The organism is Candidatus Poriferisodalis sp. (assembly GCF_965219595.1).
GTDB lineage: Bacteria > Actinomycetota > Acidimicrobiia > Acidimicrobiales > Poriferisodalaceae > Poriferisodalis.
In genome coordinates, this window is the sequence record NZ_OZ244781.1 from 576,716 (window position 1) to 634,386 (window position 57,671).

The window sequence follows — 57,671 nt, forward strand, 5'->3', positions numbered from 1 at the left end:
GCCGTTGTGGCTTCGCGCCGCCGTGCCGGCAGCGGAGGTGGGCGATTGCTTGGTGCCGGCGAACACCTTGACGGCGTTCACATAGGGGACGATGCTCGGGTGTCCATTGGCTTCCACCTGGTCGCGGACGAAGGTGTCATAGCCGGCGATGTCAGACGGGATTGCGGGGTGCACGCCGGAGGTGACGAACAGCAGCCGGAAGCCGTCGCCGGCGTTGAGCCCCGAAGGCAGCAGCGGCCAGTCCGCGGGCACCACGAACGGGCCGCTGTCGTCGTCGATGATGGAGAACTCGATCTGAGTCTCGTGGTCGGGGACAGCGACGCCCCCGGGGATGTTCTCGGTGCTGGGCGCGAGGCTGCCGGCGCCGAAGTCGACGAAGACATTGGCTGCGTGGCGGCGCTCGTCGTCGACCGGCGTGAGGCGCAGTATTGCGCCCGAGCTGCCGGCGGTGAACTCCAGCGCCGGGTTCTGGGCGCTGTGCGGCGCGCCGGTGAGCAGCCTCACCCCCGCCTGGCGCAGCGGGCGCAGCGCCAGCGTGTAGTGGGTGCCGGCGGCGGCGCCGGAGAACGACAGCGGCACCGTGACCTTCTCGTTGCCGACGAGCGGCCGGCCGAGGCTCACGGCGATCGTCTTGAAGCCCGCCGCGCTGGGGTCGCCCTCGAGCACATTGCCGCTGCCGTCGTCGCCAAGCTGCGACAGGTTCACCCGCACCTGGGCGAGATGCGCGGGCTGCACGGCGACCGACGCGTCAGACGCGGCGGAGTCGATCAGGTAGGGGCCGTCGCCCACCGTCACGGTCACGCTGCCCGCGGGGTTCTCCGCTCCGTCGTCCTGAGTGGCGACCGAGAAGGCCGCGGCGGTGGCGCCGTCGGCGATCACTGCCGTCTTGGCGCCCACGTCTGATGCGGCCGCATAGCCGCCGGTCTGCGACACGGCCAGCGTCACCGGAAGGCCGACGCCCGCCGCCTTGTCCGCCGACACGTCGAAGCCGGCGGCGTCGCCTTCGGCCACCAGCGCGGCGGAAGAGGCCACCGACACCGTGGGGGTGTCCTCGCTGCTGATCACCGCAACGCTGACCGGCGCCGGCGACATGTTGCGAATGCCGCCCTCGTGCGACGCGGCCCCGGCGCCGACGCCGCCGGGGAAGTCCGCCGCGGGCGCGGCCCGGAACAGGCCGTCGGCGCCGAAGGCAACCGAGAACTGCTCGAGCGCCTCGTCGGCGCCGTCGTCGGCGGCGGTGATCAGCAGCGTCGCCGAGCCGGCGCCGGCGCCGCTGAAGCGCACCTTGGGGGTGAGCGTGCCGGCGTTCACCAGCGTGACGCCGGTGTTGAGGCCGTTGCCCGGCTTGAGCGACACCGCGATGTCGGCTGCGGTGAACTCGCCGGCGCTGCCGCCGTGCTGGGCGATCACGAGAGGCACGTCCACCCGCTGGCCGGCGGCCAGGGTGTGGCTCGAGTTCGCCTTGTCCAAGGTCACTGCCAGCTCCACGGCGCGCACTCCCGCAGAGGCGTGCTCGGCGATGACGCCGCCGCCGTAGCGGCCTTCGAGGTTGACGCGCAGGCCGGCATCGACGATCAGCAGGACGACGCCGGCCGACCCGAAGCCCGGCGAGCACGTCGCCTCGGGGCAGACCTCGATGGTGGCGACCTCATTGGCCTCGAAATCGCTGTCGGCCACCGTCGGTATCTCGACGGTCGCCTGCGTGTGCCCGTAAGGGATGAACACCGGCTCGGGCAGCGTGTAGTCGGTGCCTTGCGTAGCCGTGTTGGCGCCACCGCTGTTCACCGCGAAGGTGATGAGAGCCGGGCCGGTGGCACCGTCGGCCAGCACCACCCGCAGGGCGACCGGCATCCCCTCCGCCGCGCTGGCATGCGCGAGAGGGGTGTCGCTGTCGGGCTTGTAGATCAGCACGCCGACGTCGGCGGCGGCGGGCGCCTCGTCATCCACGATCAGCACCCGGGTGCGCACCGGGTCGACCGTCGCGGGGTCGCCGTCGCTGAACGGCGCCTGGTTCAGGCCCGCGGTGGTGGCCAGGCTCGTGTCGGCCAGGTCGCCCAAGGCCACCGTCACGGTCTCGTGGGCGGCGTCGCCGTCTCCCCCGCCGCTGCCGTCGACGGCCTGGGCGCCCGCGTCGCGCCCGGTGGAGCTGAACGCGAGCTGCGCGGTCTGCACCTGCGCGGTGGCGTGGCCGGCGAAACGCAGCACCGGTGACGCGGTGAACGCGCCGGCCAGGCTCACCCCCGTGCCCGACGCAGTGATGAAGAAATCGCGGTCGCTGCGGCCCGACAGGGCCGTGCCGGTGCCGGTGGCGAGCACCAACGGCACTTCGAGCACCTCGCCGGCGTCGAGGCGGCGGCTCAGCTCCACGCCCACTGAGACGCTGGCGTGGCTGCCGCTGGCGGCCGTGCCGTCGATGCTGCCGCCGCCGGTCACCTTCACCAACAGCTGCGACGGCTGGGTGATCGTGAACGTAGTGGTCGGCGCGGTGACGCCTGCGGAATATCCCTGCGGGCACGTCGCAGCAGAGCAGAGGGTGACCGAGACGGTCTCGTCGGGCTCGGTGGGATCGGCATCGGCGCGCGCCACGAACTCGAACCGGGCCTCAGACTCGCCGAAGGGAACCTCCACCGTGGCGGGAAGGCCGAAGTCGGCGGTCGCCGCGGTGCCGGGCACGACATCGAGCGGGATGCTCACCGGGCCGACATGGCCGCCGGCCAGCCGCACCACCACGCCGCGGCGCGTGCCCTCGGCCACCGCAGCCTGCGCAGGCAGCGGCACGATCCCGCCGGCATCGAACCACCGCACCGCTATCGGCGCCGCGCCGCCGTCGTCGTCTCCCAGCGTGAACTCGGCCGCCTCGCCTGCGGTGTCGGAGGAGTCGTCGCCGTCGGTATAGGCCGCCGCGCCGCCTTGAAGGTCGGTGCTGAAACCGCTGCCGGGATCGCTGAAGTCGCCGAAGGCCAGCTTGACCTGCTCGTCGGCTGTGTCGGCGTCGCCGGTGCCGGTGCGGGGGGCGAACCGCAGCCGGGCCGTGGCCGCGCTGGGGCCGCTGAAGGCGAGCAGCGGGGTGGCGGTGTCAGCGTTGGTCAGCGACGTGCCCCTGCCGGTGGCGGTGAGTTTCCACAGCCGGGCGCCGCCGCTGAGCGGGGCACCGGTCGAGGTGGTGATCACCAGCGGCACGGCGAGGCTCTCGCCGGAGGCGAGCGGGCGACCGAGCTCCACATCGACGATCACGCCGCCGCCCGCTGCCTGCTCGCGGAAGGCGCCCACCGGCGCAGCCAGGCGAACCACGGTGGTGTCGTCGTCGACCAGGGTGAAGGCAGCGGCGGGCTTGTCGCCGTCGACGTTGTAGCCGGGGCCGGGTTCCAGCGTGAGGCTGAGGCTGCCGTCGGCCTCGTCATCGGTGTCGCTCGCCAGGGCGATCTGCACCTGGTGGGTGGTGGCGCCGCCGGTGAAGGTGTGGGTGTGGGCGCCGAGGTCGGTGTCGGAGGGGTCGTGCAGGTCGCCGGCGGCGCTCACCGTGTAGTTCACGGTGACGTTGTCGGCGTTCTGGCTGGCGGTGATGGTGAACGTGGCGGTGGCGGCTGTGCCCTCGGTGAGCGTGCCGGGGCCGGCGGGGGTGCGCTCCACGCTCATCTTCACCGGGGAGGCCACCGTGTACACCGGCGACAGTCCGTAGATGGAGTACTCGGCCGTGCCGGGACCCCGCTTGCCGGTGAGCGGGCCGACGGTGCTGTCGCCCAGGGCGCCGTAGGCCACGTTGTCTTTGCCGGCCCCTCGCGCGCCGAGCCGATAGCCCGCGGAGGCGCCGCTGCCGAAGGGGATGCCAGTCCAGTGCGCTTTCTGCGACGCGGTGGAGAGCGTCTTGGCGGCGCCGCTCTCGTCGGTGGCCGCTTCGCTGTCCCAGGTACCGTCGTAGAAGTCGTCGGTGTCGTCGGCCACCTTGTGCGTGGCGCCCGAGCCGCCCAGCCAGTAGATCGGCACGCTCGGGTCGCTCTGTCGGGTGCGGGTGTTGGCCCGCACATTGCCGAAGCCGCTCTCGTTGACCGCGACGACGGCACGGAACTGGCCGGCATGGGCACGAATGTCGCTGTGGGCAGTCGGCCCTCTCAGAGCGTTGATCACATGGTTGTAGTAGTAGAACGCGCCGCCCGGTGTGGCGTCAGTGGTGGTGGAGGTGGACATCAGCAGACGGAACCGATCGCCCGGGTTCAGGCCCGCGGGCAGCAGTGCCCAGTCGGCGGGAACCTCGTGAATCGGCACCCCGCGGTCCACGATGTCGACAGTGAGCGTCTCCGGGAGATTGCCGGCGCCGCGCCGAACACCCCCCCGGCCGATCCCCTTGATGAAGGCGTCGCTTCCTTCGTGAGCCACGATCTCCAAGGCCACCGTCTCGAAAGCCTCGGCAACGCCGTCGGCCACGGCTGCGAACGTGAATTCGCTGCTGAGTTGCCCGGCGGGGATGGTGAAGCTGAACTCCTGGGTCTTCGAGAGTGCAGTGCCGTCGGAGGCGGTGAGCGTGTAGTCGCCGCCCGCGGCAGTCGTGGAGCCTGACTTCACCCGGACGGGGATGGTGACGTCTTCGGCAAGGGCATCGCTCAGGTTCATGGTGAGCGTGACCGACTCGCCCTCGGTCACTTCGATGCCGCTCCCGCTGAGAGACTGGGGTCCGGCGAGCCCGAATCCGGCAGAGGCCTCGACAGAGCCAATGAAGACGACGATTGCGGTACTCAGACTTGCGATAGCGGCGTTGTCCGGCTGCTCCAATTGGATCCTTGCACTCGTGCTGCCCGGCGTGGGGATGCCGTCCTTGATGCTCTGAATCCGGATCAATTGCCTGGTGACGCCCGGGGCGAAACGAAGCACGCCCTCAGCAGCGATGTAGTGCTCTCCCGCTTTGGCGTTGAGGTCCTCTGTGCGGTAGCCGACCGAGATCGGCAGCAGCGTCGAACCCGAATTCGGATACTCCGCCACGACAGCGACTTCGCCTGCGTCGCCTTCCTGAATCGAGGCTGAAACCTGCTCGAAACGGACGGTGGGCAGATCGTCGTCGTCGGTGATGGCGCCGACAGCCGACGACTTGTCGGGATTCAGCGACGGTGCGTCGGTGCCGGTCGGCGTGCCGAGCGTGACCGTGAAGTACTGCGTGCTCTCGTAGACGCTGTCCTGGGTGGTGGCCACAGTGATGGCGCCGGTGGTGTCGCCCTGGGCGATCTTGAGGCTGCCGGTGGCGTTGGCGTAGTCGGCGCCGGTGCCGTCGCTGCTGCCGGTGGCGATGGCGGGCGTGGGGTCGCCGACGACGCTGCGGCCGTTGCTGAACCAGTAGGGGACGGTGATGCCGCCCGAGGGCGCTGCGGTCGGCAGCGTGACTGTGAAGGTGAGCTTGCCACCCTCGGCCGCGGCGGCCGAGTCGACCGAGACGCCGTCTTCCACGGTGAACAGGCCCGAGAGCGCGTACAGCGGCAGCTTCTCGGTGGCGCGGGCGCCGACGCAGTGACCGGTCGGGTCGGCGTTGCCGTTCGCGTTGGGCGCGCCGTTGACCGTGTCGCGGGGCCCGAGCGGGTTGTAGTCGGCGCCTGCCTTGTCGAGATAACCCACCCGGGGCTGCGACTGGCCCATGAGGCCGCGTCCGTCGAGGCCGCCGCCGGGCAGCGGGGTCAGTGTGCCGTCGCCGGATTTGTGATTCCTGGGGACGAAGACTAGACACGCATGGGGCTTGCTCCAGCCGTTGCCTGTCGATGAACTGCCGGTCCAGTAGCCGTCGGCGTTGACGGTGGCGGCGGTGCCGTCGGCGTAGCGGGGCTTGTCCTCGTTGGCCCAGGCGCCCCTCAGGTTGGCGTTGCTGACGGAGATCCAGTCGCCGTCGACCCAGTAGATCTGGCCGTGGGTCCTGCCTTGAGAAATCTCACGAAGAGCACTATCCGCGGGATAGGCGAAGATGTCCGGGTTCTCTTGCTGGCGGAACAGGGCATGGTCGATCGCATGGCCGGGCTTGTGGTCGGTGATCTCGTCGGCCTCGGGCGCCAGCTTGATCCCTCTTTCTTCGAAGTCGCCGGTCACCTTGCCGTCGCTGTCGGTCTTGCCGGTGGAGACGATGGCCCGGAACATCGAGGCGAACGGCTTGAGGGCGTCCACCGCGCTGGTGAGGCTGGCGCCGTCGCTGGTGGCCCCGGCGATGATCTCGTTGCGGACGAAGCTGTCGTAGTAGCTCGCCTCGGTGCTGGTGCCGGCGGTGGCGCCCTTGGTCACGTAGATGAGCCGGAAGGTCTCGCCGGGCTTCACTCCAGCCGGCAGCAGCGGCCAGTCCAGCGGCACGATGCCGGCCGCCGCCGAAGTGATCCCGGCATCGTCGTCGTCGGTGATGCCGTACCAGTGCTCGGTTGCGGCAGCGTCGGCGCGGGCCTTGACGCCGCCGCCGAGGTTGCTGGCGGGCGGCGGAGTGGTCGGCACTCCGTCGATGACTGTCGGCGTCAGATTGTCGGCCAACTCCACCGAGAACGTCTCATCGGCCGCCTCGCCGTCGTCGAAGCCGGCCCGGGTGCGCAGCTCGACGGTGGCGGTGGCGTTGTCGGCGGTGGGGCCGCGCAGCTCCACGTAGCGGAAGCCCGTATGGGGAGGGGTGCGCCGGTCGACGTGGGTCACCGTGACGCCCGTCTCGGCAGCGGTCATCTCGAAGTCGTTGTACTGCGGCGGGAAGGCCACGTTGGCGCCGATGCGGGGGCCGCGCACCGTCTGCACCACCGCCCCGTTGGCCTCCGATTCGAGATACAGCGGCACCCGCACCCACTCGCCGTCGGCCAGCGGCCGCGACAGGCTCACCGTGAGCACGTCGGCGCGTGACGGGTCGCCCTCGGTCATCACCTGCGAGGGGCTGGTCTCGGCGCCGCCGCCGCCGGTGAGGGTGACGGTGGTGGACTCGTCGTCGACGGCGGTGACGGCGAGGCTGGGGCCGGAGAGCCTGAAATAGTGGCTGTGGTCGGAGTCGGCCCCGTGGGTGATGACCGCGGTGCGGTCGGCCTCGTCGACGCTGGTGTTCTGCGCGGTGACGGTGACGTCCTGGGCGGTCTGCCAGTTGCTGGGGGTGAAAGCGAGCGCCACGCCGTCGGTGACGGTGGTGGCTGTGGAGACGCTGGTGGTGACCCGGGCCGCGCTGGTGTCGCCGCTGGTGACGGTGACGGTCACGTCGAACAGCGGCTTGGTGTTGAGGCGCACGCCGTAGGTGACCGAGCCGCCGTTCTCGTCGAGGCGCACGGCGGCGGGCAGCGCGCCGCTGCGGCCCGCCAGGGTGATGCCGGGCGACGCTTCGAGCAGGTCGATGTTGTAGCTGCGCTGCTCCGTGGTGCCGACGGTGTGGCCGGGGCAGCCTGCGCCGGCGCACGCCCCGCCGCCGAGGGTGCCCCCGAAGCGGTCGCCGGGGGCCAGCCAGCCATCGGAGCGCTCCGGTATCGACACCTCCAGCCGGTTGGTGATCCGGTCGGCGTCGGCCAGCGCCGTCACGATGAGCGTGGCCTCGGCGGCCGACTTGTCGGTCTGGGTGCCGGTAAAGGTGAGCCGGCCCTCGGTGCCGTCGGCGGAGTCTCGGTAGGCGACACCCTGAGGGCTGCCGTCGAGGGCCAGGGTGAAGTTCTCGCCGAGCGCGAGGTGGTGCGTGACGGGGTTGCCGTTCGAGTCGGTCTGGGTCTCGGTGCCGCTGAAGCGCAGCGGCACGGTGAGCTGCTCGCCCGCGGTGAGCGGCCGGGCCAGGGTCACCGTGAACTTGGCGGTGTCGTTCGGGTCGGCCTCGGTGGCCTCGTGGTCGGCGGCGCCTGCGGGGCCCAGCGTCACCTCGGTGGGCTCGTCGTCGCCGAACACCTTGATCGGGATGGCCTGGCCCCCGCCAAGGCTGAGGCCGGTCGCAACGGTGGGATCCGTGTCGAGGCTCTTGTCCTTGTAGTTGCCGTTGAGCACGTAGGCGACGAGGTTGAACGAGCCGGTGAGCACGCCCTCGTTGTCGACGCCGTTGTCGAATGCGACCATCTGGAAGGTGACGCTGGCAGGGATGTCGCCGTAGACCGGCTCGTCGCCCGCGTCTGTGCGGCCGTTGCCGTTGGTGTCCTCGTAGCGCAGCAGCGGGCGGGTGATCCGGGCCACCTCTCGGTACTGCGCCGACGTCTCCGGATGGTGAATGACGGGATCGCTGCCGACGCCGTGAGCGATCGAGCGCCGGTTCGGGTCGATGAGCTGGCCGAACTGCCCAGGCGATTTCTTCTCGGTGGTTGGGCCGGGCTTGACCTTGACCAGCTCGTGCACCCGGGCCACGATCGCCACGCCCTCGGAGTCGTCGGCGTCGGCCAGCTTCGCGATCTCGTCTCGCGCGCTCTGGTCGAAGTTCAGCGTGACGGTGTCGCGGTGGTCGCGGGCATCGCCGTTCTGGGTCCGCTCCATGAGCCGCAGCGCATCGCTGTTGATGTTCGCCGTGACGCTCTGGCCCACGGAGGAGATGCGCCAGGTGGTGCCGGCGGGCTGCTCGTTGACGGTGACCGTCCAGTCGGCGACCGCCGCCGCGTCCGAGCAGGTGGTTCCGCCCACGCAGAGCTGCACGCCGAACGTCTCGCTGGTGGTGTCCGCGTCGCGGCTGACCACCTGTTCGGTGACCTGGCGGCCCCGCACCGTGGAGGTGGTGGTGGTGATCGTGCCGGCGGCCACCTCGAACTGGATGCGCCCGCTGCGGATGTTGGGGTACACCCGCATGCTGGCGCCGGGCGCCACGGTCTTCTCGCGCCCTCGCTGGTCGCGGGCGGTCACCTTCATGTCGCTCGTGGTGGCCGTGTAGGGGTCGGCCAGCGGCTTGACCCGCAGGTGGTACTCGTCGGCGTCGGGCAGGTTGGAGATCTCGAAGTAGCGCTCGGTGCCGTCGTCGATCACCGTGCGGTGCAGGTACGGCACCTTGGAGGTGTCGACGGCGGTCGGCGTCTGAGCCTCGGCCTCGTGCGTGCCGTAGGGCACCACCGCGAGCAGCGAGGCCAGCAGCAGCACCGCCAACGCACCCGCTGTATGCCGCCGTGCCGCGCGCCGCCACGGCCGTCTGCCTGGGTTGCGGGTCCGGTCGGGATCGAACAGCCAAGCAGCGCTGCCCGGCCGGCTGCGGTCGATCACAGCGGCCGAACCTCTCGCCGAACCCGTCGAGCCAAGCAGCGTTGCAAGCCTGACCGAAGCAGCCAGCACGAGGCGAGCGCCTAGCCGACGCGCGCGCCGCAAGGACCCCCCCCGCAAATGGGGCAGATCAGCGCCAAGCACCACCGTCACGACACCCGAACGCCGCTCGGCTGTCATATCGGAACGGTCATCCGCCGGCGGCACCGAAGACTGCAGCGCGGCACCGCGCAAAGCGAAGCGCTCCGAACTCGGGCTGACCGGTCGCAGGCGGGGTCACAAGCAGAGCAAGATACCAAGCCTCTTGCCCAGCGTGAGCCCTTTCGTTCGTGCCGCGCGCTCATGTTCGGAAGTCCTTCCGAATCTCAATGAAAATGCTTGGCATTGTGTGACGCGGTGCTCCTACGGTGCTGCGAGACCAACCGCAACCGGGCCAGCGGCAGCACCTTGGCCGACGACGGGCGGTGCCGCGTTCAGACCCCGGGAGACCAGATGAGTACCCTTCGCACCATGGAGGCCGACAGCAGCATTTCCGAGGCCGAAAACAGCCCTGACGCCACGCCGCAGCAACAGACCCCAACGCCGCAACACGCCGTGCAACCGCCGGGCGAGCAGGCTGCACAGACCCGCCGACGGCGTGTGCCGTCGTGGCTGGAACGCAACGGCATCGCAGCCGCCGTCATCACCAGCTTCGCCACCCTGCTCGTCTACGGTTTCATGTCGCTCAGCAACCAGATCGACACCCTCGGCGACAGAATCGACCGCGTCGAAGACAACCTCAACCAGCGCATCGACCGCGTCGAAGGCAACCTCAACGAGCGAATCGACCAGATCGACCAGCGGTTCATCCAAATCGAGCGGCGCTTCGCTCAGATCGACCAGCAGTTGACGGATATCAACACGATTCTGTTCGACCACACCGGCCGGCTGTCACGCATCGAGACCACTCTCGAACTGGGCTCCAACACCACCCCGTAGACGCAGATGGCGAATGCTCAACTGAGATCGGCGCTGCTCACACCTGAGGCCGCGGCGCTGCTGCCGGCCGACGATGCTGCGCCCCGATGCGCCGCCCATGCCGCTGCGATCGGCGCCGATCCCGGCGGCACTGCAATTGCAGCCAACGCCGTGGCGCTGGTGGAGGCACCGCTGCCGTGGCCGAAGCCGGTCTTCGCGAGCGGCCTGCTCGCAGGCCTCTCGTCGATGATGGATCTTCAGGTGGGTCCGACCCGGGTGCTGGCCGTGGCGCCGGCGGGCGGGCACGACCAGCGCAACGGCACCCCCAGCAGGGTTCCTGCGGTGCTGCACTGGCGCTCGGGCGCGGGCACGCAGTCGGCCCGCTTCGAAGCCGACGGCGCCGAGGGACTCCACGAGCTCTTTGCCCACCTTCGAGAGCAGTCTCCCGCTGAACCGGCGCCGCAGAGCACCCGGTTCGCCTCGCTCGGCTGCGCCGAGAACGAACAGGCCGTGCTGATCTGCACCCAAGGCAGCCATGACGTGTGCTGCGGCAGCGAGGGCACACGCCTCGCGGCCGACTTCGAAGCGGTGCTGCGCGCCTACCGGGATGCGGATGTCGACGAGCCCTACGTCGGTGCGCCGACCGCAGGCGGGCGGGTCGCCGTGTACCGCGTCAGCCACACCGGAGGCCACCGCTTCGCCCCGACGGCGATGACGCTGCCCGACGGCCGCATGTGGGCCGGCATCGAGGCAGGCGAGATCGCCGCGATTCTGGACCAGACCGCCGATGCATCCGCCATTGCAGCGCGCTGCCGGGGCTGGTGGGGCGCCGCGACCGGGCCGGCGCAGGTGGGCGAAAGGGCCGTGTTCGCCGAGGTGGGATGGCCGCTCGAAGCCATGAGTCGCGAGGTGCGCTTGCGGCGCAACGCCGACGCTTGGGAAGTCGACGTGGCGGCAGCCGAGGCAGGGCGAGCTTGGACCGTGACCGTGCGAGAGAAGCGGACCGTGCCGACCATTGCATGCCGTGCATCGGGGGGACTGCCCGCCAAGCCCGCGACAGAATTCACCGTCACCGATATCTGGGAGACATCGACATGACATCACCGCTGGAGGGCATCCGCGTCGTCGAGTTCGCCAATTTCGCTGCCGCGCCGTCGGCCGTGGCGATCATGGCCGACCTCGGGGCGGAGGTGATCAAGGTGGAAGCCATCGGCGGCGACCCGATTCGCGGGCTGATGAAGCAGGCCAAGATGCCCGAGGGTGCACACAACCCCGACGTGGCCTTCCAGTTCATCAACCGCGGCAAGCAATCGATCCAGCTCAATCTGGAAGACCCCGACGGCTCAGCGATTGCGCGACGCCTGGTGGCGGCCTCCGATGTCGTAGTCATGAACCTGCTGCCCGAGCGCCGTGATCGCTTCGGGTTGAGCACCGACGACCTGCTGGCGCTGAAGCCCGATTTGGTGATCGGCGTGCTGTCGGGCTACGGCGAAGTGGGAGACGAGATCGACCGGCCGGGCTACGACGTGACGGCCTTCTTCTCGCGATCAGGCTTGTACGGCGCCTCGACACCTCCGGGAGGCGCCCCGCCGCACGCCCGGCCAGGCCAAGGCGACCACACCACGAGCCTGGCCTTCTTCGGCGCGATCATGGCCGGGCTGCGGGCCCGGGATGTGACCGGCGAGGGACAGATCGTGGAGTCCTCGCTGCTGCGGACGGCGACATGGACCATCGCCATCGACATGGCCACTTCGCTGGTGGACGGTCGCCCCAACTCCGAGCGTCCTCGCGAGAGCGGCCTGTCGCCCATGCTCGAAGCCTTCGAGTGCGCGGACGGGCGCTGGCTGCACTTCACAATGCCCGACACCGGCGACGCGTGGGAGCGCTTCTGCAAGGCCATCGAGCGCGAGGACCTGCTGTCCAACCCCGACTACCAGACCGGACGGCAGCGCTTTCGGGCCATGCGCGCACTGCTTGCCGACATCGACGACACCCTCAAGTCGCAGCCGTCCGAATACTGGATGCCTCGGCTGGATGAGCACCGCTGCATCTGGGCGCCGATCAACGACACGGCGCAGGCAGCGCAGGATCCGCAGGTGCGCGCAACCGGCGCCTTCGAGACCATCCACCACCCCGAGGCCGGCGACTTCGAGACCATCGCCGCCCCGTTCCGCATGCACAACTCCCCCGACGTGGGCGTGCGCGGCCCCGCGCCACGAGCCGGTGAGCACACCGCCGCCCTGCTGGGCGACCTGCTCGGCCTCGACGAGAGCGAGATCGCCGACCTGGCCGAACGCGGCGTCATCGCGTCCGACTCGGCATCGCCGGGTCTTCACCGCACGCCGCTGCCGAGATGGGGCACCGCAGGCGATCAAGTGCTCGTCGACCCTGCCGACAAAGAGGCGCTCGGCGACGCTCTCGACGCCGACGGCCAGAAGTGATCTGCCCCGATGTGAACGGCCCTGTGACTCGCTCCGTCGATCCCAACGTGGTGCTGACGGGGTTCATGGGCTCGGGCAAGACCACCGTGGGCCGACTGATCGCGGACGATCTTGGCCGAACGTTCGTGGACACCGACGATGTCATCGAGCAGCGGCACGGCCCGATCGATGCCATCTTTGCCGAGCGCGGCGAAGACGCCTTCCGTTCCATCGAGCAAGCAGTAGCGGCACAGGTCGCCCGGGGGAGACGTCAGGTGATCGCTACCGGCGGCCGGATGCTGCTCGACGCGGCAAACGCCGATGCGCTGGCGGCGACGGGCCGGGTCTTCTGCCTCGCCGCCGATGCTGACGAGATCATCCGCCGCCTGAGGGCCGATGTCGACGGCCCGGTGCGGCCGCTGCTCGCGGGCGACGATCCGGCTGCCGCAGTTGATCGCCTCCTGAACGAACGGGCAGCCAGCTACGGGCAGTTCGAACAGGTCCACACGGCGGGCCGCTCGCCGCAGGACATCGCGGCAGACATCATCGAGCGACTCAGAGCTTGATCGGCGCGCATTGCCGAAGCCGACTCAGGCTTCCCAGAGCATCTTGACCGGCATCGCGTACAGGCCGGGTGCTGCTTGTTGGACGCGATCGCCGTTGTGCAGGAGGACCCCGCAGGCGAAGCTGTCGCCCGCAGCGTCCTTCAGGCGTCGCAGCCCGGTGAAATCTCGGGGGTGCGCCGTGGCCCGCGACTTGACTTCGATGCCGACGACGGCGCCCGGCGAGCGGTCGAGTACGAAGTCGACTTCTGCGCCGCTCTTGTCGCGGTAGTGGCTGACGGTGGTCAGGTCACTGCTGAGCGCAACGGCCTTGGCGAGTTCCCCGTAGACAAAGCTCTCCAGCAGAGGGCCGAGCCGTTGCCGGTCGCTGGCGATGCTCGCGGCATCTACGCCTTGCAGTGCTGCGAGCAGGCCGGAATCGAGAAACTGGAGCTTCGGTGCCTTCACCAGGCGCTTCAGGTCGCTGCGATGCCAAGCGCGCACCCTGCGAATCAGGAACATGTGCTCAAGCAGCACGAGCCAGCGGTCGACGGTCTTACCGTCTACGCCGAGACGCGTGCCGAGTGCGGACATGTTGAGCAGTCCGCCGGCTGCGACGGCTGCGTGGGCGATCAGGCGAGGCAGCTCGTCGCGTTTGGCGACTTGGGCGATGTCGCGGACATCGTGCTCGGCGACCACGCGCGCATAGTTGCGCAGCCATGACCGTCGCCTGGCAGGAGCGGCGCGCGTCAGCGCCTCGGGGAAGCCGCCGCGCTCCACTCGCTCTACGAGGTCGTCGGTGGGTCCGGCAGCAGGCAGGCCCGCGAAGTCACTCGCGAATGCACGATCGATGAACGAGGACGGCTGTGTGCCGGCGATCTCGGCTTGTGAGAAGGGCAACAGCTCGACCGTTTCGACGCGCCCGGCCAAGGAGTCTGGCGACATTGAACCTGCGAACAGGTCGACCGAACCGGTGATGAGGAGCTGCCCGGGGCGCGGGTTTTCGTCGACAATCCGCTTCAACTCCAAGATCAGACTCGGCGCTCGCTGAATTTCGTCGATTACTGCTCGCTGCAAACCGCTGGTGAATCCCCTCGGGTCCTCTTGGGCGAACTGTCTCGACTGCTCGTCATCGAGGGTGACGAACTGCCGGCCATCGCCGCCGGCGATACGGCGGGCGAGCGTCGTCTTGCCCGATTGGCGCGGCCCGACAATGGCGACAATGCGAGTGTCGGCCAAAGCCGCGCGCACCTGCGGCTCGGCGTGTCGAGCGATGAGCGCTCCGCTCTGCATGGTCTGATCCGGCATGAAGCTCTGTCTAATTCGGAATGCACGCCTGGCCAATTCGGAATGCGCACCGGGCTGATTCGGAATCTAGCGACCGCTCACAGCCGACACAAACCACCGACAGCCCGCCGTTCAGATTGCGCCAGGGCCGCGAGTCGCTGCGCCAAGAGGCGCAGGGCGCGGCGTTACGACGTAGCCGCCTCGATCGCGGGGCCTTGGGGCGGCAGGCCGATCGGGAAGGCGTCCCGGACAGCGGCGTCGACCGCAGGGCTGATATGCGACGGCCAGTGGCTCTCGAGCGTGGCCACCACATGGTCGTGGGCCACATCGTGCGCGGCCCGACTGCCCGCCTCGGTCCAGTCCTCGGGAGTGTCCCGGTTGGACACCAGCGGGTAGAGGTACTCGGTTTCCATGAGCTCGAGCGTCTGCGGCGAGCCCAGAAAGTGGCCCGGCCCGGCGATGACTTCGCCGATGAGCTCTGCCGACAACGTGTCGGCGTTCACCTCGATGCCGCGCACGGTGCGGTTGATGGCGCCGAGCATGTCGTTGTCGATTACCAGCGCCTCGTACGAGCACGCCAGCAGGCTCGCCAGCATCCCCGCCGACTCATAGACGATGTTCGCTCCCGCATGGCCGGCCAGCCCGACGTTCAGGCCCTTCTCATAGCCGGCTTGGGCGTCGTTCACCTTGGAATCCGTCATTCCGGCCGCCACGCCGGTGGGCAGCCCGAGCCAGTGGCCGACTTCGGCCGCTGCGGCGTTGAGAATTCCCTCCTCGCCCGATCCCCCGCTCATGGCACCCGTGCGCAGGTCCGACACGAACGGCCACAGGCCCAGCAGGCAGGGATGGCCCGGCGACAGCAGGTTCACGAAGGTCAACCCCCCGAGGCACTCGGCCACCGCCTGCGCCAGAGCGCCAGCGAGCGCCGCAGGCGCAGTGGCGCCGGCCTGCAGCGCCGACAGCAGGTTGATGGGCATGCCGGTGCGCACCTGCGCGACGAGGCACCGCGCCGAGTCGTAGGCAAAGCGCAGCGGTGGCACGACGAACGTGTTGTTGGCCGCGATGAAGGGGCGCTTCGCGAACTCGCCCTCGCCTCCCAGCACGAGGTCGAACATCTCGACCGACTCGTACACCCACTCCGGCTCGAACCACGACGATCCGCCCGGCTTGGTGGTGCTGCACATCACTGCGTATGCAGTGGTCATGTCGAGGTCACGGGTCTCGACCATGTCGCGTGCCACCACCGTGCGCACGTAGAAGTGCAGGTTGTCGAGCGTGTCGACCAAGCGGCCGCAGTCGTACACGTCCTGCGCGAGCGAATCGCGGAACGTGCCGGTCTCGTGGTCGTACATCATCACCGCGGCGCCTGACGTGCCGAAATAGACGTGCTCGCCACCCACGTGCACCGATTGGTCGTCGTCGAAGCCGTGCCAGATCCACTCCTTGGCCGCCGTCTCGATGGCGCGTTCCACGACACCGCGAGGCAGGTGAATGCGTCCGTTGTCGTCGACCCACCCGCCCACAGGCGTCGCCGCCTCGACGAACTCGTCGAGGGGATCGCCCATGCCGACGTCTTCGAGCAGCCCGAGTGCGGTGTCGTACACCTGCTGCATGTCGCTCTCGGTCAGCGGTTTGAATCGACCCGCGGGCAGGCCGGGGCGAACTGGCCTGCGATCGCGCTCAGGTGCTGCTTCGCGGACGGCGATGCGGCCAGCCCGGCCGCCGCCGCGGCGGCGCCGGGGCGCCTCAGCAGTCTCGGGTGGCGGTGCAGCCGTGTCAGACATCTCCTGCCGGCACCTCCTGGGGCAATCTGTGTTGTGAGTGGCGGTGTACGCCGGGTCCTTGTGGTTCAGGGGCAGAGATGCGACAGCGCAGCCATGTCGGGATCAGGCGCGCAGCGCCGCATTGCGTGGGTCGTAGGCGGCCTCGGCAAGCACGGTCGCGGTGCGCCGCTCGCCGAGCAGATCCAGCTCGAAGCTGCTGCCGGGGGCTTCGAAGCGGGGATCGACGTAGACGAACGCGAGGCTGCGGCCCACCGAGTGACCCCAGGCGCCGCTCGTGCCGATGCCCATGGGCTCGTCGCTGCCGGGCGCGAACGCCGGCTCGTTGCCGCGCACGTCGTTGTCGCTCGCATCCACCTCGCAGTAGACGAGCACCATCGACAGCGGCTCGCCGCGTTCCTCGGCTTGGTGGCGGGCCACGGCCGCGTCGCGGCCGATGAATGGGCGGCTGTAGTCCACAAACCGGCCGAGCCGGGCTTCGACCGGCGTGATCTCGGTAGTGAGCTCGCTGCCCCACGCCTTGTACGCCTTCTCGATGCGCATGACGTTCATGGCGTAGCTGCCGAAGTGCACCAGGCCGTGGGGCTCGCCGGCTTCGGCGACCGCGTCGTACAGCCGTCCGAGCTCGTCCATCGGGCAGTGCAGCTCCCAGCCCAGTTCGCCGACGTAGGACACCCGCAGCGCGATGACGGGCACGCCTGCCACCGAGATCTGCTGGGCAGTCAGCCAGCTGAATGCGTCGTTGCTGAGGTCGGCGTCGGTCACCGGTGACAGCACGTCACGTGCACGCGGGCCGGTCACCCCCAAGATGGCGGTGCTGTCGGTGGCGTCGCGCACACTCACCTGCTCGTCGGCCTCGACGTGATCGCGCAGCCAGTCCAAGTCGTGGCTCTGGCCCATGATCGCGGAGGCCAGCCAGAACCGGTCCGGCGCCAGCCGTGCAATGGTCATCTCGCACTCGATGCCGCCCAGTTCGGTGAGCATGTGCGTCAGGCGGATGCCGCCGTCGCGCCCGGGCAGGCGGTTGGCTGACAGCCGGTCCAGCAGCGCACCGGCGTCGGGCCCGGTCACCTCGAACTTGGCGAAGGCGCTGAGGTCGGCCACTCCGACGCGCTCGCGAACGCCGCGCACCTCGGCGCCGACGATGTCATGCGCGTTGGAGCGACGGAACGAGTGCGCTTCAGGCGTGCCGTCGGGCGAGAAGTACTGGGGGCGCTCCCACCCGTAGATCTCCTGCCACTGCGCTCCCAGCGCGTCAAAGCGGCCCCACAGCGGCGTGGTCTTGACCGGCCTGCCGGCGGCTCGTTGCTCGCCGGGCAGCCGCACTTGGTACATCTCGTGGTACTCGTCGAGCGCCTTCTCGAGGGCGAACTGCGACTTGGGGCCGGTGTGGTCGCCGAAACGGCGCGGATCCATGGCCCGCACGTTGATGTCGGTCTGCCCGTGAACCATCCACTGCGCCAGGAACTTCCCGGCACCTGGGCCTTGGGTGATGCCGATGGATGCCCCGTTGCAGTGCCAGTAGTTGCGCACCCCCGGTGCGGGCCCCATGAGATAGCCCGAGTCGGGGGTGTGGGTGATCGGCCCGGACACAACTTGCTTGATGCCCGCGTCGGACAGCACGCCGATGCGCTGCTGAGCGAAGTCGAGGCATTCTTCGAGTACGTCGAGGTTCTCGCCGGGCAGGTGGAAGTGCAGGTCCCAGTCGATGCCGTCGACGCCGTAGGACCGGGAGCCGGACATCTCGTACGGCCCAATGAGCAGGCCGTCGATCTCCTGGCGGTAGTAGCACGAGGCGCGGGGATCGCGCACCACTGGCAGTTCGAAATCGAGGGCTTCGACTTCGGGCACGGTCTCGGTCACCAAGTACTGGTGGATAACCGACACGATCGGAACGTCGAGCCCGATCATGGCGCCGAGCTGGGGTGCGTAGTGCCCGGCGGCGTTCACGACGTGCTCGCAGTGGATGGTGTCCTGCTCGTCGCGGCCGTTCGAACCGTTGCGACGGCGGGCCGGATCGGCACCGCCGCGCACGATCGTGACATCCCAGCTGCCGTCGGCGCGCTGGGACATGCCGGTCACGAGCGTGTGGCGCATGATCCGGCAGCCGAGGTCGCGGGCACCCTTGGCCATGGCGTTCGTGCAGCTAGACGGATCGGTCCAGCCGTCATGGGGTGTGTAGAAACCGAGTCGCACGTCGTCGAGATCGGTCAGCAGCGGGTGCCGTTCGGCAATCTCAGCAGGCCCGATCAGGTGCGACTCCACGCCGATCTGGGTGAGCATGGCGTGGACGTAGTGGTGCCAGTCGGCCTCGTCGGCCGTGCGCGCCAGCCGGATGGCGCCGCAGCCGTGCCAGCCCGCTGACAGTCCTGTCTCGGCTTCGAGGCGCGGGTAGAGCGCCACCGCCTCCTGGTGCACCTTGGCCATGTTGAGATCGCCGATGAAGTTCGGGATCAGGCCGGCCGCGTGCCAGGTGGACCCAGAGGTCAGCTCGCCTTTCTCGACCAGGATCGTGTCGGTCCAGCCTTCGTGCGCGAGGGCATACAGCAGGCCGGCCCCCATCGCGCCGCCGCCGATGATGACGCATTGCGCTTGTTCAGGCATGCTCAGCGATGCCGGGCCTGCTCAGACATACACAGGTCCCCATTTGTCCAGGCCAAAGGTGAGCCGAACCCCCCGGTTCGGGCCCCGTGGCATGCCGACGTGGTGCGCGCAAATTACCACCGCTCCGCGCACCACTGCGCGCATCTTGACGCTCTTGAATATGCAATCCGAAAGTTCGGGTTGCAGATCGCAGGACTACTGGCGGACGCGCTGGTTGGTGGGGTCGTAGAAGCTGCGGATCGAGGGCGTGGCGGCAATGCGGCGGCCGGCGATCTCGATGTCGAAGCTGCCGGCTTCGAGCCAAGACTTGGTGACGGCCTGCGGCTCAGGGTCGGCCGCGGTCGGATGCGTCACGTAGCCCATCGCCAGGCAGCGGTCTTCGGTGTAGCTCCACATGGCCGACGTGACCCGTCCGACGAGCTCGCCGTCGCGGCGGATCGGTTCGTCGTGGTAGGCGAGCAGGTCGGGGTCTTCGAGACGGAACTGGATGAGCCGCCGCGTGCGGGGCTCGTGGCGCTGTGCCTCCAGCGCGGCGCGGCCGATGAAATCCCGCTGCTTGTCCCACGCGATCGCGAAGCCCAGACCGGCCTCCAGTGGCGTGTCCTCGTCGCTGATGTCGTGGCCCCAGTGGCGGTAGCCGCATTCCAGGCGCAGCGTGTTCATGGCGTGATAGCCGGCGTGCGCCAGATCCAGACCGTCGGCGGCTGCGGCAGCGTCCCGCAGTGCCTCGTACACCGCGACTGCTCGCTGGTTGGGCACATAGAGCTCCCAGCCGAGCTCTCCCACATAGCTCATGCGAACGGCCAGCACCTCCATCGGGCCGTCTGCTGTCGCGACATCGATGTGCTGAGCACTGCCGAAGCCGAACGACTCGTTGTCGAGCGGGGCGTCGGTGACGCGGCTCAGCAGCTCGCGTGAGCACGGCCCCATTAGCCCCAGCACCGCCCAGTCGTCAGTGACATCGGCGATCTCGACATCTCTGCCGCGGCAGTGTCGCCGCAGCCATGCCCAGTCCCGGGTCTGGCAGGCAGCCGACGTGACCACCCAGAAGTCGTCATCGCCGAGCCGGGTGACGGTCAGGTCGGCTTCGATGCCGCCGCGCTCGTTGCACCACTGGGTGTAGACGGCACGCCCGGCAGGCACATCGATGTCGGCGACGCTGAGCGTGTCGAGCACATCCAGTGCGTCTGGGCCCCGCACCGTGAACTTGACGAACGACGACTGGTCGAACACCGCCACGCCGTTGCGGACGGCATCGCACTCGCGGCCTGCGTTGGCCCACCAGTTCTGCTTGCCGTAGCTGTAGCGGTACTCCCGCTCCTGGCCGGGCTCGGCGAACCAGTTGGCCCGCTCCCAGCCCGCCGTCTCGCCGAACACGGCGCCCGTCGCATCCATGGCGTCGTGCAGTGCCGAGCGGCGCTGGTCACGGGCGCTCGTGTACTGGAAGAACGGCCAGTGCATCGCGTACAGCAGTCCGAGGCTCTCGCTGATGCGCTCGCCCAGATACGTCTCGTCGGCCTGGAACGGCATGGCCCGGCGGATGTCCACTGCGCACAGGTCCATCGGCGGCTGCCGGTCTGCGATCCAGTCGGCGAGCACCCAACCCGCCCCGCCGGCGGACTGGATGCCCACGGAGTTGAAGCCCGCAGCCACGAAGCAGCCGTCGACCTCGGGTGCCTCGCCGAGGTAGTAGGTGCCATCAGGAGTGAACGATTCGGGGCCGTTGAAGAACAGCTGCACTCCGCAGTCGGCGAGCACCGGCACGCGGTGGCACGAACGCTCATAGACGGGGCCGACATGGTCCCAGTCCTCGTCCAGCGTGCCGAACTTGAAGTTGCGCGGGATGCCGCCGAGGCGCCACACCTTGGCTGCCGGTTCGAAGAAGCCGACCATCAGCTTGCCGGTCTCTTCCTTGAAATAGGTGTAGTTGGTGGGGTCGCGCACGATGGGCGTGGAGGTGTCGAGCCCTTCGAGCGGCTCGGTAACTACGTAGAAGTGCTCGCACGCCTGCAGCGGAACGTTCACGCCGATCTGTGCGGCCAGATGGCGAGTCCACATGCCCGTGGCCAGCACCACGGTCTCGGTCTCGATGAGGTGGTCGCCCCCGGCGGCGCCGCCTGCCGGCTCAGTCCGGACACCGCTGATGGCACCGTTGCGGGTCTCGAGCCCGGTAACGGCAACGCCCTCGATGACGCGGCACCCGCGAGCACGTGCGCCCTTGGCCAGCGCCATCGTGACGTCGACCGGTGACACCATCCCGTCGTCGGGCAGGTACAGCGCGCCGACGAGGTCGTCGGTTCGCATCAGCGGCCACATCTGCGACAGCTCGTCCATGTCGAGCTCGCGGGACTCGACACCGATGGACCTGCCCATGGATGCGCCGCGCAGGATCTCCTCCCAGCGCTCGCCGTCGGATGCCACCGAGATCGAGCCCGGCGCCCGGAATCCCGTGGCCTGACCCGTCTCGTCCTCGAGCGCTTCGAACAGGCGCACGGTGTAGGTCGCCAGCTTGGTCAGGCTGTAGGTGGACTTGAGCTGCGCGGCCAGACCCGCGGCATGCCAGGTGGTGCCCGAGGTGAGCTGGTTCTGTTCCAGCAGCAGCACGTCGGTGATGCCTCGCCGCACCAGGTGGTATGCGACGGCGCACCCCACCACGCCGCCACCCACGACGACGACTTCAGCACGATCTGGGAGAGAGCGATCGCCAAGGGCGCGCCCGGGTGATGTTTGTTCTGCCATCAGTGCCGCCTCAGACGCGTTCGAGCAGGTCGGGGGTCAGGTCCGCAGTGGAGCGAACGCCATTCAGACGCATCGTGCGGGTCATCCCCTCGACGAAGTAGTTGAGCACCCAGTCGACGCCGGTCTCGCCGGCCGCGCCGAGCGCATACAAGTACGCCCTGCCGATCATCGCCGAGTCGGCGCCCAGCGCCAGCGCCTTCACGATGTCGCTGCCGCGCCTGATGCCCCCGTCGCAGATCACCTCGCAGCGATCGCCGACCGCCTCGCGGATCGCCGGCACGCACTCCACCGGCGCGGGCGCCCCGTCGAGCTGGCGGCCGCCGTGATTCGACACGATCACTGCGTCGAGCTCCATGTCGGCGGCGATCTTGGCGTCGTCGGGCGACAGCACGCCCTTCAGCATCACCGGGCCGTCCCAGCGCTCGCGGAACCACTCGATGTCATCCCACGACAGCGATGGATCGAATTGGCTGTTGATGTAGTCGGCCAGCGCCACGGCATCGCCGCCGTCGCCGCCCGTTGCCCCTTCACAGTTGGACAACTTGATGGGCTCGTTGCTGAGGAAGTCCAGCAGCCAGCGCGGATGCATCAGCCCGTCGATGATCGTGTCGGGACCCAGCTTGGGCGGGAGGCTGAAGCCGTGGCGGACGTCGCGCTCGCGGCGGCCGAGCACCGCTGTGTCGACTGTGATCATGATCGCCTCGTAACCGGCCGCCGCTGAACGCTTGAGCAGGTCGGCCATCAACTCGCGGTCGCGCCAGACGTACACCTGGAAGAACTTCCTGCCGTCGCAGACGTCAGCGACCTCCTCGACCGAGCGCGTCCCCATCGTCGACAGCGAGTACGGGATGCCGGCACGTTCGGCAGCGCGGGCCACGGCCAGCTCGCCTTGAGAATGAGCGATGCGATCGAAGCCGGTCGGCGCAATCACGAGCGGGATCGGCACCTCTTGGCCGAGCACTTTGCCCGAGATGTCCACCTCAGTCACGTCTCGCAGCACACGGGGCCGGAACTGCCAACGGTGGTAAGCGGAGACGCTGCGCTCTGCGCTGATCTCGTCTTCAGCGGCGCCGTCGATGTAGTCGAAGCAGCCACCTGGCATCCGGCGCTTGGCCATGCGGCGCAAGTCGGATACGTCGGCGGCGCGGATCAAATGCCGCTTGTCCGCGTCGCGTTCGAACTCGCCGAACTGCATGACGCTGCGGGCCGATTCGTAGGCCTGCGACACCCATTTCGTCAACCCCGCCATAAACGCGAACTCTACGATGTCGCAATGGCCACAACCGCCGACCTCGCGGAGCGCTACCGGGCTGTCCTGCCCAGCTTCATCAGCCCCTTGTACGCCCAGCCGATCTCGATCGAACGCGGCGAGGGGAGCTACGTCTTCGACAACGAGGGCAGCCGCTACCTGGACTTCTTCGGCGGCGTGCTCACGACCATGATCGGGCACGCCAATCCCGCCGTCGTCGAGGCCGTGCAGTCCCAGGCAGCCAAGGTGATGCACACCTCGACGCTGTACCTGAACGAGGAGATGATCTCGTTCGCCGAGGAGGTCGCCGCCGTCTCGGGCATCGCGGATCCGCGGGTGCTGTTCACCACCTCGGGCAGCGAGGCGAACGACACCGCGATCCTGCTGGCGACCAACTACCGCAACAGCAACCAGGTGCTGGCGATGCGCAACAGCTACCACGGCCGCTCGCTCACCGCCCAGGCCATCACCAGCCACAGGGGGTGGTCCACCACCAGCCACAGCGGGCTCGACGTGCATTTCGTGCAAGGCGGCTACCGGCTGCGCAGCCCATTCCGCGACCTCGACGACGATGCCTTCACCAATGCTTGCGTGGAGGATCTCGTCCAGCTCATCGACATGACCGACTCTGGGGGGTTCTCAGCATTGATAGCCGAGCCCATCCAGGGGGTCGGGGGGTTCGCCGTGCCTCCGGACGGCTTCTTCGGGGCGCTGGGCAAGGTGCTGCACTCCGAGGGAATCCTGTTCATCTCCGACGAGGTGCAGACCGGCTGGGGCCGCACCGGGGAGAACTTCTGGGGCTACGAGGCCCACGGCATCACCCCCGACGCGATCACCTTCGCCAAGGGCGTCGGCAACGGCATCACGCTGGCCGGGATCGTGGCGCGTGCCGAACTCATGAACTGCCTGACCCGCACGTCGTTCACCACGTTCGGCGGCAACCCCCTCTCGACGGCAGCGGGCCGTGCCACGTTGCGGTACGTGCTCGAGAACGACCTGCAGGGCAATGCCGCTGCGCGGGGGGCGCAGATGGCTGAACGGCTGGCGCCGGTGTGCGATGCGTCGCCTCACGTCGCCGAGCTGCGCGGCAAGGGACTCATGCAGGGCATCGAGTTCTGCCACCCCGGCAGCATCGAACCAGACGCGGCAACGTCGACGGCCGTAGTGGACGCCGCCAAGGAACGCGGCCTGCTCGTGGGCAAGGGCGGCCTGTACGGCAACGTCATCCGCATCACCCCGATGCTGAACGTGACCGAAGCCGAGCTGGACGAGGGCTTCGACATCCTCGTGCAGGTGATCGAAGCGCTCGACTGAGCCGAACATCGTCCGCCGAGTCTCAGACCAAGCAGGCGGCGGCGACGAATCGCCCATGCCTCACGCCCACAGAGCGTCAAATCTGTTGGCCAAGGTTGATTTCGAGCCGTATCTGAAACGTTCGTATTGTATACGTCTACGGACGTGACGTCAACCGGCCTGCGGGCAGGCCTCACACGGCCTGCCGCGGCGGCGCACCGGTATCGCCGGGCAACCCGTGAGCCTTTCTGTGCGCCTCGGCGCGGGCGCAGGCCGCTGCGTCGTGCGCGACAGTGCGCAGCAGCGACTGCGCCGAAGAGCGTGTCCAGACGGTCTTGCCGGTAGGCGTCGGGATCCCGAGCGAAGTGAGCTCGGCGGCGATCTGGCCGTGGCTGGCGCCCTCAGCGCGGCGCCGCGCGGCGAGCTCTTTGGTGGCCTTGCCGTGGCGGCTGGGCCGGCCGAGGCGCACGCCGCGGCTGCGGACCACGGCGAGCGCGTCGGTGGTGCGGGCGCGTGCCATGGCGGCTTCGAACTCCGCGACGAGGCCGCGAAGCCCAATGAACAGACGGCCCTCCGGGCCTGCGATGCCGACTGGCAGGTCAAGAGCGACAAGAGTCCAGCCCTCGTCCTGGGCGCGCTCGTGCAGATGCAGCAGCTCGAGAAGCGAACGCGCGAGCCGGTCCGACCTGGCCACAACGAGCACGTCGAGCCGGCCGCGTGCCAGCCGGTCGAGCGCTGCGGCCAGCTTGGGCCGCCGCTGGGCAGGCACCGTGCCCGACACGGCGTCGTCGGTGATGCGCTCCGCGACCTGCCAGCCGCGCAGCCGGGCCTCGCGGCCGACCGCCTGGTGCTGGGCGTCGGTGCTGAACCCCGACTGGGCCTGCGCGCCGGTGGACACCCGCGCATAGGAGACGACCCTCAACATATCACGAACATACGTTTGGTTATTCATGGGCGCGGACCGTACCCGAAACCAACGATTCGCGGACGCGTCGCCCGCACGGGCGGCACAGATGCATGGGTCCCCCCGCAGCGGGCGACGCAACCGCGGATCACCACCGCAACCCGCTACCTGCCCAGAGGAACCGACATGCCAAGACGAACCCTCGCAGCGCTCGCCGCGCTGCTTGTCGCCGCGTCCACGCTCACCGTCATCGCGGCATCGCCCGCCGGCGCTCACACGCAGACCAAGCGCTACTGCGCGTTCGATCCGTTCTCCGGAAACCAGTGCTGGACCGAGAACGTCGCACACAAGCACGCCCCGCCGCCGACCTGCGGCGAGGGGATGCTCGGCACCTACCCGAACTGCTACCCGGCCCCGTCCACCAACGAGAACCACGACCCCAACGCCGACAAAGACGACGACAGCGACGGCGGCGATGACTCCGGCGACGGCGACGGCGACGGCGGAGGTGATGACTCGGGCGGCGGCGACAGCGGTGATGACGACACGGGCAGCGGCGACGGCGGAGGTGACGACTCGGGCGGCAGCGACGATGACAGCACCCACACCGACAGTGGCGATAGCGGCGACAGCGGTGATGACGACACGGGCAGCGGCGACAACAGCGGCGACGACTCCGGCGGCGACGGCGGCAACCAGAAGGGCACGCGTCAGAACCGCGGCACGACCACCCCAACCACCAGCACCGATCCCTGCAAGACATGGGTTAGCAACACACGCGACGCGCTCCACACTGCCAACCCTGACGGCACCTACAACGTCAGCCCTGCCCCGTCTGGATGCAGATCCTCGAACCAAGAAATCCTTGCCTACATCAAGGTCTTGGGCGACGCTGCAGCGAGTGAAATCCGCGACATTTTGGAGGATTGGAGAGAGTCCACCCAAGGGGTAGCGGAACTCAACGACGCAGACCGTGAGGCGGCCATCAACGAATACAAAAAGGCTTGGAACGAGCTGCCCACGCCGGTGAGGAAGGTGGGCGAGGTGACAGCCACGTACGCAGGCTGCTCGGTGCTGGCCGGCGCTGCGTACTCCGCAGTTTTTAGGGGCAAGCCAGCGGCTGGCGCGAAGATTGCGCAGCATGCCGCCGGCCTCGGGTGCAATATCGGTTTGGAGCTAATTCCTCCGATTGACGACAGCGGCCCCAATGATGACGGCTCGGGTGGTTCCGGGGGCGGCTCGGGTGGTTCCAGGGGCGGCTCGGGCGGCTCGGGCCAGCAGCCGACGCCTGATCCGAACGATCCCGACGGCGACTACGACGGCAACGGCGAGACCGAGCACCACGAACTGGAGCGGGCGGGTCAGAGGCTCGAGGATGGGGAGATCACCGGTGAGGACTTCATCCGGATTTGGCGCAAGTACGCCTGCGACAGCGGCGACACGTTCGAATGCAGGTGAGGCGGTAAACGACGATCAACACCCCGAACTACCCTGACACCATGACGACGAACACAGCCGCCCCGGCTGAGTCGAGATGGCAAAGGCTCGCTTTGCGAGCAGGTGTTCTCGTGGTCGTAGCCATCCTCGTCAGGACGACGGCAAGGCTCTACATCGACTCAATGCCGCTGCGCCTTGCGATTGCTGGCCTCGGGTGGTTCGTCGTGTCGGCCGGCATAGATGCTGCTGTCAAATCTGCTCGACGTAGGCGGCAACAAGAGACCGAGCGGGCTGCGGTTTGATCGGGCTGAGGCTCGGCGGCTGGCTGTCCTGACACCATGAGCACCGCCGACACGCTGGCATCCCGGCAAGAGACAGGCCGCTCTTGGTTTTGGCCGGTTTTCTTGGCTGTGCAAGCAATCCAATTTTTCGTGAGTCGCCTCACGGGTTTGCCTTGGTGGGTGCTCAGCGCTCCCGTGGTAGTCATCGCGGCCCTTGTCGCCGCCTACTACTGGGCGAAGAACCGCCGTCGTGAGGCTGAGGCGGCTGCTGGGGTTTCGTCGGGCTGACGTTCGGCGCTGCCCGGCGTTGCGCCGGGCCGGTGCCTAGCCTCGCCGGCGTGAGCCGGATCGAGGGGCTTTTGGGCGACCCGACTCCGAGGCCGCGCGCCTTCAATCGTGATTGTGTTCGGCGGCCTCGCATTGCTTTACGCCGACGTATCGCCGCTCATCGGTCTGACTGCCGCGCTGGCAGCCCTCGCCGCTGTGCTGTGCTTCGGGGGCACGTCGTATCGACGGTTCGTGAGGCAGTGCAGAGAGACTGAGGCAGCGGCGCAGGGGGCGGCCGGGTCGGAGGCCGGTTGACCACTCTCAGCAGGTGGCTACCGTGACAGAGTGATGCGCCTCGCTCGTACAGGTCTCGGGATTGTGCTCTTGGCGTTGGCGACTACGGCGCTGCCCGCCGCTGGCGGCGCACACCGCCTTCCAGACGTTGCGGGCCAGCACGGCGCACATGCGATCGGCGGCGCTGCGAAGGTGCACACGTCGAAGATGGCGTCGGGTTTGTCGTGGCGACGCGCTGCCGATTCCATCGCTGTCGGAGAAACGCACTCGTGCGGGCTACGCGCCGACGGCCAGATCGAATGCTGGGGTGCCCCCGCGATGATCAGAAAGCCGCCAAAAGCTACGTTTACGGCTGTCACCTCTGGATTTGCTCATGCGTGCGGGCTGCACTCCGGCGGACGGATCCGATGCTGGGGTATCGACGCAGTCCTTGAGACACCGTCCATAGGTACCTTCACCGCAGTCTCAGCCGGCTCCTGGCATGTGTGCGGGCTGCAGATCAACGGCGAGATCGCATGCTGGGGCGACAACAGATACGGACAGGCATCACCGCCGACAGGCACCTTCACGGCCGTCTCAGCCGGATGGGCCCACTCATGTGCGCTGCGCACCGACGGGCAGATCGAATGCTGGGGCTACGACCGATGGGAGGCAGGGCCGTTCCTCGACGATATTGAGCCGATGGCCGCCGAACCGGGCCAAGACCCATCACGCTCAACGACCGCACCGTGCGTCGCTCCGCTCTGCTTCTTGGGGCGAGCGTCGCCGCCCGCCGGCACCTTCACCGCTGTCTCGGCCGGGAGCCTTCACGGCTGCGGGCTGCGCACCGACGGGCAAGTCGAATGCTGGGGCTTCAACGAACAGGGGCAGGCATCGCCGCCACCGGGCGCGTTCACTGCTGTCTCCGCCGCGCTCTGGCATACGTGCGGGCTGCGCACGGGCGGCGAGATCGAGTGCTGGGGTGACGACCACTTCGGACAGGCATCACCGCCAGCAGGCACCTTCGCCACCGCATTCCACTTCATGTGCGTGCTGCAAGCAGATGAACGGGGCGCCTGCTGAGGCGATGGCGGCGACATGCCGGGCAGCCCTCGACGAATTGGGGCTCGGCATCCTCGTGCAGGTGATCGAAGCGCTCGACTGAGCCGACTGCGTTCAATCTGCCGCTGTCAGATGCAGAAGAGATGAGAAAAAGTAGCGCTGCTGAGAATTCGCAGCACTCGCAACGCCGGGGGAACCCCGGGGTTATGCAGAATTGGGATCAGCGACTATACAGAATGTCGGTTAGATCTCTGACTAAACTGTGATTTGAGCACTACTCTGGTTCGCATGGACCTGGTCGACAGGCACATGCGGCCTCGGCTGGCGGACGCGCTCGACAACGCGCGGGTCGTGATCCTGCACGGTGCCCGTCAATGCGGCAAGACCACGCTGGCCCGTGCCGTTGCGGCAGCGCGCGGCGGCACATACATCACGCTCGACGACCAACAGATGCTCGATGCTGCGCGCGCCGATCCGCGCACCTTCGTGCGCGCCTATGCGCCGCCGCTGGTAATCGACGAAGTGCAGCTCGGCGGAGACCGACTGGTGCGCGAAATCAAGATCGCCGTCGACGGGAACGACACCCGCGGCCGCTTCTTGCTCACTGGTTCAACGAACTTCCTGACCGTGCCCACCGTCAGCGAATCGCTGGCCGGGCGGGCCATCATCTTGCGACTGTGGCCGTTCTCTCAGCTGGAGCTGGCTACCGCGGCGCGAGATGCCGCGGACGGCCGACGGGGCGACTCGACACCGGCACTCACCGGTGACCATCCAGTAGCAGTCACCGATCAAAGCGACGGCGGTATGGCACCTGCCATCGAGCGCTGGTTCGAGGGGGGCGCTGCCGCGCCGGAATCGCTCGCCGCCGGGGGGGCCGACTGGCCCGACCGTGACGGCTACTTGGGGATGGTGTGTGCCGGCGGTTACCCCGAGGTGCAGCAACTCGCGCCAGCAGGACGCGCCGAGTGGTTCGGCAGCTACGTCGAGACGGTCATCAGCCGCGACATCGTGAGCCTCGGCGACATCCGGCGCGCCGAACTCCTCGGACGGCTGCTGCGCCTTGCCGCCGCCAACACGGCCAGCGAGGCGAACCTGACGCGGTGGTCGCAGCAACTCGGTGCCGACCGAGCGACCGTGGAGTCGTATCTGGGCTGGCTGCGCACGGTGTTCCTGGTGCATGAACTGCCGTCGTGGACCCGCAACCGATCGGCACGCGTCGTGCGTCGGCCCAAGCTGCATCTCACCGACAGCGGGCTGGCCGCGGCGTTGAGCGGTGTCGACGCCGCCGCGCTGCGCACGCCGACCGCGACCGCAACCGGCTCGCTGCTGGAGACGTTCGCCGTGAGCGAGATCGCCCGGCAACTGGCAGCCCGCGCCGATCGTGCAACGCTCTACCACTATCGCGACAACGCGGGTCGTGAAGCAGATCTCATTGTGGAGCGGCCCGACGCCACCATCGTCGCGGTCGAAATCAAGGCCACATCCTCGCCACGCGCCACCGACCTGCGTCACATTGCCGCCCTGCGCGACAGCCTCGACCGTACGGAGCCGGGCGCATTCCGCGCCGGCATCCTGCTGCACACCGGCCGCCACGCGCTCAGCTTCGGCGACAGACTCCGCTCAGCCCCCCTAGCAGCGCTCTGGGGTCCCCGACTCGATCGGATGACTGAGCCAGCCAAGGTCAGTCGAAGCTGACCGACACTTTCAGCGCGCCGGCGTCGTGGGGTTCGTGGGCCAGCCGGAAGGCGTCGCCGATGTCGCTCACGTCGAACACGTGGCTGAGCAACGGCGAGACGTCGATGTCGCCCGAGGCGATCAGCCGCAGCGCCTGCCGGAATGACATGGAGCCGGGTTCGTCTTGGGCCCCGTAGGTGCTGGCGGCAGACAGCCGCTTGCGGAAGAACTTCTGGAAGCGCACATGGATGTTGTCGTCGGTCGACGGCAGCCCGAACCACAAAAGCTGGCCGTCCATGCGCACGAGCTCGACCGAGTCCAGGAACGTGTCGGAGCGGCCGACCGCCTCGACGACATAGTCGGCACCGCGGCCGTTGGTCATCTCCTTGACCGCCTCGATGACCCCGACATTGCCGAGCTCGGCAGCATTCAGGCACTCGTCCGCGCCGTAGGCCTCGGCGACGGCCAGACGAGTCGGCGACAGGTCCGAGACGATGACCCGTTCGGCGCCGGCCTGCTTCAGCAGGTAGGTGAAAAACAGCCCCGCCGAGCCTTGGCCCATGACCATGACGGTCTCGCCGGTGACATCACGTGGGTGCTGGCGCATGGCGTAGATCACGGTGCCGAGCTGCTGGCCCATGAGCAGGTGCGAACGGGGCACGTCACCAGCCGGCAGCGGCACGCAATAGCCGGAGTTGACCCGCTGGAAGGCGTTGAAGCACTCGCCCACCGGCGGGTTCGGGAACGTCAGCACATGTGTGCCCTCGGGAAGGCCGGGCGCCCGGCTCTCCACCACCATGCCGATGCCTTCGTGGCCCGGGAAGCCGTGCGGGCAGGGGGGCCGGTGAGCGAGGCCGGCGCCCATCATCACCATGTGCAGGTCGCTGCCGCAGATCGACGCCATCTCCGAGCGGATGAGCACGTCGTAGTTCACCGCCGTCATGCCCAAGGCGGCGTCTGGCCGGTAGGACGGGGCGGCGTCTGAAGAGGCCTCGTCCAGCGGCGGCACGGGAATCTCTTCGCATTCCATGCGACCCACGTCCACCATGCGGCCCGCCTTCATCATCTCCATGCGTCTGCTCGCTTTCTGCCGTGCGCGCTGATTCTGGTCGCTCTCACCGGTTCAGCGAATACTGGCTCATGAATGCCCAGCCGTCCGCGGTGGCGCTGATGCCGGCATCTGAGCCGCCACCATTCTTGCTATTGCCCTTCTCCCACGATGAGCCGGGCCAGACGTGACCGAGGCCCTCGACCGCGTAGAAGCGCAGTTCGACACCGCCGTCACAATCGGTGTAGCTCGTGAGCGATGTCGTGGAGTCGAACTCGCTCTCTGTCACGATCGCGCAGCCGAATACAGCTGCGAAGTCCGCGAGCTCGTCGGGGATGATCTCCGCGAAGAACGCTTCGAGTTCCTGGGCCTTCTCGTCATGGATCTGCATCCCCTGCAACAACACCGATTCCCGGCTGTCGTCGAAGGGCACGACTTCGTCTTCCGTGCCGTGAACGGCTGCCATGGCCACGGGGCGGGAGGGCTGACACCCTTCGGGATGGCTGACGCCGGCGACGGAGAACGTCGCCGCAATCTGGTCTGCCAATTCGCAGGCCAGGTACGCACTGAAGTAGCCCCCGTTCGAGAATCCGGTCGCGTAGACGCGTGATTCGTCGACGCACGCTTGTTCGGAGACTCGATCGATCAGATCGCTGACGAACTGCACATCGTCACGCGACGAGGTGTCGCTGTGGGCGAGCTCCCAACTCCGGACGCCTCCCCAGTCATCGTCGCCCAGACCGGACGGGTGGACGACCACGAAGCCCTCGTCATCGGCCAAGTCTGTGTAACCCGTGTAGGCCGCCTGGCCGGGTCCGTCGCCGCCCAGGCCGTGAAAGTTCATGACCAGCGGTGCCGGCGTTGACGCGGACGCCGGCACATAGAGCAGGTACCCGTACTCATTGCCGCCCGAGGCGAGGCGGTGGCGTCCGTGCGAACCGACGACATCAGTATCCGGCAGACAGTCGCCTGAGGCAGTGGCACCAGTCAACGGAGTGGCCTCCTGCGATGTTTCCGGTGCTAGCGCTTCTGCGGCTGCTGCCGACGACGTAGATGGCCCAGTCGTGCCGTCTGTGCCGTCCGCTGGAGTGCACGCTGCAGCGGCGAGTACGCACAGCGCGGCCACGCACACAACCTGCTGCGAACCGACGTGGGTGCGGTGCCAGAGCAGGCGCATCTGGGCAAGTTAGCTGGCAGGCTGTCAGGCGTGAATGTGCCGGTGGCGACCGCTGAGCGCAGCCAGCGGTCCCTCCGGGGCTGGCTGGTGCTGGCCGGCGTCTTCGGTGTGATGATGGTCACCTCGGGCATGGTCTTCTACGCCCTCGGCGCGTTCTTGGACGCGTTCGTGGACGAGCAGGGCTTCAGCACCGGCCTCGCGGGTGCAGGCGTGGGCGCATTCCTTCTGGCGTCGGGTCTGTGCGGGTACTACACGGGCAAGCTGGTCAATCGCTTCGACGCTCGCTGGGTGATCACCGCGGGCACCGCGGCCAGCACTGCCGGCATGGCGCTGCTCGCACAGGTGCACAGCGGCTGGCAGATGTTCGTCGTGATGACCGTCTTCGGCATCGGCTTCGGACTCTGCGGCCTCGTGCCCACCACCACATTGGTGACGCGCTGGTTCGAACGCCGCCGCTCGGTGGCGATGGCAATCGCGTCAACCGGTCTGTCGCTGGGCGGCATCGTCCTGCTGCCGCAGCTGAGCGTTCGAATCGAAGCCGACACGTTGGTCTACTGGGCGCCCCGCTTCGCCATCGTGTATTGCGTTCTGCTGCTGATCTCGACCTGGTTCTTCATTCGAGCATGGCCAAAGGATGTGGGGCTGCATCCCGATGGGGAGCGCCGGTCGGAGGAGCCGGGCGCTGCTCCGGACAGGCCGCCGCCGGGAACGCCGTACCAGCAGGCCATCCGCACACGGTTCTTCATCTTCACCGCCATCGGCTTCGTGCTGGTGATGAGCAGCCAGGTTGGGGCCATCCAGCACATGTACAAGCTCACCGGGGACCGACTCGGTTCAGACGCTGCAGCTTCGACCGCGGTTGCGGTGCTGGCCGGCACGAGCGTCGTTGCAAGGATCTGCGGCGGCGTCGCGGCGCTGAAGGTGTCGCTGCGCTGGCTCACGATGGTGCTGATGGTGGTGCAGGCCATCGGGCTCTGCCTGCTGGCTGTCGCCGGCAGCGGGCTCGCCATCCTGTTCGGCGTGCTGGTGCTCGGCAGCGCCATGGGCAACCTGCTGATGCTCCACCCGCTGATCCTGGCCGACGCCTTCGGTGTGCGGGACTACCGCGCATCTACGGATTCGGCTCGCTGCTGATGGTGTCCGGCTTGGCCGGAGGACCGTTTATCACCGGGGTCCTGCACGACATCTACAGCTACCGCTCCGCTTTCTTCACCCTGGCAGTGGTCGCGGTAGTGGGCTTGGTCGTGTACAGCTTCGCCGGCAACCCGGCCCGCGACTACCTCACAGCTCCGGCGCCGGAATCTGAGTGGGCAGCTCCGGTCCGGCCTCGATCCTCAAGGCCGACGCCGACACCCGTGCTGACCGTCACACGTGATCTCCCCGAGCCGGCTGAAAGCGGCCAAGCCGACACCGGTTGGTTCGCCGCCAACGAGTCTCGGAGCGCTCTCGTTGAAATCATCGCCCGCAAACGAGAAGCAGACCAATTCCGCGCCCGTGCCATACCCGCCGGCAACGGCATCAATGGCGCTCTCGAGGACGCAGCCGAGTTCGACGAGATCGAGCAGGCACGTAGCCCGACCGCCCCCGCAGTCTGGGTCGTGGAATCGGTGTGATCTGACCGATCGACGACGCCGACTCGCGACCTCGATTCACCCGCCATGGCAGCAAAAATGAGGTCGTGAAGCTCGCGGTACTCGGTGCGACGGGGTACGTCGGCGGCCGTCTCGTGCCATATCTGATCTCCGGCGGTCACGACGTGGTGTGCATCTCGCGCAATCCTCAGCGGCTGGCGAACCGCTCCTGGCGCCGAGACGTCGAGGTGCGCTCCGGCGACGTGGCTGACGCTGCGTCGCTGAAGGCGGCGCTGGCCGGATGCGACGTTGCGTTCTACCTCGTTCATGCCATGGGCATGACCGACGACTTCGCACGCGCTGACCGGATCGGCGCCCAGAACATGGCGCACGCTGCCGAGACGGCCGGGCTCCAGCGGATTGTGTATCTCGGCGGGCTGGGCAGCGACGCACCCTCGGAGCTGTCGCCCCATCTGGAGAGCCGGCACGAGGTCGGGCGACTGCTCGCCAGCGGATCGGTGCCGGTCACGGAGCTTCGAGCAGCGGTCATCATCGGCTCGGGCAGTGCTTCCTTTGAAATGCTGCGACATCTCGTCGAAGTGTTGCCGGCGATGATCTGTCCACGCTGGGTCACGGCCACTCGTTGCCAGCCCATCGCCATCGCCGATGTCCTGCACTACCTCGCCGCGGCGGTGGGCATGCCCGCGGCGGCACACGAGATCGCCGAGATCGGTGGCCCCGATGTCGTGTCGTACCGCGACATGATGCGTGCCTACGCGCGCTGTGCAGGCTTGCGACGAAGGCTGATCCTGCCGGTGCCGGTGCTCACCCCCCGCCTGTCGTCGCACTGGGTGAAGCTGGTGACCCCGCTGCCCTACGACCTCGCGCGGCCGCTCGTGGACAGCCTCGTCAATGACGTCGTGGTCAGCGAGGCCCGCAGCATCGACCGTCGCTTGGAGCATCGAACACTGCACCTGGACGAAGCCCTTGAGCGAGCCTTGCAGCATGTTCAGGACTTGGACATCACGACCAGCTGGATGGACAGCGCAGCCAGTCGCACAGCAGCGTCGCCGATGCCCCAAGACCCCGATTGGGCCGGGGGGACTGTGCTGGCAGACGAGCGCGAGGTGGTGGTGGCAACGACCATCGAGGATGTATTCGCAACAGTGTCCGGCATCGGCGGCCAGCGCGGTTGGTACGCGAGCCAATGGTTGTGGCAGCTGCGAGGTGCGCTCGACAAGCTGGTCGGCGGCGTGGGCATGCGGCGGGGTCGGCGGCACCCAGATGACCTGCACGTCGGCGACGCAATCGACTTCTTCCGCGTCGAGGTCTGCGAGCCGCCCAAACTGCTGCGGCTCCGCGCAGAGATGCGGGTGCCGGGCGACGCGTGGCTGGAATGGCAGCTCAGCGAGTCGGCCGAGGGTGTACGGCTGCGTCAGCGGGCACGCTTCCATCCCAGAGGTGTGCTCGGTCGCATCTATTGGTGGTCGCTCGTCCCGATCCACACGGTGATCTTCCGTAAGCTGATCGTGCGGTTGGCATCCTCGGCCGAGGGCCAGGCGGCGCCGCCAGATCAGGGTCGGACAATCAAGGCCTAAATGCGATCGGGCGGGGCACGAGCTGGGCCGGCCGGTTCACGACCCGGTAGGCGCCTTCGATCCACTCGCAGATCAGCCGGCGGGTCTCGCGAGGATCGATCATCTCCTCGATCTGGAACCGGTTGAGCGGCCCGATGGGGCCACGCGCCGCCTCGATGCGCGCTTCGAGCTCGGCCCGCAGCGCCACCGGGTCCTCCGCCTCAGCCAGCTGCCGCTTGTAGGCGGCCTCGATGCCGCCTTCGGGCGGGATGCCGCCCACATCGGCGGCCGGCCACACCACACGGGCGCTGTGCTGGCGCCGGGGCGTGGCGTAGTTGTTGCCAGCCACGCCGAAGCTGCGGCGCATGAGCACCGTGAAGATCGGTACCGCGGCCTGCGCGAATGCCGTCATCCAGGTTGCGCCCTTGCGGATGGTGCCGGTGATCTCGTGCTCGACGCCGACTGCGAAGCCGGGGTTGTCGCACAGGTTCAGGATCGGCATATGGAAGAGGTCACACAGGTCGATGTGACGGGTCAGCTTGTCGCAGCCGTCGGCGGTCAGCGCGCCGCCGTTCGGATGACGGCTGTCGGACGCCAGCACGCCGACCGGGTGCCCGTTCATGCGGGCAAACCCGACGACCTGATCGGTGCCCCACAGCGAACCGATCTCGAAGAACGAACCTCGGTCACAGATCAGCTCGATGCCCCGGCGGATGTCGAACGTCGTGGTGCGCTTGCGGGGGATCAGCGTCAGCAGCTCCTCGTCACGCCGGTCCGGCGGATCGTCGGGGTCCGGCGGCAGCACCGGCGGCGTCTCGTACACCGACGACGGCAAGTACGACAGGAATCGCCGAACGAGATCGGCTGCTTCTTCCTCGGTCTCGGCGAGATTGTCGACCGAGCCGTTCGTGCAGTGGATGCGCCAGTCGCCGAGATCTTCCTTGGAGATGTCGTAGCCCATGGCGTGGCTCACGACCGGCGGCCCTGCCACGAACAGCTGCGAGATGTCGCGCACCATGACGGCGAAGTGCCCCAGCACGGCCTTCGCCGCTCCGATGCCGACCACGCTGCCCAGCAGCATGTTGACCACCGGCACCGTCGCGAGCTGCTCCGCATACTCGGTGCTGCCCAAGTGCGACGGCAGGAACGAACCGCCGCCGCCCGTCACCCGAGGCCGGCCGGCTTTGATGGCCCCGGTGCTCTCCTTGGCACTGCTCTCGCCTTCCTTGCGCTGCTCGGGCACCATCGAGGCGACGCTGCCGCCGCCGGACGAACCGTCCAGCAGCCGGATGGACGGCACGCCCAGCTCGGTGGACAGCAAGTCCAAATAGAAGCTCTTGGCGCCGATAGCACCGTCGGCATGACCGCCTCGCGAGGTGAAGTCGTCGGCACAGACCACGACCTCCCGGCTGTTGATCTTGCCGGTCCCGCCGACATGGTTGGCCGGCGTGAAGGCTGCGATCTCACCCTCGTCGTCGTAGGAAGCGAAACCGGCCAGGCTGCCGACCTCCCGGAAGCTGCCGTCGTCGAGCAGGAGGCGGATGCGGTCGCGGCAATGCAGCTTGCCCCGGTTGCGCTGGCGGACCACGCCGGGCTCGTCTGAGTCGGGACCCAGTCGTTCCTCCGCCAGCCGCTGCAACGTCTGCACGTCGTCCAGCAGCGGCTCCCAGCCGCTAGGGGCTGTGCCCGCGCTCGGAGTGCCGCCGGCGTCTGCGCCGGACAGCACCACGGCCAGCACGGCGCCGGCCGCCAGCTGGTCGCCGGGCTGCAGGTCGCGCAGCGCTGAGACTGTGCCCTCGCACGGGGAGGTGACCTCCGTCTCCATCTTCATGGCCGACAGCACCACGAGCGCTTGCCCCGCTGTGACGGTGTCGCCGGCGCTCACCCGGACCTCGACGACACTCGCGGGCAGCGGGCTGCGAATCGCAACCTCACCGTCGGCGAACTCGCGGTCCGGCCATGTCGACGCCGGCGCCGTGGCCGGTGACGGCGTCGCAGGCATGACCGCTGGGGTGCTCTCCAACATCGCAGCGCGTCGCGAGGCGCTGCCTCGGGCATCGTCCGATACGCCGTTGGTGCTCGTCGCGACCGCCGTCCCGTCGCCAGGCAGCGGCACCATCTCTGTGAGCAAGGTGGTGCGTGCATCACCGCTGCGCACGGCGGGGTGGCTGAGAATCTGGCGAAGCATGTCGATGTTCGTGGGCAGCTGGCCGATATGGAAATCGGCCAAGGCGGCCGATGTGCGCGCCACTGCAGCTTCGAGAGTGCTCCTGGTACCGATGACCTTGGCAAGCAGCGGGTCATAGTGCGGTGGCGGCGTGTATCCGGCATAGCCGGCCGCGTCGACCCTGACGCCCGCGCCTGACGGTTCGTGGTACGCCGAGATCGCGCCAGAACCAGTCGCTACGACTCGTGCCTGCACGGCGTAGCCGCGCGGAGCAGCCACGGACGCCGCCGCGGCCCTGCCCCGGTCTGCGTTGTCCGCGACGACGCCGATCTCCTCCAAGTGCACACCTGCAGCGATCCTGAACTGCGCCTCGACCAGATCGACGCCGGTGACCTGCTCGGTGACGGTGTGCTCCACCTGGATGCGCGGGTTGCACTCGATGAAGAAGTGGTCGCCGGTCTCGGGCGACACCAAGAACTCCACCGTTGCTGCATTCGCCAGACCGGCCTGTGCAGCGAGCCGAACGGCATCAGCGTGCAGCCGGTCACGCAGGCTGGCATCAAGTCCCGGCGCGGGCGCGATCTCGATGACCTTCTGGTTGCGCTGCTGGACCGAGCAGTCCCGTTCCCACAGATGCGCCACGTTGCCGTGGACATCGGCCAGCACCTGCACCTCGATGTGGCGCGGTCGTTCCACGAGGCGCTCCACAAACACAGCGCCGTCGCCGAAGGCCGCTGCGGCCTCACTGGAGCACCGTTCGAACGCTTCGGCGATGTCCTCGATGCGCTCCACAGCGCGCATGCCCCGTCCGCCGCCGCCGGCAGCGGCCTTCAGCATCACCGGGAGACCGATCTCCGCGGCAGCGTCAGCGGCCGCGGCCGCATCGGCAACGGCACCCGGCGATCCTCCGGCGACGGGAACATCGATCGAAGCAGCCAAGGCGCGGGCGCGGACCTTGTCGCCGAAGAGCTCGAGCGTGTCTGCGGCAGGGCCCACAAACGTCAGTCCCGCCTCGGCGCAGGCAGCGGCAAGAGCTGCGTTCTCCGCCAGGAAGCCGTAACCCGGGTGGACGCAGTCGCAGCCGTGCTCGGTTGCGATCCGCAGCAGGGCGTCGATGTTCAGGTACGCGGCCAGCGGATCGCCGCCCGGCAACGGCGCAACCTGATCAGCGGCCACCAGGTGCAGCGAGCGCTCGTCGACCGGCGCGTGCACCGCCACTGTTTCGATTCCCAGGGCACCGGCAGCCTTGGCGATCCGGATGGCTATCTCGCCGCGATTGGCGATCAGGACACGGGTGAAGCTCACGATCCTCCCTCGGTATGACCATCACATGGCGATGACACGGCCAGGTACCCGGCGATTCTGACGCGAAAGCTATGCCCGGCGCGGAGTTGGCCGACCGGTGCGAGACTGGCGAGATGGAGATTTACGACGTCATGCGCACCACCTTCGCCGCTCGGGACTTCACCGACGACGAAGTCACCGACGAGGTGCTGTACCGCATCTTCGACAACGCTCGGTTCGCCGCCAGCGGCGGCAACCGCCAGGGCCACAAGGTCATCGTGGTGCGAGATCCCGCCCGCAAGAAGCGCCTCGGCGAACTGTGCATTCCAGCAATGCGGGTCGCTGCGGCTCAGGTCGCTGCCGGCGAGGTGTACTGGCAGAGCTACAGCCCGTCATCGGTGAACATCGAAGAGGCCATGGCCGACGAATCGCTGAAGTTCCCGCTACCGATGTTCGAGCACATGGACGAAGTGCCCGTCGTGCTGGTGATCACCGTCGATCTGCGCAACGTGGCCTCGATCGACAAGGAACAGGACCGCATCGGCGTGGTCAGCGGCGCATCGGTGTACCCGTTCGCGTGGAACATCCTGCTGGGTGCCCGTAATGAGGGCCTGGGCGGGGCAATGACCACGCTGCTCTCGGCAAGCGAGCCCGCAGCCAAGGAACTGCTCGGACTGGAGGACTGGGAGGCAGTGTGCGCCCTGCTGCCGATCGGCAAGCCGACCAAGCAGCTCACCAAGCTGAGCCGGAAGCCGGTCGAGGAGATCGCCGTGCGGGAGCGGGGCGACGGGGAGCCCTTCACGATCTAGACCGCACCGGCCAGCTCGCAGCGGTGCATCACAGGAGGACGCCCGATGGCCATCGACTTCAGCCTGAGCCCCGAACTCGAGGAGCTCCGCAAGCGCATCGCTGCGTTCATCGACGTCGAGGTGCGTCCGGTGGAAGGGCGCATCGACGACGAACGGCTCGAGGAGACCGACCGAGACGCATATGTGACGGCGCTGCTGGGCATGCGCAAGCGGGCGCGCGACGAGCACCTGTGGCTGCCGCACATGCCCGCTGAATGGGGCGGCATGGGGCTCGGTCACGTCGAGATGGCCATGGTGCAGGCCGAGGCCGCCAAGACCCGGTTCGGACCGTGGGTGCTCAACTGCCAAGCACCCAACGAGGGCAACATGCACACGCTCCTGCACTGGGGCACCGATGAGCAGAAGCAGCGCTACCTGGCGCCGCTGTGCGAGGGCCGCGCCGAGTCGTGCTTCGCCATGACCGAGCCCGAGGTGGCCGGCTCGGATCCCACGCTCATCCAGACCCGCGGCTACCCAGACGGCGACGAGTGGGTGCTGAACGGGCACAAGTGGTTCATCTCGAACGCGCACCGGTCCAAGTTCGCCATCCTCATCGCCCGCACCGAGGACAACCCCGACATCCCCCAGGCCGGCAACTCAGCGTTCATCGTCGACCTGCCAGCCGACGGCTGGACCGAAGTGCGCCAGATCGAGACCATGCACGGCTCAACGGGCCACAGCGAGATCCTCATCGAGGACCTGCGGGTCGGCGCCGGCCAGATGCTGGGCGGGCGGGGCCAGGGACACCTGTTGGGCCAGTACCGGCTGGGGCCGGCGCGCCTGGCGCACTGCATGCGCTGGATCGCCCAGGCTCAGACGGCGCTCGACATGATGGTCGACCGGTCGCTCAACCGGTTCGCCCACGGTTCGCTGCTCGCCGAGAAGCAGGGCATCCAGTGGATGATCGCCGACAGCACCATGGAGCTGTACCAGGCGAAGCTGATGGTGCTGCACGCGGCCTACAAGGTCGACCGGGCGCAAGCCGGCACGGGCGAAGACTTCAAGGCCGAAGTGTCGATGGCGAAGCACTTCGTGGCGAACATGCTCGGCCGGGTCATCGACCGGTCGATCCAGGTGCACGGAGCGCTGGGCTACTCCACCGACACCCCGCTGGCCCACATGTACCAGCACGCCCGCTGGGCCCGTTTCGCCGACGGTGCCGATGAGGTGCACCAGATGCGCATCGCGCAGCGCACCATCGCCGCCTACACCGACACCGGCAGCACCGGGGCCGCCACCGGCAACCTGCCGGTGTGAGCGTGCCCGACGAGTGAACTGCCATATGAGCGGCCAGCGAGACACCTCGTGAGCCGCGCCCAGCGGGTCCGATGAGTGTCCTCGAGTACTTGATCGCGGCGCTGTTCGTGGCCGCCGGGGCGGGAACGCAGGCGTGCATCGGCATCGGCATGGGCTTGATCGTGGGCCCGGTGCTGGTGACCATCGAGCCGACGGGGATTCCCGGACCCATGCTGATGCTCGCCGGTGGCATCAACCTCCGCAACGCCATCGCGGACCGAGCGGCCCTGAACGCTCCTGCTCTGCGCAGGCAGTTGATTGCAGCGCCGCTCGGTCTCGTCGGCGGTGTCGCGCTGCTGACCGTGCTGAGCGACCGCTCGCTGGCGATCGCTGTGAGCGTGTTCGTGCTGGCAGCCGTGGCGGTGCAGGCCATCGGCTTCCGGCCGCCCGAGGGGCGCCGAGCTGACTATGCGGCTGGTGCCGGAACAGCGTTCTCGTCGTCGGTGGCGGCCGTGCCCGGGCCGGTGTACGCCGTCTTCGCCAGCCACTGGGAGCCGGCAACCCTGCGGGCCACCTTGGCCACCTTCATGTTGTTCGTCGGCACGGCGATCATCGCTGCCCTCGCCGTCATCGGGGAATTCGGCCTGCGGGAGCTCTGGCTCGGGTTGGGCTTGCTGCCCGCCGTCGCACTCGGCCTGCCGATCGGCAGGTGGCTGCGGCCGCGGATTGCAGGACCGCGCTTCCGAATCATCGTGCTGTCGGTAGCGGCCACGAGCGCCACTGTCGTGCTCGTCCGCCAGCTCACCGCCGGCTAGGGATCCTCGGGGCCCGGCGGCGAGCAATCTGTGCCGCTGCTCAGCAGCAGGTGCTGGGGTTCTGCTGCAGGTCTGGCACCGGCGTGGTGGCCTCGGCGATGACGCTGGCCGCTGCTGCGGCCCCTGAACCACCCATCGGCGCATCCATGGATCCGAGCACGGCCTCGATAGTGCCGATGGTCCCGAGCAGCATCGGCGGGTTGAGGTGCCCCATGTGCCCGATGCGGAAGGCCGCGTCGGGGTCGCCTTGAATGTTGAGTCCCAAGGTGAGGCCGGCTTCGTCTTCACATGTATGGCGGATCTGGCCAGCCGGCACCTCGCCCGTGCGAACCAGCGTCACCGAGTTCGAGCGATGCGACGGCACCGGCACGTTCAGCTCGAGAGCGCCCGGCGCCGACCACGCATCCACCGCAGCGTGCACGGCTCGCGCCATCACATCGTGACGTGCCCAGATGTTCTCCAAGCCCTCCTCGTCGATCATGTCGAGCGCTTCGGCGAGGCCCCACAGGTGCTGGACCGGCGGGGTGCCGCAGAAGATCCAGTAGTGGGCGTCGGGATCGGTCCGCCGTGACCAGTCCCAGTAGGCGGTGCGCAGGTCGGCTCGCTGATGTGCTTCCCATGCCTTCGGGCCCACCCAGACAATGCCGAGGCCCGGCGGCACCATCAGGCCCTTCTGGCTGCCCGCAACCGTCACGTCCACACCCCAGGCATCCATCTCGAAGGGTTCGCAGCCCAGTGACGCCACGCAGTCGGCCATCAGCAGCGCCGGGTGGTCGGCCTCATCCAGTGCGCGCCGTACCGCGGCGATGTCATTGCGCACTGTCGTCGAAGTGTCGGTCTGGGCGACGAAGACCGCCGCAAACTCCCGTCCGACGTCGGCACGCAGCCGGTCCAGCACGGCATCGAATTCGATGGCTGCCCGATCAGGTGCGTGCAGCACTTCGAACTTGACACCGCTCATCGCGGCCATCTCGGCCCAGTTCGTGGCGAAGTGACCCACTTCGAGCACGAGCACCTTGTCGCCGCGTGACAGCGTGTTTGTCGTGGCCATCTCCCAGGCACCGTGCCCGTTGGAGATGGCGATGTAGGCCCGGTGCTCGGTGCGGGCCAGCGCGGGCAGCCGCTCGAGCAGCGAATAGGTGAGATCGACCACCTCGCCCTCGTAGATGTTCGGGAGGGGACGGCGCATCGCGTTCAGCACCCGATCAGGGATGACTGACGGGCCGGGAATCATGACCAGCGGCCGGCCGTATCGCAGCGACATCGAAACTCCCTCCAGCGGCAGCACCCTCGGGCAGGCCGCCAAACGCCATCAGCCTAAAGAGGCTGAGCCCGCAGGGCGAAGCCGTGGCCCGAGCGGCCCGTGAGCGAAGCGAACTAGAGCGGGAAACAACAGGTGCGACAACGAGAACGTTCACCTATCCGCGCGACCCTTGGGAGGCTGAGCCCCCGGCCCGAGCGCACGCGTAGGCTGCGCCCAGGCTCTCGGGAGCGCAAACACGGGGGTGTCCACCATGGACAGCAACGCACTCATCCATCCGTATTCGATTGTCGGCCGCAGCGAGAACGAGTTCATTCGGATCGTCTCGGGCGAGGGCGTCAAACTCACCGACGACGCTGGCAACGAGTACATCGACGGCCTCGCCAGCTTGTGGCTGTGCCAGATCGGCCACGGGAACCGCACCGTCATCGATGCCATCGGTGCGCAGCTCGATCAGCTCGCGACCTACAACACATTCGAGCCCTTCTCCAACGGCCCCGCTGTCGAACTCGCCGAGATGGTCCGCGCCCGATCGCAGCACCCTGACGGCCGAGTGTTCCTGGCATGTTCGGGCTCCGAAGCCGTGGACACGGCATTGAAGTTCGCCCGTCGCGTTCACCATCTCAAGGGCGACACCGATCGGCAGATCATCGTTCGCCGCTCCGCCGGTTACCACGGCGTGAATGTGGGCGGTACCAGCGTGCAGGGCGGAGCTGCGTACCGCGAGGGCTGGGGCGATCTCATGCCCCACGTGGTCGAGATACCCAACGACGACGTCGAGCCCGCCGCGCAGCTCTTCGCGGAGCAAGGCGAGCGCATTGCGGCGGTCATCTCCGAGCCCATTCAGGGCGCCGGAGGCGTTGTTCCGCCGCCACCGGGGTATTTCGAAGGGCTTCGTCGACTGTGCACCGAACACGGCGCTTTGTTGATCTTCGACGAGGTCATCTGCGGTTTCGGACGCACCGGGAGCTGGTTCGCCGGTCAGACGTTCGGCGTGGCACCCGACATGTTCACGTTCGCGAAGGGCGTCACGTCGGGTTACATCCCGTTGGCAGGCGTGTTGGTGTCACGCGACATCGCCAACCTGCTCGAGGCCGACGAGACCAAGTTCATGCACGGTTACACGTACTCCGGTCACCCGACAGCCTGCGCGGCCGGCATTGCGAATATCGGCGTCATCGAGTCTGAAGGACTGGTCGATCGGGCACGCGACATCGGCGACCGGATGGAAGAGGGCTTCCTCGCGCTCCAGGGTGACGGCATGATCGACGGCTACCGGGGTCTTGGCGGCATCTGGGCCTGCGATCTGGGTCGAGACGCCACCGAGGCCAAGGAGGCCTTCCTCAAGCGAGGCGTCATCACGCGGTCGATCGGCAATGCACTCGCGTTCTGCCCGCCGCTCATCATCGACGACGACGAGATCGGGCAGCTCTTCGACCGACTCGACGACGCGCTGCGCGCTACGGCGCCGTAAATCGCTTCGCAACAGGAGGAATGACGACCATGCAGAGTGCAGAGACGCGGGCCTTGATGGAGCGCTACTACGCGGCGCTGACGACGGCCGACCGAGACACCATGCTCGAGTGCCTCGACCCGGAGGTCACTTGGGTGCTGCCCGAGACGGCCGCGCAGGGCAACGCCGTCGACACGATGACGGGCGCAAAAGACGTGGTGGAGGCCTTGGGAGGCCGTGTCGTGAGGCAGACCTTCGACATCTCCCAGCCGATCAGCCTCGAAGTCCGCAGGATGATCGTCGACGGCGGCACCGCCGTTGTGCTGCAGCGGCTGACGGCCACCGCCAAGGCCACCGGTCGCGACTACGACAACCAGTACTGCTGGGTGTACGACTGCCGCGATGGATTGATCGCCCACATGGAGGAATACACCGACACGCTCTACGCGGCTCAGCGGATGGGCTGGGACATCGAGGGCTGACATTCCTCCGCGCCGGCAAGCACGGCTGTCGCCTCACGCGGCACAATCAAGACGTCGCCACCGAGACATCGCAGCCGAGACACTGGAACAGGGGCATCGGACGCGCAAGCTTCAGGAGATATTGCCATGAGCACCTATGACATCGTCATCAAGGACGGGATGATCTTCGACGGCACCGGGGCACCGAGGGTGCGCGGCGACGTCGGCATCGCCGGTGGGCGCATCGCCGCTGTCGGCCGGGTCGACGCCCGGGAGGGTGCCAAGGTCATCGACGCCTCCGGCATGCACATCGCTCCCGGCTTCGTCGACCTGCACACCCACTACGACGCGCAGGTCTTCTGGGACCCCTACTGCACGTTGTCGGGCTGGCACGGCATCACCTCGGTGGCCATCGGCAACTGCGGCTTCGGCTTCGCCCCGGTGGATCCCGACATGCGCGAGTACGCCATGCGCTCGATGACCCGCGTCGAGGCCATCCCGTACGAGTCGATGCGCCAGGGCATGCCCTGGGACTGGGTGACCTTTCCGGAGTATCTGGACAGCCTCGAACGCACGCCCAAGGCGATGAACATCCTGCCGTACGTGCCGATCGGCCCGATGCTGGTGATGGTGCTCGGCCTCGACGACGCGAAGTCTGGGCGCCTGCCCACCGAGGGCGAGCACGAGATGCTCGCCAAGCTGGTGCACGAGGCGATGGACGCAGGCGGCTGCGGCTGGTCGGCGCAGCGGCTGCCACCGACCGGGCCCGCTGCGGTGCAGCGCGACTGGGACGGCACGCCGATGCCGACCGACATGATGAACGACGAGACCGCCCGGGTGCTGGCCCGCGTGCTCGCCGAGCGCAACGAAGGCGTCGTACAGATGACGCTCACCAGCGGCAACGTGGCTCACGACATGGCCCACCTCGAGGAGATCGCGTCGATCAGCGGCCGGCCGCTGCTGCACAACGTGGTGCAGGCGTTCGAGGACAAGCCCACCATCCACCGCCGTCAGATCGAGTGGCTGGAACGCTGCCGCGAGCAGGGCGTTCCGGTGTACGGCCAAGGCGTGACCAGCGATGCCGGTTTCACGTTCACTCTCGAGGATTGGAACCTCTACGACGACTCCGAGGCCTGGATGGAAGCCTGCATGGGCGACAAGGACGAGCGCCTGGCCAAGATGGCCGATCCCGAGCGCCGGCAAGCCCTCAAGGACACGATGCCCCGCACGGCGACCGCGGGAATCGAGACCGTGACCATCCTGTCGCCGCGCAGCGAATCGACCGAGCAGTACCGGGAGATGTCGGTGGGCCAGGCGGCAGAGGTGGCGGGCAAGCACCCGGTGGACCTCATGCTCGACGTGGCCGTGACGGACGGGCTCGACACCTTGTTCTTCGTGGCACCGCCGCAGGGCAGCTCAGAGCTGCTGCGCGACGTGGTGCAGTACCCGCACATGCTGTTCGGCGTGTCCGACGGCGGGGCGCACACCAAGTTCCTCACGGCAGGGCGCTACCCCACCGAAACGCTGTCCGAACAGGTGCGTGAGAACCAGTGGGTGACCTACGAGGAAGCGCATCGTCGGCTGGCGGCGCTTCCCGCGCAGCTCGCCGGATTCCGCGACCGGGGCCTCATCCGCCAAGGCGGTCCTGCTGACGTCGTGGTGTACGACCCCGAGAACCTCGCAGTCGGTCCGAACGAGGTGGTGCACGACCTGCCGGGCGGCGAGTGGCGCCGCATCCAGCGGGCCAGCGGCTACCGCAGCGTCATCGTGAACGGCGCCGAAACCATTTCCGAAGACACCCAGACCGAGACCTACAGCGGCCAGCTCCTCCGCCACGGCGGCTAGCGGCCCGCACGCCCACGCTCGCCACGCCGCAGCCCAGCGCTGCCATGCCGCTACATTGATGTCACACCCTCCTGCGAACGTGCGTAACAGGAGCCATAGCCAATACCGAAGAGCCGATGCCGGCTAGCGCACTTGTGGCACAACGACGAGGCACAACGATGAGCCAGACAGACACCCAGCACGACGACATCGAGGTGATCGTGCTGAGCGACGACGAAGTGCGCGTCGCGGTTGACAACGCCCTCGCCGAGGCTGGCTGCACTTGGGAAGAACTCCAAGCGCAAGCAGAGGAAGGGTGTTTCACAAGCGAACTCGCTCGGCGCACTTGGTTCATCGTCTCGACCTTTGAGCCGTCAACCGCCTGACCTGCAGCAACAGGCCAAGGCCTTCGCGGGAGAGCTGACCGCGACGCTCAACGGCACTGTGACTGACGGCATCCGTCTCTCGGTGACGATGGATGCCTCGGGGCGCGCCGTGATCGGCTACCGGCTGAGCAAGGACGATCTCCACGGCCGCGCAATTGATCTGACCCTCGGAAGGTCACCAGCGCAACTCAGGCTGCGCCTGCACCACACGCTCGTGCTCGACGAGTCGGGGCAGCACCTCACAACAGACAAGAGCACGTACACACTTGTGGCCGCCGACAGCGACTCGGCCATCCTCACCTACGACTACGTGCGGAAGCCACCGAATCCGTACCCCGAGGCGCACCTGCACATCGACGGCAAGGCCTCAGGGCTACAGCACATGCTCGACGAGTGCGATCGGCCCAAGAGTCGCCCAGCGGACCTCCACCTGCCCGTTGGAGGCCGCAGGTTCAGGCCGAGCCTCGAAGACCTGATCGAATTCTGCGTGCTTGAACGGCTCGTCGAGGCGCGCGACGGTTGGCGGATAGCTCTCGACGCGTCGCGCGACAGGTTCCATACCCAGCAGCTACGCGCCGCAGTGCGCCGCAACCCGGGCCAGGCGGCCGAGTTGCTACGAAGCGAAGGCTGGGCGGTCGCCGCGCCCAGCGACCCGTAGGGAATGGCGATGGCTAGCGAGGGGTACTTGGCAGACGAGTCCGAGCGGCGACGAGTCCCTCTCGATGGCAAGCCGCGTCGGCCGTGCGGGACGTATGCAGCGTTTCAGCGTCACAAAAAGCGCGGTGAGCAACCCTGCGATGCGTGCAGCGAGGCGGCGGTCCGGTGGCAGCGCTTCACCAGCATTCGGGCCAAGCTCGACCGTCGCAGAAAAGCGAGTGCTCCTGAGGCCGAACTGCTCGCGCTGGGCGAGGAGAAAGTCCGTCGCGAACTCGAATACCGATCGCTTGAGCGCCTGAGCGACACCCCCGTACCCGCGAGCCACCGCTGGAGCGTCTACAGGTTCATATTCGATACCGGTCACGGATACGTCGGCATCACCGAAAGGAATGTCTCGGCTCGTGCGGCCGAGCATCTCTCTGGCGATGCACGCCTGACAGGTGGATCGGCCCGCATCAGCGAGCTTGTTGCCGCTGGTGTCCGCTACAAGCTCAAGGTCATCGCGCGCGAGCCTGCGGAGGGCCAAGCGCGGGCCTTGGAGCGCAAGGAGATCGCCAAGCTCGACAAGCCGCTCAACGTCCAGGGTCCGATCCGCCGTGGGCAAGCACCGCACTGAGAACGGATGCGCCCAGGGTGCGAGACTGGGACCGCCTCGACGGACGGGATACTCGACAGCAAGGGAGAGTCATGACGACGTATGCAGGCGAGCGGTTGATTCACGACACCGACAGCCATCTGATGGAACCGGTGGACTGGCTGGCGAGCTACGCCGACAGCTCCGTGGCCGCCAAGCTCCGGGACCTGAGCCTGTTGGGCGGGGGCGACGCGGCGACGTTCGAGCTCGTGGAGCAATGCTGGGCGCGGCGCGACGATCCTGAGGAGACGGCCAAGCTGGCAGCCGACGTGGTGGGCGGGCCGAAGGGCTACTTCGCCTACGGCTCCATGGATTCCAACGAGCGGGTCGGCGCGCTGGACCAGCTGGGCTTCGCCAGCCAGCTCGTCTTCACGACATTCGCACACACGCAGTTCCACGCCCGCGGTGATGTCGATCTGGCGTACGGCGGCGCCTCGGCGCACAACCGCGGCATCGCCGACTTCTGCTCGGTCGACCCGCGGCTGCTGGGCGTGGCGTTCGTGCCGTTGGAAGACCCGCAACGCACCGTCGAGAGTGCGCGGGAGGCCATCGAGGTGGGATGCAAGGCCGCATGGATCCCACACGGCGTGCCGACCCAGATGAGCCCCACGCATCCCGACTTCGACCCGCTGTGGGCGCTGTTGTCTGAGGCCAGCGTGCCGGTGCTGATGCACCTCGGGCCGAACGGCGGCAACCAGCTGCCGAAGACGTACCACAACAACGGGCGTGTTCCGGGCAAGGACTTTGTGGGCGGCGGCGAGAACATGCGCTCCAAGGACTTCCTGAACCTGTACCACGACGCCGAGAACCTGCTGGCCTGCATGGTGCTCGATGGCATCTTCGAGAAGTTCCCCGAACTGCGCTGCGGGCTGATCGAGCTGGGCGCCGGCTGGGTGCCGAACCTGCTGCGCTCGCTGGACAACAGCGTCAAGGCATTCGGCCGTCACGAGCCTGAACTGTCCAAGCTGACCATGGCCCCCTCGGACTACATCCGTCGCCAGGTGCGGTTCACGCCCTGGCACTTCGAGGACGTGGGCTGGCTGGTGGCCAACAGCGGGCCGGAGCTGTACCTGTTCTCGTCGGATTGGCCGCACCCCGAAGGCGGCCGCGACCCGATTGCGGAGTTCCAAGCCTCCTTTACCGCGGCCGGCCTCAGCGAGGGTGTCACAGCGCCGTTCTGGGCCGGCAACGCCTCGTTCCTGCTCGGCGTTTAGCGCTGCGAGGGCCCACTCGGGCCGACGGTAGATTTGGCGGTACAGCGCTGCGGGAGCCGCGCCCGGCGGCACGAGTCGCGGCGCAGGAGAGCAGACATGGCTGATAATCACGATCAGCATCCTGAAGGCCGGCAGCCGCGCACAGCACTGCTCATCGTGGACGTGCAACCCACTTTCTGCGAGGCCGGCGCGCTGGCTGTCGAGGGTGGCAACGACGTCGCCGCCAAGGTGGCCGAGCTGCTAGCCGGCGAGCACGGCTACGACCTGGTGGTGACCACCCAGGACTGGCACATCGACCCCGGTGACCACTTCAGCGACGAGCCTGACTTCGTTGACACGTGGCCGCCGCACGGCGAGGCTGGCACTGCGGAGGCCGAGCTGCACCCTGCACTCGACCCGGTGACGGATCGCATCGACGCACGCGTGCGCAAGGGCATGCACGCCGCCGCCTATTCCGGCTTCGAAGGCGTCGACGGCGACGGCCGGACCCTCAACGACCTGCTGAGCTCTGCAGGCGTACACGAAGTCGATGTGGTCGGTATCGCCTTCGACCATTGCGTTCGTGCCACCGCGATGGACGCTGCTGCGAACGGTTACGCGACCACGGTGATCGAGGGGCTCTCCGCCTCGGTAGCGCCCGAGACCGAAGCCGCAGCACGCACCCAGCTCGCCGATGCTGGCATCGAGGTCATCACCTCTCGCTGAACTGCCAGCTCAGCCGCCTAGCAGCATCGACGGTCTAGAGGGTTTCCTGCTCGATCGTGAACTCGCTGGCCGTTTCGGCAATGCGTTTGTGGTTGCGGATCACCTCGTCCATCACGAAGTGCACGAACCTCTCGCAGAAGTCGGGATCGAGTCCCTCGGCCAAGGCAAGCCGGCGCAAGCCGTCCACCTGCTCATGCTGCCGAGGCAGGTCAACCGGCGGCAGGTCGTTCGCAGCCTTGTAGACGCCGATGTCATGAGTGATGCGGAAGCGCTCCGCGAGCAGCCGAACCAGTTCCGCATCGACCTTGTCGATACCGCGGCGGAAATCAGCGAGCTCGTCGTCGGACATCGGCCCTGTTTCTAGCCCATCGAGCCGCGACAGCCACGGGACGAGGAGTGCAGCAGACCCGAGCGGCGCAGCGACTGGGCCGGGCGGGGGCGGGCAGGGCTTGGCTACGGTTTGCGCCGTGAGTGCCTCAGGTGCTGATCGCGGCCTGCGTGGCCGCACGGCCGTTGCAGGTGTCGGCGAGACCACCTACTACAAGCGTGGCCAGTCGACCGATCCTGAATTCGTGCTGGTCGTGAAGGCGATCTTGGCCGCGTGTGAGGACGCGGGCATCAACCCACGCGAGATCGACGGGTTCTGCTCGTACAGCAACGACCGCAATACGCCTGCGCGGTTGGCCAATGCCCTCGGCCTCGAAGAACTGCGCTACTCGAACATGCAGTGGGGCGGCGGGGGCGGCGGTGCCGCAGCCGTCGTGCAGAACGCCGCCAGTGCCGTGCACGCCGGATCGGCCAACGTCGTGGTGGCCTACCGGGGTCTTGCCCAGGGCCAGTTCGGCCGCTTCGGCCAGGGCGGGCGCCGCCCGGCCGTGCGGGGCGAGTTCGCCTACACGCTCCCCTACGGCGTGATGAGCCCGGCGCAGATGTACGCAATGCGCACCACCCGGCTCATGTGGGAGCACGGCATCGATCGCTCCACCATGCGGGCAGTGGCGCTGGCTGCCTACCACCACGCCCAGAACAACCCCCGGGCCGTCATGTACGGCCGCCCGCTCGACGCCGAGACGTACGACTCGTCCCGCTGGATCACCGAACCGTTCCGTCTGTACGACTGCTGCCTCGAGAACGACGGCGGCGCGGCCATGATCGTCACCTCAGCCGAGCGGGCCGCCGATCTCAGCGACACACCGGTGCTGGTGCTGGCGGCCCAGCAGAGCGGCGGGCACCGCTCGGGCGCCTGGGTCCACAACCCGACCGACTACGCGACCTCCAGCTTCAAGCTCGGGGCGCAGCACCTCTACGAGCAGGCCGGCGTGACGCCCGACGACGTCGACGTGGTGCAGAGCTACGAAAACTTCACCGGTGCCGTGGTGATGAGCCTCATCGAGCACGGTCTGTGCACCTACGAGAACGCCAACGAGGTGCTGACGTTCGAGAACCTGCGGGCGGACGGGGGGAGCATCCCGCTGAACACCAGCGGCGGCAACCTCGCCGAGTGCTACATGCACGGGCTCGGCATGCAGATCGAGGCGGTGCGGCAGGTCCGCGGCGACTCCACCAACCAGGTGCCGAACGTGAACGTGTCGCTCTCGAATGCCGGACCGATGGTCGAGATCGCCTCGACAGCGATCTACGGCACGGCGGAGGTGCTCGGATGAGTGCGCTCGCCGAGGCCACGTATCTGCCGGAAGGCCTCACCCAGCCTGCTCCGATGCGCGACGGGATGGATGCGCCGTACTGGGAGGGCACCCGCGAGCACGAGCTGCGAGTGCAGCGCTGCGCCGACTGCGGCACTCACCAATGGGGACCCGACTGGGTGTGCCATGCCTGCCAGTCGCTCAATGTCGAGTGGGTGACGGTCGAGCCCACAGCGCGCATCTACTCCTGGCAGCGCGTGCACCACCCGGTGCATCCGGCGCTGGCCGAGCACGGCCCGTACATCGTGGTGCTGGTCGAGCTGCCCCACGCCGACAACCTGCGCATGATCGGCAACCTGCTCGGCGACCCGATGCAGGACATCGTCATAGGCAGCGACGTCGAGGCCGTCTTCGAGGACCACGACAACGGCAGCCCGCCCTACACCCTCGTCCACTGGCAGGTCACCGCCACTTGAACGCTGGGGCCGGCCCTGCTCAAGCGGCTGATGCAAACGGCGGCAACAGCGTCGGCGATCGCTTCATCACCCCTACTCAAGAACGCGACCCATGCCGACGTCATCAATGAGCACAGTGTCCGCCGATCGTCCGGCACTGTCAGCGGGCCGCGTCACAGGTGCTCGACGCGGCCTCCACGCATGGCTTCGAGGTCGCCGTCCCAACCGGTGCCGCGCATGGCAAGCGCCTCCTCAGCTGCCGCCGACCCACACGTCGCAACGTGCGTTGTCGCCTTTCCAGCAGTCGACAAGGGTCTGCCCGTTGGCGAGGTCCGGCCATTTGTCGGTGTCGGTGCCGAGCCCGGAAGCGAAGCTGTCGCCTGCCCAGCATTGCACCCACACCGGCTCGGACGTGGTGCCGGTGACGGTCTGCCATTGGCTCTGCGGCACCCACGGCTCGGGCACCTTGAACGACGTCACCGACCGGACGCCTGCCTGCACGCAGCCGGAGCCGGTCAGCCAGCCGCCGGTGCTGCCGGGATGGGTCGGGACACTGGACTCGCCTGCACATTCGGGAGGAGCGTTGTCTGCACCGAACTGGGCGATGAGAGCGGCACAGTCCCAGCCCCAGTAGTCGATGACGTCCTGAGCGGACCCGCCCGGCTGCGTCGAGTAGTCGTACACGCCGTCGGAGTTCGCGTCGCCGGTGCCGTCCCCTGAGCCGACGTCAGGCGGGAACGCGTGGCACCAGCCGTCGCCGAAGCCACCGCTGTAGCAGTCGATGACGCCGTACGTGCCGGTCGGCGGCCACATATCGCCACTGTCGCCGGCACCGAAACCTGCCGCGAAGCAGTGAACGTGATACATGCCGCCTTGCCACACGACCGGTCCGCTGCCGCCTTTCACGGCCGCAGTCGAAGCTCCCCAGCCGGGCCACGTCCCGGTCCCGGAGCACACCACTGCGCCGTCCGGGGCGCCGTCAGCAGCGGTCTCCGCAGAAGCAGAAGGCACCGCGACAACGAGCAGCATCGCAGCAGCAAACGCTGCGCTCGCGAGCCGCCGACAAATCCGCCGTGTCCCCATCGAAATTTTCGTGGACTGCGTTGCAGGCGCGGTCTTCATGCTTCAGACATTAGAGCATGCGCCAATAGGCGCTGAACTGCGGAAACGCTGTGTCCAGCAACTTGCTCTCTGGTCCTCTGACCTGCGGGTTTGAAGCCAAGTCCGGCATCAAGCACGAAATGCACTGAAATCCGCGCCGCCCCAAGCGCGAAACGACTCCGTCAACTGCGCTGTGGCAACATCAGACAGGGCCATCGGACATGTCCTCCTCGATGAGTGAGTGATTGCTCTCACCGAGGATCGTGCCGATGGCCCACCAGACCGCGGACCCTCTCAGCTACCCCAAACCCCACCACTCACCGGGACGCTGCCAGCCATACGGGGATACAGGCGATCGCGCGCCGCAACTCCGCGCATCCCGACGACGTCGAGGATTGAGTAGAGCGTCTACGTGTTCGGCGAGGTACGGAGTCAAGTCGCAGATGCGGGATGGACTTGCAGCTGAGTGTGCTGAGCGAGCGCCGTGAAATCGCGGTCGGCGTGCAGCACCTCTGCGCCGCTCCTGATGGCGATCGCAGCAATGAGGCAGTCGATCGTATTGCGCACCGTCGCGCCAGACCGTCGGCACGTTCGGTACAGCAGCGCTGCTCGCTGGTAATCGACCGAATTGGTCGGAATCAACTTCGCACGACCGAGCAATGCACGCAGCCGAGCCAGATGCACTTCGTCACGGGCACCTGCCAGCACTTCCATGCGGACTGCGTCACAGGTGAGCACGCCGCCGACGAGCGCAGACTCGACTGCGTCAGCGATCGCGTCGTCGCTGCCACGCAAGTACGCGACCCATGCCGACGTCTCAATGAGCACTGCTTCCGCCGGTCGGCCGACACTGCCAGCGGGCTGTGTCACAGGTGCTCGACGCGGCCTCCGCGCATGGCTTCCAGGTCGCCGTCCCAACCGGTGCCGCGCATGGCAAGTGCCTCCTCGAGCGACATCGGTTCCTCGGAGGCGAGTTCCAAGGCGAAGTTCACTGCTGCTCGCTTGCTGCTGAGTCCATAGCGCTGCATGACACGCATGCACGCAGCCTCGTCGATGTCAATGTTTGTGCGTGCCATACACTAATAATACACCTAGCCGTTGTGGGCTGGATCGGTGGACGCGCTCGATTGGCGCGGGCGGGACTTACCATCTGCGAGAGCCGCAAGGGGGTGCATGCGGCATCGCGCTCCGACCGGGTCTGGGCGATCTCGACATCAAGCATCGGGAAACCGAACGACTCCTGCATCTCGACAAGCATGTCGAGCCGGTCCTGCTGGGACTGGAAGGGGTCGGGTGTCGTGTGGCCTCTGACAGGGACATGTGTCAGAGATGCTGCGCGTGTCACTGTCGGGTTTGGCGAGGACTCAGCCCGTCGTCGCCGTGACATGCGCAGTTGATGTCTGTTCGTGCTCGATTATTGAAAAAACAGCAGCGAACTGTGTAATTTCAAGGTATGGGTTCTGAGCTGGTCCCTCGCGATGCTGCGCTGCTCATCGAGGCTGCCCTCGGGCGGAGCCCGGTCGTGGGACTCATCGGGGCCCGGCAGTGCGGCAAGACGACGCTCGCGCGCCAGTTCGTCGCGGCCAGCTCGCCGAACTACTTCGATCTCGAGGACCCTCTCAGCCTCGCCCGGCTGGATGAGCCCATGACCGCGCTCGGGCCGCTGTCGGGCCTGGTCGTCATCGACGAAGTGCAGCGCCGGCCAGACCTGTTCGGGGTGCTGCGCGTGCTCGCTGACCGCGAGGGCACTCCGGCGAGGTTCTTGGTGCTTGGCAGCGCCGGCCCTGAATTGCTCCGTCAGAGCGCAGAGTCGCTGGCCGGTCGCATCGAGTACATCGAGCTCACCGGCTTGCAGGCAAGCGAGCTGGGCGCTGAGCGCATGGAGACGCTGTGGCTGCGCGGCGGGTTTCCGCGTTCGCTGCTTGCCGCCAGCGCCAGCGACAGCCTGATCTGGCGCAAGTCATACGTGCAGACATTCGTCGAGCGCGACCTGCCGCAGTTCGGGGCGGGGATCGCAGTGCCGACGATCCATCGCCTGATGCTCATGCTGGCTCACTACCACGGCCAGATTGTCAACGTCCGCGCGCTCGCGACCACCCTGAGCATCAGCGAGACCACCGTGCGGCGCTATCTCGACCTGATGGAGCACCTCTTCCTCGTCCGCCAGCTTCGCCCGTGGCACGAGAACCTCCGCAAACGACAGGTCAAGCGCCCCAAGCTCTACTTCCGCGATTCGGGACTGTTCCACCACCTGATCGGGGCAGGCACTATGGACGAACTGCTCACCGATCCCCGGCTCGGTGCGTCCTGGGAGGGCTTCATCCTCGAGAAGACCCTCGCCGAGGCGCGTCCCGACCAGGCGTACTTCTGGGCAACCCACGCGGGCGCGGAACTCGATCTGCTGCTCTTTGCCAGTGGCCGCAGGATCGGCGTGGAGATCAAGCGGGTCGACGCCCCCCGCCGCACGCCGTCCATGACCGCAGCACTGCGCGATCTGTCGCTCGACATGCTCTGTGTCATCTACCCCGGCGATCTGCGGTACCAGATCGGCGAGCAGATCATCGCGATCCCCGCAGCGGAGCCCTTCTCCGCCGAAGCGACGCACTGGACCGGCGAATAGGCCAAACCCGGCAGTGACACTCGGGAATCTTGTGTATCGGGCGCGGTGTTGGGCTCAAAACTGTAGTAGGCCTCCCAGACGCTCGGCCCTTGCTCGGGCGGCAGCGGCGCTTACCATCTGGGAGAACCGCATGAGGGGGTGCAGGCGATGGCGCGTCTTGACTCCGCGCATCCCGAGAACGTCGAGGGGCCTTGGTTCGTCGACACCCGCTGCATCCGTTGCGATGTGGCCCGGCACTGGGCGCCGGGGCTCATCGAGATGGACCGTGACGGGCGCTCCTACCTGGCCCGCCAACCCGACGGCCCTGAAGAAACTGCTGCGCTGTGGAGGGCCGCAGAGGCCTGTCCGACGCAGTCGATCGGCAACATGGAGATCCGCCGACCGCCTGACCCATCGTTTCCCCACCAGCTGACGCCCGGCGTCTGGGCGCTCGGTCACACCGAGGGATCGGTGGTGTTCCATGTGGACGGCCGCTGGCTGTTCACCGGCGACACGCTGCAATGGAACCAGCGTCGCAACGAACTCGACCTCTTCCCGGAGCAGACCTTCCAATCCTGGGATGTACTGGCCGACTCGATGGATCGGCTCTCGCAGCTCCGAGTCGAGTGGGTGTTCGCCGGTCACGGCATGTGGCACAACGTCGGCACCGAGCTCTACGCCGAGCAGATGGCCCGCCTCGGCGCCGACATGCGTCACATCGGCCAGGTCGGGTGGTCACAGCGGCCTCACGCAGCTTATGGCTGGTACTGAGCCCGACGAGCGGCCTCGCCGGAATGACGCGGCCGGCTCGAAGCCTCGCCGACCGGCGTGGTGGACCGTCGGCGTGATCCTGATCCGGCTCCTGACGAGCCAGGTATTCCTGATCGCGTTGGTGGTGTGGAGCTTTATGTGGGTCACCGTCGGTGCCAGCTGGGCAGGGCCGCTGTTCATCGTCGCAGTCATCGCCTTGGCAATCCGCAGGGGGCTCGACGAGCGACGCCGCGGACGTTCCGGGGCCGAATCCGCACGCCGTTCGCCTCGCCGCAGCCCTCGGCCTCGACGTGTACGCGGCCACCGCGACCTCGATGACGACTGGGACCCGGACGAGCTGGACTCAGAAGACTGGGACGCGGACGACGAAGGGGACGAGATCGAGGAGCATTGGGACGACGACTGGGACGATCGTCCGCGCTCACGGCCACGCAGGCACTGGACCCGTCGCGCCGCTTGGTGGGACGACACCGACGATGATGACGACGACGATGCCGACTGGGACAACGGCTGGGGCGACGACGAGAACAGTCGGCGGCCGCGGCGCAGGCACCGCTCGGACTCATGGGCGTCCGACGCCTGGGATGACGACGACTACATCTGACCTGCCGCACCGGCCAAGCCCGCCGGGCGCAGCGCCCTCACGCCACGCACGGCTGTTGCTGAGCCAATGCAGCACACAGCCCAGCGGATCAGCCGTGCTGGTCGGGGCCAGCCTTGGTGATGTGAAAGCGAACGAGGCAGCGCTTGTCCTCCACCATCGCGCGGCGGTAGTCGTCCCAGTCGGGGTGCTCGCCCTGCAGCGCGCGGTAGTACTCCACCAGCGGGCCCAGCGCGGCCTCGCCGGAAACGATCTCTGCCTGGCACTCGAGCTGGACCCAG

At 67.8% G+C, this 57,671-nt stretch carries 43 protein-coding genes (2 of these 43 running past the window's edge); 27 read left to right on the forward strand and 16 right to left on the reverse strand.

The window, feature by feature from the left end; all coding sequences use genetic code 11:
* Window positions 1-9,135 carry the beginning of a Calx-beta domain-containing protein gene (locus tag ACOQPE_RS02340; RefSeq protein ID WP_420610317.1) on the reverse strand. It extends 51,468 nt beyond the left edge of the window, so only the first 9,135 of its 60,603 coding nucleotides appear in the window; its start codon is at window positions 9,133-9,135; the stop codon falls past the left edge of the window.
* 507 nt (window positions 9,136-9,642) lie between these two features.
* Between ACOQPE_RS02340 and ACOQPE_RS02345 the strand changes: the two genes are divergently transcribed.
* From ACOQPE_RS02345 to ACOQPE_RS02360, 4 genes are read left to right on the forward strand one after another with little or no spacing between them, the layout of a single operon-like run.
* Window positions 9,643-10,110, forward strand: a complete 468-nt coding sequence (locus ACOQPE_RS02345; protein ID WP_420610318.1) for a hypothetical protein — start codon at window positions 9,643-9,645, stop codon at window positions 10,108-10,110.
* 6 nt (window positions 10,111-10,116) lie between these two features.
* The gene (locus tag ACOQPE_RS02350) at window positions 10,117-11,187 is read left to right on the forward strand and encodes a sucrase ferredoxin (protein WP_420610319.1); all 1,071 of its coding nucleotides are present in this window, start codon (window positions 10,117-10,119) and stop codon (window positions 11,185-11,187) included.
* Window positions 11,184-12,530 carry a CaiB/BaiF CoA transferase family protein gene (locus tag ACOQPE_RS02355; RefSeq protein WP_420610320.1) on the forward strand — a complete coding sequence of 449 codons (1,347 nt, stop codon included), beginning with the start codon at window positions 11,184-11,186 and terminating at the stop codon, window positions 12,528-12,530. The genes ACOQPE_RS02350 and ACOQPE_RS02355 overlap by 4 nt, the downstream gene beginning before the upstream one ends.
* 23 nt (window positions 12,531-12,553) lie before the next feature.
* Entirely contained in the window at window positions 12,554-13,075 is a 522-nt protein-coding gene (locus ACOQPE_RS02360; protein ID WP_420610321.1) for a shikimate kinase, read from the forward strand.
* Between the two features lie 24 nt (window positions 13,076-13,099).
* Here ACOQPE_RS02360 and ACOQPE_RS02365 read toward each other — a convergent pair whose 3' ends face one another.
* The 5 genes from ACOQPE_RS02365 to ACOQPE_RS02385 all read right to left on the reverse strand — a co-directional run bounded on the left by ACOQPE_RS02365 (window position 13,100) and on the right by ACOQPE_RS02385 (window position 22,711).
* Complete coding sequence (locus ACOQPE_RS02365) at window positions 13,100-14,395, reverse strand: ATP-binding protein (RefSeq protein ID WP_420610322.1); 1,296 nt, start codon at window positions 14,393-14,395, stop codon at window positions 13,100-13,102.
* 128 nt (window positions 14,396-14,523) lie between these two features.
* Window positions 14,524-16,122 (reverse strand): trimethylamine methyltransferase family protein, encoded by a 1,599-nt coding sequence (locus tag ACOQPE_RS02370; RefSeq protein ID WP_420610323.1) that lies wholly within the window; start codon window positions 16,120-16,122, stop codon window positions 14,524-14,526.
* A gap of 102 nt (window positions 16,123-16,224) precedes the next feature.
* Window positions 16,225-18,723, reverse strand: a complete 2,499-nt coding sequence (locus ACOQPE_RS02375; protein WP_420610324.1) for an FAD-dependent oxidoreductase — start codon at window positions 18,721-18,723, stop codon at window positions 16,225-16,227.
* 195 nt (window positions 18,724-18,918) lie between these two features.
* On the reverse strand, window positions 18,919-21,390 hold the full coding sequence (locus tag ACOQPE_RS02380; protein ID WP_420610325.1) for a GcvT family protein: 2,472 nt from the start codon (window positions 21,388-21,390) through the stop codon (window positions 18,919-18,921).
* Between the two features lie 82 nt (window positions 21,391-21,472).
* Window positions 21,473-22,711, reverse strand: coding sequence for an alpha-hydroxy acid oxidase (locus tag ACOQPE_RS02385; protein ID WP_420610326.1), 1,239 nt, complete (start codon window positions 22,709-22,711; stop codon window positions 21,473-21,475).
* A gap of 24 nt (window positions 22,712-22,735) precedes the next feature.
* On the opposite strand from ACOQPE_RS02385, the gene ACOQPE_RS02390 reads away from it, so the two are divergent.
* On the forward strand, window positions 22,736-24,025 hold the full coding sequence (locus ACOQPE_RS02390; protein ID WP_420610327.1) for an aspartate aminotransferase family protein: 1,290 nt from the start codon (window positions 22,736-22,738) through the stop codon (window positions 24,023-24,025).
* A gap of 172 nt (window positions 24,026-24,197) precedes the next feature.
* Here the strand turns inward: ACOQPE_RS02390 and ACOQPE_RS02395 are convergent, their stop codons facing one another.
* The gene (locus tag ACOQPE_RS02395) at window positions 24,198-24,929 is read right to left on the reverse strand and encodes a recombinase family protein (RefSeq protein WP_420610328.1); all 732 of its coding nucleotides are present in this window, start codon (window positions 24,927-24,929) and stop codon (window positions 24,198-24,200) included.
* Between the two features lie 165 nt (window positions 24,930-25,094).
* Between ACOQPE_RS02395 and ACOQPE_RS02400 the strand changes: the two genes are divergently transcribed.
* The 3 genes from ACOQPE_RS02400 (at window position 25,095) to ACOQPE_RS02410 (ending at window position 29,923) form a co-directional block, all read left to right on the forward strand.
* Entirely contained in the window at window positions 25,095-26,366 is a 1,272-nt protein-coding gene (locus tag ACOQPE_RS02400; protein ID WP_420610329.1) for a hypothetical protein, read from the forward strand.
* A gap of 875 nt (window positions 26,367-27,241) precedes the next feature.
* Window positions 27,242-28,249: an RCC1 domain-containing protein gene (locus ACOQPE_RS02405; protein ID WP_420611341.1), complete on the forward strand. Its 1,008-nt coding sequence runs from the start codon at window positions 27,242-27,244 to the stop codon at window positions 28,247-28,249.
* A gap of 267 nt (window positions 28,250-28,516) precedes the next feature.
* The gene (locus tag ACOQPE_RS02410) at window positions 28,517-29,923 is read left to right on the forward strand and encodes an ATP-binding protein (protein ID WP_420610330.1); all 1,407 of its coding nucleotides are present in this window, start codon (window positions 28,517-28,519) and stop codon (window positions 29,921-29,923) included.
* On the opposite strand, the gene ACOQPE_RS02415 is transcribed toward ACOQPE_RS02410, so the two are convergent.
* The gene (locus ACOQPE_RS02415; RefSeq protein ID WP_420610331.1) at window positions 29,910-30,974 is read right to left on the reverse strand and encodes a zinc-dependent alcohol dehydrogenase; all 1,065 of its coding nucleotides are present in this window, start codon (window positions 30,972-30,974) and stop codon (window positions 29,910-29,912) included. The genes ACOQPE_RS02410 and ACOQPE_RS02415 overlap by 14 nt on opposite strands.
* Before the next feature lie 43 nt (window positions 30,975-31,017).
* A complete protein-coding gene (locus tag ACOQPE_RS02420; RefSeq protein WP_420610332.1) occupies window positions 31,018-32,127 on the reverse strand; it encodes an alpha/beta hydrolase family esterase in 1,110 nt (369 codons plus the stop codon).
* On the opposite strand from ACOQPE_RS02420, the gene ACOQPE_RS02425 reads away from it, so the two are divergent.
* The 3 genes from ACOQPE_RS02425 (at window position 32,110) to ACOQPE_RS02435 (ending at window position 35,296) form a co-directional block, all read left to right on the forward strand.
* On the forward strand, window positions 32,110-33,261 hold the full coding sequence (locus tag ACOQPE_RS02425; protein WP_420610333.1) for an MFS transporter: 1,152 nt from the start codon (window positions 32,110-32,112) through the stop codon (window positions 33,259-33,261). The two genes, ACOQPE_RS02420 and ACOQPE_RS02425, sit on opposite strands and share 18 nt — an antisense overlap.
* The gene (locus ACOQPE_RS02430; RefSeq protein WP_420610334.1) at window positions 33,261-33,740 is read left to right on the forward strand and encodes a hypothetical protein; all 480 of its coding nucleotides are present in this window, start codon (window positions 33,261-33,263) and stop codon (window positions 33,738-33,740) included. Before ACOQPE_RS02425 ends, ACOQPE_RS02430 begins: the two co-directional genes overlap by 1 nt.
* A gap of 65 nt (window positions 33,741-33,805) precedes the next feature.
* The gene (locus ACOQPE_RS02435; protein WP_420610335.1) at window positions 33,806-35,296 is read left to right on the forward strand and encodes an SDR family oxidoreductase; all 1,491 of its coding nucleotides are present in this window, start codon (window positions 33,806-33,808) and stop codon (window positions 35,294-35,296) included.
* Here the strand turns inward: ACOQPE_RS02435 and ACOQPE_RS02440 are convergent.
* Window positions 35,286-38,747, reverse strand: coding sequence for a carboxyl transferase domain-containing protein (locus tag ACOQPE_RS02440; RefSeq protein ID WP_420610336.1), 3,462 nt, complete (start codon window positions 38,745-38,747; stop codon window positions 35,286-35,288). The two genes, ACOQPE_RS02435 and ACOQPE_RS02440, sit on opposite strands and share 11 nt — an antisense overlap.
* Window positions 38,748-38,860: 113 nt before the next feature.
* Between ACOQPE_RS02440 and ACOQPE_RS02445 the strand changes: the two genes are divergently transcribed.
* The 3 genes from ACOQPE_RS02445 to ACOQPE_RS02455 all read left to right on the forward strand — a co-directional run bounded on the left by ACOQPE_RS02445 (window position 38,861) and on the right by ACOQPE_RS02455 (window position 41,625).
* Entirely contained in the window at window positions 38,861-39,535 is a 675-nt protein-coding gene (locus ACOQPE_RS02445) for a nitroreductase family protein (RefSeq protein ID WP_419916556.1), read from the forward strand.
* Window positions 39,536-39,580: 45 nt separating this feature from the next.
* Window positions 39,581-40,831: an acyl-CoA dehydrogenase family protein gene (locus ACOQPE_RS02450; protein ID WP_420610337.1), complete on the forward strand. Its 1,251-nt coding sequence runs from the start codon at window positions 39,581-39,583 to the stop codon at window positions 40,829-40,831.
* A gap of 71 nt (window positions 40,832-40,902) precedes the next feature.
* On the forward strand, window positions 40,903-41,625 hold the full coding sequence (locus tag ACOQPE_RS02455) for a TSUP family transporter (RefSeq protein WP_420610338.1): 723 nt from the start codon (window positions 40,903-40,905) through the stop codon (window positions 41,623-41,625).
* 40 nt (window positions 41,626-41,665) lie between these two features.
* Here ACOQPE_RS02455 and ACOQPE_RS02460 read toward each other — a convergent pair whose 3' ends face one another.
* Window positions 41,666-42,889, reverse strand: a complete 1,224-nt coding sequence (locus ACOQPE_RS02460; protein WP_420610339.1) for a pyridoxal-phosphate-dependent aminotransferase family protein — start codon at window positions 42,887-42,889, stop codon at window positions 41,666-41,668.
* A gap of 250 nt (window positions 42,890-43,139) precedes the next feature.
* Here ACOQPE_RS02460 and ACOQPE_RS02465 point away from each other — a divergent pair, with 250 nt between their 5' ends.
* The 8 genes from ACOQPE_RS02465 (at window position 43,140) to ACOQPE_RS02500 (ending at window position 50,220) form a co-directional block, all read left to right on the forward strand.
* On the forward strand, window positions 43,140-44,360 hold the full coding sequence (locus ACOQPE_RS02465) for an aspartate aminotransferase family protein (RefSeq protein WP_420610340.1): 1,221 nt from the start codon (window positions 43,140-43,142) through the stop codon (window positions 44,358-44,360).
* Window positions 44,361-44,389: 29 nt separating this feature from the next.
* Window positions 44,390-44,821, forward strand: coding sequence for a nuclear transport factor 2 family protein (locus ACOQPE_RS02470; protein WP_420610341.1), 432 nt, complete (start codon window positions 44,390-44,392; stop codon window positions 44,819-44,821).
* Between the two features lie 126 nt (window positions 44,822-44,947).
* Window positions 44,948-46,645 carry an N-acyl-D-amino-acid deacylase family protein gene (locus ACOQPE_RS02475; protein ID WP_420610342.1) on the forward strand — a complete coding sequence of 566 codons (1,698 nt, stop codon included), beginning with the start codon at window positions 44,948-44,950 and terminating at the stop codon, window positions 46,643-46,645.
* Window positions 46,646-46,803: 158 nt separating this feature from the next.
* On the forward strand, window positions 46,804-47,010 hold the full coding sequence (locus ACOQPE_RS02480; protein ID WP_420610343.1) for a hypothetical protein: 207 nt from the start codon (window positions 46,804-46,806) through the stop codon (window positions 47,008-47,010).
* Complete coding sequence (locus ACOQPE_RS02485) at window positions 46,991-47,668, forward strand: hypothetical protein (RefSeq protein WP_420610344.1); 678 nt, start codon at window positions 46,991-46,993, stop codon at window positions 47,666-47,668. The genes ACOQPE_RS02480 and ACOQPE_RS02485 overlap by 20 nt, the downstream gene beginning before the upstream one ends.
* A gap of 9 nt (window positions 47,669-47,677) precedes the next feature.
* Window positions 47,678-48,283, forward strand: coding sequence for a hypothetical protein (locus ACOQPE_RS02490; protein WP_420610345.1), 606 nt, complete (start codon window positions 47,678-47,680; stop codon window positions 48,281-48,283).
* Window positions 48,284-48,354: 71 nt separating this feature from the next.
* Window positions 48,355-49,515, forward strand: coding sequence for an amidohydrolase family protein (locus tag ACOQPE_RS02495; protein ID WP_420610346.1), 1,161 nt, complete (start codon window positions 48,355-48,357; stop codon window positions 49,513-49,515).
* A 96-nt stretch (window positions 49,516-49,611) separates the two neighbouring features.
* Window positions 49,612-50,220, forward strand: coding sequence for an isochorismatase family protein (locus tag ACOQPE_RS02500; RefSeq protein WP_420610347.1), 609 nt, complete (start codon window positions 49,612-49,614; stop codon window positions 50,218-50,220).
* A gap of 34 nt (window positions 50,221-50,254) precedes the next feature.
* Here ACOQPE_RS02500 and ACOQPE_RS02505 read toward each other — a convergent pair whose 3' ends face one another.
* Window positions 50,255-50,569: a chorismate mutase gene (locus ACOQPE_RS02505; RefSeq protein ID WP_420610348.1), complete on the reverse strand. Its 315-nt coding sequence runs from the start codon at window positions 50,567-50,569 to the stop codon at window positions 50,255-50,257.
* Between the two features lie 118 nt (window positions 50,570-50,687).
* Here ACOQPE_RS02505 and ACOQPE_RS02510 point away from each other — a divergent pair, with 118 nt between their 5' ends.
* Both ACOQPE_RS02510 and ACOQPE_RS02515 read left to right on the forward strand, forming a co-directional pair.
* Window positions 50,688-51,884, forward strand: a complete 1,197-nt coding sequence (locus ACOQPE_RS02510; RefSeq protein WP_420610349.1) for a thiolase C-terminal domain-containing protein — start codon at window positions 50,688-50,690, stop codon at window positions 51,882-51,884.
* Window positions 51,881-52,339, forward strand: a complete 459-nt coding sequence (locus ACOQPE_RS02515) for a Zn-ribbon domain-containing OB-fold protein (RefSeq protein ID WP_420610350.1) — start codon at window positions 51,881-51,883, stop codon at window positions 52,337-52,339. The genes ACOQPE_RS02510 and ACOQPE_RS02515 overlap by 4 nt, the downstream gene beginning before the upstream one ends.
* 231 nt (window positions 52,340-52,570) lie before the next feature.
* Here the strand turns inward: ACOQPE_RS02515 and ACOQPE_RS02520 are convergent, their stop codons facing one another.
* The 3 genes from ACOQPE_RS02520 to ACOQPE_RS02530 form a co-directional block, all read right to left on the reverse strand.
* Window positions 52,571-53,347 (reverse strand): hypothetical protein, encoded by a 777-nt coding sequence (locus tag ACOQPE_RS02520; protein WP_420610351.1) that lies wholly within the window; start codon window positions 53,345-53,347, stop codon window positions 52,571-52,573.
* Window positions 53,348-53,851: 504 nt separating this feature from the next.
* Window positions 53,852-54,247, reverse strand: a complete 396-nt coding sequence (gene vapC / locus ACOQPE_RS02525) for a type II toxin-antitoxin system VapC family toxin (RefSeq protein WP_420610352.1) — start codon at window positions 54,245-54,247, stop codon at window positions 53,852-53,854.
* Between the two features lie 38 nt (window positions 54,248-54,285).
* Entirely contained in the window at window positions 54,286-54,495 is a 210-nt protein-coding gene (locus tag ACOQPE_RS02530; RefSeq protein ID WP_420610353.1) for a type II toxin-antitoxin system VapB family antitoxin, read from the reverse strand.
* Between the two features lie 377 nt (window positions 54,496-54,872).
* On the opposite strand from ACOQPE_RS02530, the gene ACOQPE_RS02535 reads away from it, so the two are divergent.
* The 3 genes from ACOQPE_RS02535 (at window position 54,873) to ACOQPE_RS02545 (ending at window position 57,393) form a co-directional block, all read left to right on the forward strand.
* Complete coding sequence (locus ACOQPE_RS02535; RefSeq protein WP_420610354.1) at window positions 54,873-56,039, forward strand: ATP-binding protein; 1,167 nt, start codon at window positions 54,873-54,875, stop codon at window positions 56,037-56,039.
* A 147-nt stretch (window positions 56,040-56,186) separates the two neighbouring features.
* Window positions 56,187-56,789 carry a 4Fe-4S domain-containing protein gene (locus tag ACOQPE_RS02540; protein WP_420610355.1) on the forward strand — a complete coding sequence of 201 codons (603 nt, stop codon included), beginning with the start codon at window positions 56,187-56,189 and terminating at the stop codon, window positions 56,787-56,789.
* Window positions 56,776-57,393 carry a hypothetical protein gene (locus ACOQPE_RS02545; protein ID WP_420610356.1) on the forward strand — a complete coding sequence of 206 codons (618 nt, stop codon included), beginning with the start codon at window positions 56,776-56,778 and terminating at the stop codon, window positions 57,391-57,393. Before ACOQPE_RS02540 ends, ACOQPE_RS02545 begins: the two co-directional genes overlap by 14 nt.
* An 88-nt stretch (window positions 57,394-57,481) precedes the next feature.
* Here ACOQPE_RS02545 and ACOQPE_RS02550 read toward each other — a convergent pair whose 3' ends face one another.
* A protein-coding gene (locus ACOQPE_RS02550) for a PPOX class F420-dependent oxidoreductase (protein ID WP_420610357.1) crosses the window boundary here: on the reverse strand, window positions 57,482-57,671 show its end. 218 nt of this gene lie beyond the right edge of the window; the window shows 190 of its 408 coding nt (coding positions 219-408); its start codon lies off the right edge, out of view — the gene reads right to left on this strand; it ends in the stop codon at window positions 57,482-57,484.

Coding starts and splice junctions, on each gene's coding strand:
- ACOQPE_RS02470 (WP_420610341.1), top strand. CDS start 44,390: ATGCAGAGTGCAGAGACGCGGGCCTTGATGGAGCGCTACTACGCGGCG.
- ACOQPE_RS02480 (WP_420610343.1), top strand. CDS start 46,804: ATGAGCCAGACAGACACCCAGCACGACGACATCGAGGTGATCGTGCTG.
- ACOQPE_RS02405 (WP_420611341.1), top strand. CDS start 27,242: ATGCGCCTCGCTCGTACAGGTCTCGGGATTGTGCTCTTGGCGTTGGCG.
- ACOQPE_RS02400 (WP_420610329.1), top strand. CDS start 25,095: ATGCCAAGACGAACCCTCGCAGCGCTCGCCGCGCTGCTTGTCGCCGCG.
- ACOQPE_RS02385 (WP_420610326.1), bottom strand. CDS start 22,711: ATGGCGGGGTTGACGAAATGGGTGTCGCAGGCCTACGAATCGGCCCGC.
- ACOQPE_RS02350 (WP_420610319.1), top strand. CDS start 10,117: ATGGCGAATGCTCAACTGAGATCGGCGCTGCTCACACCTGAGGCCGCG.
- ACOQPE_RS02345 (WP_420610318.1), top strand. CDS start 9,643: ATGGAGGCCGACAGCAGCATTTCCGAGGCCGAAAACAGCCCTGACGCC.
- ACOQPE_RS02520 (WP_420610351.1), bottom strand. CDS start 53,347: ATGCTGCTCGTTGTCGCGGTGCCTTCTGCTTCTGCGGAGACCGCTGCT.
- ACOQPE_RS02455 (WP_420610338.1), top strand. CDS start 40,903: ATGAGTGTCCTCGAGTACTTGATCGCGGCGCTGTTCGTGGCCGCCGGG.
- ACOQPE_RS02475 (WP_420610342.1), top strand. CDS start 44,948: ATGAGCACCTATGACATCGTCATCAAGGACGGGATGATCTTCGACGGC.
- ACOQPE_RS02505 (WP_420610348.1), bottom strand. CDS start 50,569: ATGTCCGACGACGAGCTCGCTGATTTCCGCCGCGGTATCGACAAGGTC.
- ACOQPE_RS02530 (WP_420610353.1), bottom strand. CDS start 54,495: ATGGCACGCACAAACATTGACATCGACGAGGCTGCGTGCATGCGTGTC.
- ACOQPE_RS02515 (WP_420610350.1), top strand. CDS start 51,881: ATGAGTGCGCTCGCCGAGGCCACGTATCTGCCGGAAGGCCTCACCCAG.
- ACOQPE_RS02545 (WP_420610356.1), top strand. CDS start 56,776: ATGGCTGGTACTGAGCCCGACGAGCGGCCTCGCCGGAATGACGCGGCC.
- ACOQPE_RS02490 (WP_420610345.1), top strand. CDS start 47,678: ATGGCTAGCGAGGGGTACTTGGCAGACGAGTCCGAGCGGCGACGAGTC.
- ACOQPE_RS02410 (WP_420610330.1), top strand. CDS start 28,517: ATGGACCTGGTCGACAGGCACATGCGGCCTCGGCTGGCGGACGCGCTC.
- ACOQPE_RS02445 (WP_419916556.1), top strand. CDS start 38,861: ATGGAGATTTACGACGTCATGCGCACCACCTTCGCCGCTCGGGACTTC.
- ACOQPE_RS02495 (WP_420610346.1), top strand. CDS start 48,355: ATGACGACGTATGCAGGCGAGCGGTTGATTCACGACACCGACAGCCAT.
- ACOQPE_RS02355 (WP_420610320.1), top strand. CDS start 11,184: ATGACATCACCGCTGGAGGGCATCCGCGTCGTCGAGTTCGCCAATTTC.
- ACOQPE_RS02465 (WP_420610340.1), top strand. CDS start 43,140: ATGGACAGCAACGCACTCATCCATCCGTATTCGATTGTCGGCCGCAGC.
- ACOQPE_RS02500 (WP_420610347.1), top strand. CDS start 49,612: ATGGCTGATAATCACGATCAGCATCCTGAAGGCCGGCAGCCGCGCACA.
- ACOQPE_RS02450 (WP_420610337.1), top strand. CDS start 39,581: ATGGCCATCGACTTCAGCCTGAGCCCCGAACTCGAGGAGCTCCGCAAG.
- ACOQPE_RS02415 (WP_420610331.1), bottom strand. CDS start 30,974: ATGGAGATGATGAAGGCGGGCCGCATGGTGGACGTGGGTCGCATGGAA.
- ACOQPE_RS02420 (WP_420610332.1), bottom strand. CDS start 32,127: ATGCGCCTGCTCTGGCACCGCACCCACGTCGGTTCGCAGCAGGTTGTG.
- ACOQPE_RS02460 (WP_420610339.1), bottom strand. CDS start 42,889: ATGTCGCTGCGATACGGCCGGCCGCTGGTCATGATTCCCGGCCCGTCA.
- ACOQPE_RS02535 (WP_420610354.1), top strand. CDS start 54,873: ATGGGTTCTGAGCTGGTCCCTCGCGATGCTGCGCTGCTCATCGAGGCT.
- ACOQPE_RS02390 (WP_420610327.1), top strand. CDS start 22,736: ATGGCCACAACCGCCGACCTCGCGGAGCGCTACCGGGCTGTCCTGCCC.
- ACOQPE_RS02395 (WP_420610328.1), bottom strand. CDS start 24,929: ATGTTGAGGGTCGTCTCCTATGCGCGGGTGTCCACCGGCGCGCAGGCC.
- ACOQPE_RS02540 (WP_420610355.1), top strand. CDS start 56,187: ATGGCGCGTCTTGACTCCGCGCATCCCGAGAACGTCGAGGGGCCTTGG.
- ACOQPE_RS02375 (WP_420610324.1), bottom strand. CDS start 18,723: ATGCCTGAACAAGCGCAATGCGTCATCATCGGCGGCGGCGCGATGGGG.
- ACOQPE_RS02430 (WP_420610334.1), top strand. CDS start 33,261: ATGGTGTCCGGCTTGGCCGGAGGACCGTTTATCACCGGGGTCCTGCAC.
- ACOQPE_RS02370 (WP_420610323.1), bottom strand. CDS start 16,122: ATGTCTGACACGGCTGCACCGCCACCCGAGACTGCTGAGGCGCCCCGG.